41 protein-coding genes and 1 pseudogene are annotated in these 43509 nt (G+C 72.5%); 23 read left to right on the forward strand and 19 right to left on the reverse strand.

The annotated features are described in order from the left end of the window. The 3 genes from LCD31_RS13110 to LCD31_RS13120 form a co-directional block, all read right to left on the reverse strand. On the reverse strand, positions 1-240 hold a 240-nt coding region (locus LCD31_RS13110), incomplete at its 3' end, for a DUF397 domain-containing protein (protein ID WP_374201654.1). After that, complete coding sequence (locus LCD31_RS13115) at positions 198-398, reverse strand: DUF397 domain-containing protein (RefSeq protein WP_224958362.1); 201 nt, start codon at positions 396-398, stop codon at positions 198-200. The genes LCD31_RS13115 and LCD31_RS13110, both read right to left, overlap by 43 nt. Positions 399-419: 21 nt before the next feature. Then, positions 420-1280 carry a helix-turn-helix transcriptional regulator gene (locus LCD31_RS13120; protein WP_224958364.1) on the reverse strand — a complete coding sequence of 287 codons (861 nt, stop codon included), beginning with the start codon at positions 1278-1280 and terminating at the stop codon, positions 420-422. Between the two features lie 215 nt (positions 1281-1495). Between LCD31_RS13120 and LCD31_RS13125 the strand changes: the two genes are divergently transcribed. Beyond that, the gene (locus LCD31_RS13125) at positions 1496-1726 is read left to right on the forward strand and encodes a zinc finger protein (RefSeq protein ID WP_224958365.1); all 231 of its coding nucleotides are present in this window, start codon (positions 1496-1498) and stop codon (positions 1724-1726) included. Between the two features lie 7 nt (positions 1727-1733). On the opposite strand, the gene LCD31_RS13130 is transcribed toward LCD31_RS13125, so the two are convergent. The 3 genes from LCD31_RS13130 to LCD31_RS13140 all read right to left on the reverse strand — a co-directional run bounded on the left by LCD31_RS13130 (position 1734) and on the right by LCD31_RS13140 (position 4779). Then, positions 1734-2915, reverse strand: coding sequence for an arginine deiminase (locus tag LCD31_RS13130; protein ID WP_224958417.1), 1182 nt, complete (start codon positions 2913-2915; stop codon positions 1734-1736). A 222-nt stretch (positions 2916-3137) separates the two neighbouring features. Continuing rightward, on the reverse strand, positions 3138-3947 hold the full coding sequence (locus LCD31_RS13135) for a CPBP family intramembrane glutamic endopeptidase (protein ID WP_224958366.1): 810 nt from the start codon (positions 3945-3947) through the stop codon (positions 3138-3140). A 52-nt stretch (positions 3948-3999) separates the two neighbouring features. Beyond that, positions 4000-4779, reverse strand: a complete 780-nt coding sequence (locus tag LCD31_RS13140) for a DUF2470 domain-containing protein (RefSeq protein WP_224958367.1) — start codon at positions 4777-4779, stop codon at positions 4000-4002. Positions 4780-5175: 396 nt separating this feature from the next. Between LCD31_RS13140 and LCD31_RS13145 the strand changes: the two genes are divergently transcribed. From LCD31_RS13145 to LCD31_RS13175, 7 genes are all read left to right on the forward strand, one after another. Beyond that, positions 5176-6042 (forward strand): hypothetical protein, encoded by an 867-nt coding sequence (locus LCD31_RS13145; protein WP_224958368.1) that lies wholly within the window; start codon positions 5176-5178, stop codon positions 6040-6042. Next, positions 6039-7244: a fumarylacetoacetate hydrolase family protein gene (locus LCD31_RS13150; protein WP_224958369.1), complete on the forward strand. Its 1206-nt coding sequence runs from the start codon at positions 6039-6041 to the stop codon at positions 7242-7244. Before LCD31_RS13145 ends, LCD31_RS13150 begins: the two co-directional genes overlap by 4 nt. Before the next feature lie 120 nt (positions 7245-7364). Further along, positions 7365-8018 (forward strand): IclR family transcriptional regulator, encoded by a 654-nt coding sequence (locus LCD31_RS13155; RefSeq protein WP_224958418.1) that lies wholly within the window; start codon positions 7365-7367, stop codon positions 8016-8018. 202 nt (positions 8019-8220) lie between these two features. Further along, positions 8221-9726, forward strand: coding sequence for a cytochrome ubiquinol oxidase subunit I (locus LCD31_RS13160; protein ID WP_224958370.1), 1506 nt, complete (start codon positions 8221-8223; stop codon positions 9724-9726). A 67-nt stretch (positions 9727-9793) separates the two neighbouring features. Further along, positions 9794-10801, forward strand: a complete 1008-nt coding sequence (gene cydB, locus LCD31_RS13165; RefSeq protein ID WP_224958371.1) for a cytochrome d ubiquinol oxidase subunit II — start codon at positions 9794-9796, stop codon at positions 10799-10801. After that, the gene (cydD, locus tag LCD31_RS13170; RefSeq protein WP_224958373.1) at positions 10798-14214 is read left to right on the forward strand and encodes a thiol reductant ABC exporter subunit CydD; all 3417 of its coding nucleotides are present in this window, start codon (positions 10798-10800) and stop codon (positions 14212-14214) included. Before cydB ends, cydD begins: the two co-directional genes overlap by 4 nt. A 95-nt stretch (positions 14215-14309) precedes the next feature. After that, positions 14310-15449 (forward strand): GAF domain-containing sensor histidine kinase, encoded by a 1140-nt coding sequence (locus tag LCD31_RS13175; protein ID WP_224958375.1) that lies wholly within the window; start codon positions 14310-14312, stop codon positions 15447-15449. Between the two features lie 233 nt (positions 15450-15682). Here LCD31_RS13175 and LCD31_RS13180 read toward each other — a convergent pair whose 3' ends face one another. Both LCD31_RS13180 and LCD31_RS13185 read right to left on the reverse strand, forming a co-directional pair. Then, positions 15683-16318, reverse strand: a complete 636-nt coding sequence (locus LCD31_RS13180; protein ID WP_224958377.1) for a response regulator transcription factor — start codon at positions 16316-16318, stop codon at positions 15683-15685. 70 nt (positions 16319-16388) lie between these two features. Continuing rightward, positions 16389-16916, reverse strand: a complete 528-nt coding sequence (locus LCD31_RS13185; RefSeq protein WP_224958379.1) for a DoxX family protein — start codon at positions 16914-16916, stop codon at positions 16389-16391. Between the two features lie 225 nt (positions 16917-17141). Here LCD31_RS13185 and LCD31_RS13190 point away from each other — a divergent pair, with 225 nt between their 5' ends. Beyond that, positions 17142-17636, forward strand: a complete 495-nt coding sequence (locus LCD31_RS13190) for an Hsp20/alpha crystallin family protein (RefSeq protein WP_224958381.1) — start codon at positions 17142-17144, stop codon at positions 17634-17636. Between the two features lie 65 nt (positions 17637-17701). On the opposite strand, the gene LCD31_RS13195 is transcribed toward LCD31_RS13190, so the two are convergent. After that, positions 17702-18301, reverse strand: coding sequence for a macro domain-containing protein (locus LCD31_RS13195; protein ID WP_374201655.1), 600 nt, complete (start codon positions 18299-18301; stop codon positions 17702-17704). Positions 18302-18421: 120 nt separating this feature from the next. Here LCD31_RS13195 and pheA point away from each other — a divergent pair, with 120 nt between their 5' ends. After that, complete coding sequence (gene pheA / locus LCD31_RS13200) at positions 18422-19345, forward strand: prephenate dehydratase (RefSeq protein ID WP_224958386.1); 924 nt, start codon at positions 18422-18424, stop codon at positions 19343-19345. After that, entirely contained in the window at positions 19342-19983 is a 642-nt protein-coding gene (locus tag LCD31_RS13205; RefSeq protein WP_224958388.1) for a histidine phosphatase family protein, read from the forward strand. Before pheA ends, LCD31_RS13205 begins: the two co-directional genes overlap by 4 nt. Before the next feature lie 129 nt (positions 19984-20112). Here LCD31_RS13205 and LCD31_RS13210 read toward each other — a convergent pair whose 3' ends face one another. Beyond that, positions 20113-20463, reverse strand: coding sequence for a metallopeptidase family protein (locus LCD31_RS13210; RefSeq protein ID WP_224958390.1), 351 nt, complete (start codon positions 20461-20463; stop codon positions 20113-20115). 4 nt (positions 20464-20467) lie between these two features. Beyond that, entirely contained in the window at positions 20468-21469 is a 1002-nt protein-coding gene (locus LCD31_RS13215) for a septum formation family protein (protein WP_224958392.1), read from the reverse strand. Positions 21470-21673: 204 nt separating this feature from the next. Here LCD31_RS13215 and LCD31_RS13220 point away from each other — a divergent pair, with 204 nt between their 5' ends. The 4 genes from LCD31_RS13220 (at position 21674) to serS (ending at position 25833) form a co-directional block, all read left to right on the forward strand. Further along, on the forward strand, positions 21674-22309 hold the full coding sequence (locus LCD31_RS13220) for a hypothetical protein (RefSeq protein WP_224958394.1): 636 nt from the start codon (positions 21674-21676) through the stop codon (positions 22307-22309). A 4-nt stretch (positions 22310-22313) separates the two neighbouring features. Then, entirely contained in the window at positions 22314-23480 is a 1167-nt protein-coding gene (locus LCD31_RS13225) for a glutathionylspermidine synthase family protein (protein ID WP_224958396.1), read from the forward strand. 106 nt (positions 23481-23586) lie between these two features. Further along, on the forward strand, positions 23587-24474 hold the full coding sequence (locus LCD31_RS13230) for a hypothetical protein (protein WP_224958398.1): 888 nt from the start codon (positions 23587-23589) through the stop codon (positions 24472-24474). 93 nt (positions 24475-24567) lie between these two features. Further along, a complete protein-coding gene (serS, locus tag LCD31_RS13235; RefSeq protein ID WP_224958400.1) occupies positions 24568-25833 on the forward strand; it encodes a serine--tRNA ligase in 1266 nt (421 codons plus the stop codon). Here serS and LCD31_RS13240 read toward each other — a convergent pair whose 3' ends face one another. After that, positions 25834-26469, reverse strand: coding sequence for an endonuclease (locus LCD31_RS13240; RefSeq protein WP_224958402.1), 636 nt, complete (start codon positions 26467-26469; stop codon positions 25834-25836). Between the two features lie 105 nt (positions 26470-26574). On the opposite strand from LCD31_RS13240, the gene LCD31_RS13245 reads away from it, so the two are divergent. Further along, positions 26575-27192, forward strand: coding sequence for a helix-turn-helix domain-containing protein (locus LCD31_RS13245; protein WP_224958404.1), 618 nt, complete (start codon positions 26575-26577; stop codon positions 27190-27192). 43 nt (positions 27193-27235) lie between these two features. Here the strand turns inward: LCD31_RS13245 and LCD31_RS13250 are convergent, their stop codons facing one another. Further along, positions 27236-28108, reverse strand: coding sequence for an LLM class flavin-dependent oxidoreductase (locus tag LCD31_RS13250; RefSeq protein WP_224958405.1), 873 nt, complete (start codon positions 28106-28108; stop codon positions 27236-27238). Positions 28109-28283: 175 nt separating this feature from the next. On the opposite strand from LCD31_RS13250, the gene LCD31_RS13255 reads away from it, so the two are divergent. Then, positions 28284-29093, forward strand: coding sequence for an HAD family hydrolase (locus tag LCD31_RS13255; RefSeq protein ID WP_224958406.1), 810 nt, complete (start codon positions 28284-28286; stop codon positions 29091-29093). 93 nt (positions 29094-29186) lie between these two features. On the opposite strand, the gene LCD31_RS13260 is transcribed toward LCD31_RS13255, so the two are convergent. Further along, entirely contained in the window at positions 29187-30413 is a 1227-nt protein-coding gene (locus LCD31_RS13260; RefSeq protein WP_224958407.1) for a glycosyltransferase 87 family protein, read from the reverse strand. Positions 30414-30679: 266 nt separating this feature from the next. Here LCD31_RS13260 and glf point away from each other — a divergent pair, with 266 nt between their 5' ends. The 4 genes from glf to LCD31_RS13280 all read left to right on the forward strand — a co-directional run bounded on the left by glf (position 30680) and on the right by LCD31_RS13280 (position 35655). After that, positions 30680-31873 carry a UDP-galactopyranose mutase gene (gene glf / locus LCD31_RS13265; RefSeq protein WP_224958408.1) on the forward strand — a complete coding sequence of 398 codons (1194 nt, stop codon included), beginning with the start codon at positions 30680-30682 and terminating at the stop codon, positions 31871-31873. A 1-nt stretch (position 31874) separates the two neighbouring features. Further along, positions 31875-33854 (forward strand): glycosyltransferase, encoded by a 1980-nt coding sequence (locus LCD31_RS13270; RefSeq protein ID WP_308011326.1) that lies wholly within the window; start codon positions 31875-31877, stop codon positions 33852-33854. Between the two features lie 120 nt (positions 33855-33974). Then, positions 33975-34493 (forward strand): phosphatase PAP2 family protein, encoded by a 519-nt coding sequence (locus LCD31_RS13275; RefSeq protein ID WP_224958420.1) that lies wholly within the window; start codon positions 33975-33977, stop codon positions 34491-34493. A 205-nt stretch (positions 34494-34698) separates the two neighbouring features. Beyond that, positions 34699-35655 carry a decaprenyl-phosphate phosphoribosyltransferase gene (locus tag LCD31_RS13280; RefSeq protein WP_255615105.1) on the forward strand — a complete coding sequence of 319 codons (957 nt, stop codon included), beginning with the start codon at positions 34699-34701 and terminating at the stop codon, positions 35653-35655. A gap of 52 nt (positions 35656-35707) precedes the next feature. Here LCD31_RS13280 and LCD31_RS13285 read toward each other — a convergent pair whose 3' ends face one another. From LCD31_RS13285 to LCD31_RS13305, 5 genes are all read right to left on the reverse strand, one after another. Continuing rightward, positions 35708-36973: an NAD(P)/FAD-dependent oxidoreductase gene (locus tag LCD31_RS13285; RefSeq protein WP_224958409.1), complete on the reverse strand. Its 1266-nt coding sequence runs from the start codon at positions 36971-36973 to the stop codon at positions 35708-35710. Beyond that, the gene (locus LCD31_RS13290) at positions 36970-37371 is read right to left on the reverse strand and encodes a GtrA family protein (protein WP_224958410.1); all 402 of its coding nucleotides are present in this window, start codon (positions 37369-37371) and stop codon (positions 36970-36972) included. The genes LCD31_RS13285 and LCD31_RS13290 overlap by 4 nt, the downstream gene beginning before the upstream one ends. Next, entirely contained in the window at positions 37358-38335 is a 978-nt protein-coding gene (locus LCD31_RS13295; protein ID WP_224958411.1) for a glycosyltransferase family 2 protein, read from the reverse strand. The genes LCD31_RS13290 and LCD31_RS13295 overlap by 14 nt, the downstream gene beginning before the upstream one ends. Positions 38336-38567: 232 nt before the next feature. After that, positions 38568-41837, reverse strand: a complete 3270-nt coding sequence (locus LCD31_RS13300; protein WP_224958412.1) for an arabinosyltransferase domain-containing protein — start codon at positions 41835-41837, stop codon at positions 38568-38570. A 98-nt stretch (positions 41838-41935) separates the two neighbouring features. Next, entirely contained in the window at positions 41936-42763 is an 828-nt protein-coding gene (locus tag LCD31_RS13305) for a helix-turn-helix transcriptional regulator (protein ID WP_224958413.1), read from the reverse strand. Positions 42764-43054: 291 nt separating this feature from the next. Between LCD31_RS13305 and LCD31_RS13310 the strand changes: the two genes are divergently transcribed. Continuing rightward, positions 43055-43279 (forward strand): zinc finger protein, encoded by a 225-nt coding sequence (locus LCD31_RS13310; RefSeq protein WP_224958415.1) that lies wholly within the window; start codon positions 43055-43057, stop codon positions 43277-43279. Further along, positions 43276-43509: pseudogene (locus tag LCD31_RS13315) on the forward strand (hypothetical protein); the annotation flags it as partial. The gene LCD31_RS13310 and the pseudogene LCD31_RS13315, both read left to right, overlap by 4 nt.

Here is a 43509-nt window from a genome sequence, read left to right on the forward strand (position 1 = left end):
GAACGTGAGGGTGCCGCCGAGGCGGTCCTTGGTGTCGCGGACCCCGACGACGTCCTCGGCCACGGCGACCTCCACGCAGTAGGAGTTGCTGCTGCTGCGGCTCGACTTCCGCCAAGGGGGCCGATTGCGGGTGGCTGCTTCGCGCTCTGGCTGCATGGCCGGAACTCCAATCGGGCTCGACCGAGGTCCGGCTTCCGTCAGCGATCGGGCCGGTCGAGCGCGGTGAGGAAGGAGGTCCATCGTGCTCGGGTGAACGTGAGGGTGCCGCCGAGGCGGTCCTTGGTGTCGCGGACCCCGACGACGTCCTCGGCCACGGCGACCTCCACGCAGTGCGAGTTGTTGGCGCTGCGGCTCGACTTCCGCCAGCCGCTCGACGTGCTGATGTCGATCCGTTCCATGGATCTCACTATAGGAGCGGGTCAAAGCTCACTCGATGCCTTCTTGATCAATCGCAAGGAATCTTCCCTGCTCAGGGAATGCTCCGCTGCCGACGAAATGGCGATGCTGTACTCCCGCACCGACAGCGGATGGGACGTGAGCCTGGTCGAGGTCACGGTTTCCTGCCAGAGCATCGTGGGGAGCCGGCCGCTCGGGAAGTCCAGGAGCATGAAGGAAGAACCGCCGAGCGCGTCGCCGCCGGTCGCTTCGAACGGAATGATCCACACCTCGACGTGGTCCGGATGATCCTCGATGAGGTTCGCCAGGTGGTCGAGTTGGTTCCGGAGCGTAGAACGACCGCCGATCTGCTGGCGCAGCGAGGATTCGGTCATGATCGTTCGAATGCGTAGCGGATCTTCGCCGGTGAGGCGTCGTTGGCGCATCATGCGGCATTGGACCCGTCGATCGGCTTCGGCGAGCCGGACGTTGGGCGTGCCCGATTCGATGATCGCGCGGGCGTAGTCCTCGGTCTGGAGGAGTCCGTTCACGAGGCCGTTGTCGTAGGTGCAGAGGCTCTCCGCCCCGTGCTCCAGTCCGAACAGGCGGAGGAGTTCGTTGCTGAACAGCGCGCTGTAGCTCGTCCACCAGCCGCGTCGGCTGCCCTGGTCGCGGAGGTCGCGCAGCTCCTCCTGCTCCTCGGTGGTGAATTCGTAGGCGCCGAGCAGTGCTTCCATCTTGTCGGGGGAGAGGTTCTTCTTGCCCTTCTCCACTTCGGAGAGGAACGCGGGCGTGATGCCGACGCGCTTCGCGCCGTCCGCGCCGGGCAGCCCTTCGGCTTCGCGCTTCTCCCGGATCCGGCGGCCCAGCGCCCAGTTGGCGACGGTCGGTGAGTTCGGTGCCATGCGGAACCACCTCGTAGTCGATCACTCGATCAGGTTCAGGTCGAACAGGTCGCTAGCTAATTCGCTCGCGGAGCACTAGCTTCGTGTCAGACGGTGACGATAGGCCACTCCGAGTCACTGTCGGCGGCGGACTCGGCACCGGTACCTCCCCGACCCCGGAGCCGGGGCCGCCGCTCTTCCCGGGTGGGTTCCCGCAGCGATGAGAGGTGATCGGCGTGCTTGGTGGTGCTTCAGGACTCGTCGTCTACTGGCGCCCGATGGGCGGCGCTCGACACGCGTTCAGCCCGGATCGGCCGCCGCGGGAGGGGGAGTGGCGCAGCGCGCTGTGCGGCACCGGGGGCGAACTCGTCGAACCGTCCGATGTGGACTGGCTCGACCCGACCTGCCCCGAATGCGGGCGCCAGGCCCGAACCCTCCTCGACCTCCGCCGGAACCACCGGTCCTAGCGGGAGCTCACAGCTCGCCGCGGGTGATGGGGCAGGACATGCAGCGGGGGCCGCCGCGGCCGGTGCCGAGTTCGGAGCCGCTGATGCGCACGACCTCCACGCCGGCGGCCTCCAGGCGGGAGTTCGTCTCCACGTTGCGCTCGTAGGCGATGACGACGCCGGGGGCGAGGGCGAGGGTGTTGTTGCCGTCCTCCCACTGCTCGCGCTCCGCCGTCACCGGGTCCAGGCCGGTGTCGATGACGCGCAGCCGGTCGATGCCCATCGCGTGCGCCGCGGATTCCAGGAACGGTTCCGGGCCGGACACGGACACGCCGTCCTCGTGCGGGCGCAGCGAGTACGCGGTCAGCGAGTGCTGGATCGCCGGGTACATCACCACGGCGTCCTCGGCGACCATCGTGCACACCGTGTCCAGGTGGATCGACGCGCGCTGCTGGGTGATCGGCACCGCCAGCACCGTGTGCGCGAGGTCGTCGGCGAACATCGAGCGGGCGAAGGACTCCGCGCCTGCCGGGGTGGTGCGCTCGCCGACGCCGATCGCGACCACGCCCGGCGCCAGCAGCAGCACGTCCCCGCCCTCCACCGGCGCGGAGTGCGCGCCGTACGCGCGGCCGGAGCGGGAGAACCGCGGGTGGTAGGCGTAGATCAGGTCGGTGATCGCCGATTCGCGGCGGCGCGCGGGCATCGCGAGCGAGGCGACCGCGACGCGATCTCCCACCCACACCGAGGAATCGCGGGTGAACAGCAGGTTCGGCAGTGGGGTGAGCGCGAAGTCGTGCGGCAGGTGCATCCGGCGCACCAGCGAATCGCCTTCCGCGGCGGGGAGTTCCTCGAAGGTCATGCCCGCGATCAGCGCACCCGCCAGCGCCTTCTCGTCCACTGTGGACAGGTGGGAGCGGAGCACGTCGGCGATGTCGGTGCCGAGCTCGCGCTCGTCCACCGCGCTGTGCACCGCGGCGGCCCGCGCCCGCGGATCCGCGAGGGTCTCCACCAGCAGTTCGTGCAGCAGCACCACCTCGATGCCGCGGGAGCGCAACACCTCGGCGAACGCGTCGTGCTCGGCCTGCGCGCGGTCCACCCACGGGATCGCGTCGAACAGCAGCTGGTCGCTGTTGCGCGGGGTGAGCCGCTTGAGCTCGTCGCCCGGGCGGTGCAGCAGGACGGTGTGCAGCGGGCCGACCTCGCTGCGCACGTGCGGTTCGCTCGCGCGTGGGTTCACGTCATCGAGCCTAGCCGTCACGATCGAAAACAGGGCTGCCCGCGCGTGAAAAACATCGAACGTTGCGCTGAACGACCACCGGAAGGGCGATCCGTTGTCCACCGTCGACGACTCGGATCGACCCGCCGACCGCCGGGCGGACGGCCCGTTCGCCCGACCGGGCCGGACGGGTGGGCCGTTCGCCGGGCGGGGCCGTCAGGGGAGCCAGCCGACCTTCCCGCGCAGCGCCGCGTAACCGACGAACGCCACCACGTCGATCAGCGCGTGCCCGACCACCAGCGGCCACAACCGGTTCGCGCGCTGCCACACCCGGCCGAACACCAGGCCCATCACCACGTTCCCGACGAACCCGCCGAAGCCCTGGTACAGGTGGTAGCTGCCGCGCAGCACCGCCGACGCCCACAGCGAGCGGTTCTCCGACCAGCCCAGCTGCCGCAACCGGGTCAGCAGGTACGCCACCACCAGCGCCTCTTCGGCGAACGAGTTCCCGAACGCCGACAGCACCAGCACCGGCGCCCGCCACCACGCGTCGTCCAAAGTGGACGGTTGCACGGTGAGGCTCAGCCCGAGCGCGTGCGCCGTCAGGTACAACCCCAGCCCCGGCACGCCGATCAGCGCCGCCAGCCCCGCGCCGCCCAGCGCGTCCCGCCACGGCCGCGAGCGGTCCAGGCCGATCCGCGCCAGCGCGACCCCGCCGCGCCACAGCAGGAAGATCCCCAGCGCGCCCCAGGCGAACAGCCGCAGCACGTTCGCCAGCTGCTGCGCCAGGTCCAGCAGCCCGGCCTCCGCCTGCGGCGCGTTGATCGCCACCGCCTGGTCCGCCAGCGACTGCGGCTGGGACAGCGCGTCCAGCAGCGACAGCAGGCTCTGCAGGCCGGACATGCCCAGCGTCACCGCGAACACCACGACCAGCTCCACGCCGATCGCGCGGCGCTGCGCCGGATCGGCGAGCCGGGCCGGTTCCTCGGGGCGGGCCGGGACCAGCCACTCGCGCAAGGTGCTCACCTGCGGAACCGTACCCGCGCGGCGCGGCGGAACCCGCGCCGCCGCAACGGGATCAGGCCGAGCGCTGGCCAGCCAGGAACGGGCAGCCGACCAGGCGGCGCAGCTCCAGGCCCAGCGACTCCGCGGTCTCCACCGGCTCGGAGAACGCCAGCCGCACGTCGTGATCGCCGTCGGCCGACTCCACCCGCAGCCGCAGCCCGAACCGGTCCAGGCCCAGCGGGCGGATGTGCCCGCCGCGCAGGTCGTCCGGCAGGTGCCGCGCGAGCATGCCCACCACGTCCCGGTGGGCGCTCTCCAGGTGCCGCAGCCAGCCGTCCTCCAACATGCAGAACGGATCCGGGCGGGCGGCGGTGAACTCGGCGGCGGGCACCGAGCAGGTGCCCTCCGCGTCCGCCAGCACCAGCGACGCCGGTTCCAGCTTGAGCACCGAGGCGCCGTGGCCCGCGTCGAGCAGCCGGCTGTCCGGGCGCTGCTCGGCGACCGCCAGCACGTCCTCCCGGGCGTCGGTCCCGGTCAGGACGCGGATCTGGCCGGTCAGCCACAGCAGTCCGCGCACCGACTCGCGCAGCTGGACCGGGGTCGGGTCGGCCACCTCCAGCACCGCCGCGATCTCGGTCCGCGGCGCCTGCCACGCCGTCGCGACCAGCGGGTGGTCGTCGCCGAGCAGCACCGTGGCGGTGCCGTCCGGATGCACGTGGTGCAGCAGCGGTGCGATCCGGGCCGAACTCTCCCCGGAAGGCATCAACGCGGCCCTGCCACCTCGTCTAGCGATCGTTCGGGCCCGCTCCGCCGGGTTCGGCTTGGCCGGGCGACGTGTCGTCCTCTCGCGCACCGCTCACCTCCAACTTAGGTAAGCCTAACCCAGCAGGTCCGCAGGGGAAAGCCGCTGTCCGTCTTACCAGCTGATCGGCCCACCGCGGGGCTGTGCGCGGGAAGTTCCCACCGCCGCGCGGGGTTCTCCCGCGGTCCGGGACGGTGCCCGGCGCGGAACCGGAGGAGGGATCGGCGCGGTTCCCGACCGGCTGGTGGCGAGATCGATCCGCGCAGCGGAACGGCCGCGGGGCCACCCCGCGCAGCCGCCGCGAGATCACCCGAGTGGATCAACGGGGCCCGGCGGAGCCCGCCACCAGCAGTGATGATCCACCGAACGGCAGCAGGGGAAGACCGCCGGACGCCCGTTCCTCGGCCACCTTTGTTCACCGAACGGCGCGGCATTAGCGTGTCTGCCGTGTCAAGCGCTGTTGAGCTTCGCGCGCCGGGTCCGCGCGGCATCCCGCCACTGTTCGCCCGACTGGTCGACGACGCAGCGCTGTTCCCACCGGGCAGCGCGCAAGTCGACCACGCGGTCAACGCCCACCTCGCCGCCCGGACCGGTGAGTACTCGGGCGTGATGGGCCCGATGCTGTGCCAGGCCTCCCGGCTGGCCGAGCTCATCACCGAGCTCGCCAAGGCCAAGCCGGCCGAACCGGTCCCGCTGTCGCTGGTCTGCGACACCGGGCTCGGCGGAGTGCCCAAGGCGCTGTCCATCATCGAAGGGCGCCAGGAACTCCTGGCGCTGCGCATGGTCGAGATGCCCGCGCCCTCCGACGTCGACGACGTCTGGCTGGAACGCGTCTCCGAGTTCGTGCCCGAGGACGTCATCCGCGTCGTCGAACCCCGGCGCAGCCCCGAAGGCTGGCTGGACGGCATCAAGCGCGTCGCCGAGCACGGCTGCTGGCCGAAGCTGCGCACCGGCGGGCCCACCTCCGAATCGGTGCCGCCCGTCGACGTCGTCGCCGACTTCCTCGCCACCGTCAGCACGCTCAGCGTCCCGTTCAAGACCACCGCGGGCATGCAGACCGCCGTCCGCGGCGCCGACCCGGCGACCGGGTTCATGCAGCACGGCTTCCTCAACCTGCTCGTCGCCACCGCCCGCTGCCTGTCCGGCAAGGACGTGCGCGACGCGCTGGAGAGCGCCGACGGCGACGCCCTCGCCGCCGAAGCGGGCTCGTTGTCCGACGCGGCCGCGACCGCCGTGCGCGACGTGTTCGCCTCCTACGGCTCCTGCTCGCTGACCGACCCGGTGACCGACCTGGAAGGGCTGGGGCTGTTGTGACCTGGATCGAGGACCCCGAGTTCGCCGCCGACAAGCCGTTCGGACCGCAGACGCTCCCGTACGGGGTGCTGGTCACCGCGAGCGGACCGGTGGTGGCCGTGCGGGTCGGCAAGCACGCCTTGCCGCTGCGCGGTGTCGCGGACTCGCTGGGTCCTCGGTTGTCCGAACTGGTCGGCGCCCGCTCGCTCGACCCGCTGCTGGCCGCCGGGCGGGCGCGCTGGCGGGAACTGCGGGAGCGGCTCACCGAACTGGTCACCGCCGACCGCGCGCCCGCCGGCGCCGAACTGGTGCGCACCGACTGGCACACGATGGTGCTGCCGTTCACCGTCGCCGACTACGTGGACTTCTACTCCTCGCCGCACCACGCGCGGAACGTCAGCCGCATCCTGCGCCGCGGCGCGAGCGAACTGCCGGAGAACTGGACGCACCTGCCCGTCGGCTACCACGGCCGTGCCGGGACCGTCCGCGTCTCCGGAACCGACGTGCCGCGGCCCAGCGGGCAGCGGCGCACCACCGGCGACCGCAACCCCGCGTTCGGCCCCACCCGCAGGCTCGACTTCGAAGCCGAGGTCGGCTTCGTGTGCGGCGGGGAGACCGCGTCGCGGGTGCCGACGGAGGACTTCGCCGAGCACTGCTTCGGCGTGGCGCTGGTCAACGACTGGTCCGCGCGGGACCTGCAGCTGTGGGAATCGCAGCCGCTGGGCCCGTTCCTGGCGAAGTCGTTCGCGACGTCCATCGCCGGGTGGATCACGCCGCTGGAGGCCTTCGAGCACGCGCGCATCGCGCTGCCGGAACGGGAGCACGCCCTGCACGACTACCTCGCCGAGACCGAGCCGTGGGGGCTGGACCTGTCGCTGGAGGTGCGGTGCAACGACATCGTGCTGTCCCGGCCGCGGTTCGCCGACATGGCCTGGTCCCCGGCGCAGCAGCTCGCGCACTTGACCGTGAACGGGGCGACCGTGCGGCCCGGCGACCTGTTCGCCTCCGGCACCGTGTCCGGGCCGGCCAAGGAGGAGCGCGGCTGCCTGCTGGAGCTCACCTGGGGCGGCGCCGAACCGATCACGCTGGACGACGGGGAGCAGCGCACCTTCCTCCAGGACGGTGATCGGGTCACACTCGGGGGGACCGCGCCCGGACCGGACGGTTCGGTGATCGGCCTCAGCGAGGTGACGGGCACGGTGCTGTCCGCGACCTGGAGGTGACCGGTGGCCCGAACCCCCGACCCGGCGCGACCTCCCGATCCGGCCCCGCCGCGGGCGGCGCACCGGCCCGGTCCCGCTGACCCGGGACGCCGCGGCCCGGCTGGCGGCCACGGGCACCCGGTGGGCGGCGCGGCCAAGGACGCCCCCGCCAAGGAGACCTCGCTGACCCTGGAGCGCGGGCTCAACCTGCTGCAGGCCGTCGCCGAAGCCGACGGCGCCGCCCCCACCATCAGCGACCTCGCCGCCACCGTCGGCGTCAGCCGCGCCGCCGTGTACCGGTTGCTCGGCCCGCTGCAGGACCGGGGACTGGTGCGCCGGGAGGGCACCCGGGTGCGGCTGGGGCTCGGCGTGCTGCGCGTCGCCGGACGCGTGCTGCCGCAGCTGCGGTTCGCGGCGACGCCCGCGCTGCACGAGCTCGCCGAGCAGGTCGGCGCCACCGCGCACCTCACCGTCGCCGACGGCGGTGAGGCGCAGGCCGTCGCGGTCGCCGAACCGTCCTGGACCAGCCACCACGTGGCCTACCGGATCGGTTCCCGGCACCCCGTGCAGCGTGGTGCCGCTGGCCGGGCCGTGGACCTGCTCGCGGACGGGCCGCCGTGGGTGAGCAGCAGCGGCGAGCTGCACTGCGGCGGCTACGGCGTCGCCGCACCGGTGCTGGGCGTGCCCTCGCTGCGCGCCAGCGTCGGCGTCCTCGCGCTGGAACCCCTCGCCGTCGAGGAGGTCGGGCCGCTGGTCGCCGGTTCGGCCCGAGCGGTGGCCGAAGCGCTCCGCTGATCCCCGGGACCGCGCCGAGCGCCGCCGCGGCCCCGATCCGGGCGAGAGGGGTTCCGATCATGGGATCCGTCCGGTAGAAAAGATCACATCCCGCCGCGGCGACCCGGGACGAAAGTCCTGGTCGGACCCGGGACCTCCGTCCTGGCACGAGGGGGACGGCGGCCCCTGAAACCGGGGTGCCCGGCCCCGGCAGACTGGCCGCGTGGAACTCCTCGACATCGCCCGGTGGCAGTTCGGGATCACGACCGTCTACCACTTCCTGATGGTTCCGCTGACCATCGGGCTCTCCCTGCTGGTCGCGGGAATGCAGACGGCGTGGTGGCGCACCGGCAACGAGCGCTACCTGAAGATGACCCGCTTCTGGGGCAAGTTGATGATGATCAACTTCGCGATGGGCGTGGTCACCGGGATCGTCCAGGAGTTCCAGTTCGGCATGGCGTGGAGCGAGTACTCCCGCTTCGTCGGCGACGTGTTCGGCGCCCCGCTGGCGATGGAGGGCATCGTCGCGTTCTTCGTCGAATCGACCTTCCTCGGCCTGTGGATCTTCGGCTGGGACCGGTTGTCGAAGGGCGTGCACCTCGCCTGCGCCTGGGCGTTCTCGCTGGCCACGGTCGCCTCCGCCTACTTCATCCTCGCCGCGAACTCGTGGATGCAGCACCCGGTCGGCATCGAGGTCGTCGACGGGCGGCCGCGGTTGACCTCGATCTGGGCGGTGATGACCAACAACACCGTGCTCGCCGCGTTCCCGCACACCGTCTTCGGCTGCTTCGCCGTGGCCGGGTCGTTCCTCATCGGCATCGGCGCCTACAAGATCGTGCGGCACCACCGGAACTCGCCGCGCGACGACGAGGACCGGAAGCTCTGGCACACCTCGATGCGGCTCGGGGCCTGGGTCGGCGTGGTCGCCTTCGCCGGGCTCGCGATCTCCGGCGACGTGCAGGGCAAGCTGATGTTCGAGCAGCAGCCGATGAAGATGGCCTCCGCCGAGGCGCTCTGCCACACCGAGGAGCCCGCCAGCTTCTCGATCTTCGCCTACGGCGACGTGGGGCGGCAGAACTGCGAGGACGTCAAGAGCTTCACCGTGCCCTACATCCTCTCGTACCTGGCCAACGGCGACTTCACCAGCGAGGTCGAGGGCGTGCAGGCGCTGGTGCCGCAGTACCAGGCCGCCTACGGCACGAACTACCCCGACGACCCGCGGCTCGGTCAGTTCGCCGGGCAGCCCATCGACTACGTGCCGAACCTGCCCGCCACCTACTGGGGCTTCCGTTTCATGATCGGCTTCGGCGGGGTCGCCGCGCTCGGTGCCGTCGCCGTCCTCTGGTTCACCCGCGGTGGCCGCTTCCCGAAGGGCCGCTGGTGGGGGCCGCTGGCGGTGGCGAGCATCGCCACCCCGTTCCTCGGCAACGCGTTCGGCTGGATCTTCACCGAGCTCGGCAGGCAACCGTTCGTCGTCGCACCCAACCCGAACCCCTCCGGAGTGGACGGGGTGTGGATGTACACCGCGTCGGCCGTGTCCTCCGGGGTGACGCCGGGGGAGATGCTGACCTCGCTGATCGGCCTCACCACCGTGTACGGCGTGCTGGCCTGCGTCGAGATCTTCCTGATCGTCCGCTTCGTCAAGGGCGGCGTAGCCGCGACGATGCCCCACGAACCCTCCGACGACGACAAATCCGACGACGGCGAGACGCTGTCGTTCGCCTACTGAACTGAGAAGGCCACTGAGGTTCCGCTAGCCGACTCACCGAGCACATCAGCCACCAATGGAGAACGTGATGGACCTGCCCACCTTCTGGTTCGCCCTGATCGCCACGCTGTGGCTGGGCTACCTGTTCCTGGAGGGCTTCGACTTCGGCGTCGGCATGCTGCTGCCGGTCCTCGGCCGCGAGGAGCGCGAACGCCGGGTGCTGATCAACACGATCGGGCCGGTGTGGGACGGCAACGAGGTGTGGCTGATCGTCGCCGGCGGCGCCACCTTCGCCGCCTTCCCCGGCTGGTACGCCTCCCTGTTCAGCACCGCCTACCTGCCGCTGCTGCTCCTGCTGCTGGTGCTCATCGGGCGCGGCGTCGCCTTCGAGTACCGCGGCAAGGTCGACACCGCGCGGTGGCGGCGCACCTGGGACACCGTGATCGTGCTCGCCTCCTGGATCGCGCCGATGATGATCGGGCTGGTGCTGTCGGCGAGCGTGTTCGGCCTGCCGCTGGACGCCAACGGGGACCGCGTCGGCGGGCCGCTGGTGCTGCTGACGCTGCCGAACGTGGTGGGGGCGCTGGCGGTGTGGGGCTTCTCGTTCCTGCACGGCGCCGTGTTCCTGTCGCTCAAGACCGCGGGCGAGGTGCGGGAGCGGGCGCGGAAGTTCGCGCTGCGGCTCGGGCCGGTGCTGCTGCTGCCGGTGATCGCGCTGCTGCTCATCGCGCAGCTCACCCAGGGCGAGGCGTGGACGTGGGTGCCGCTGGGCATCGCGCTCGCCGCCGCCCTCGCGGCCCTCGCCCGGATGATCTCCTGGCGGGAGGGGCAGGCGTTCGCGCTGCAGGGCATCGCGCTCGCCGGCGTGGTCGTCACCCTGTTCGGGGCGCTGTGGCCGAACGTCATCCCCTCCACGCTCGACCCGGCGTTCTCGCTGTCCATCGCCGAGACCGCCTCCAGCCCCTACACGCTCACCGTCATCACCTGGGTCGCCGCGTTCGGCACCCCGGCCGTGCTGATCTACCAGGGCTGGACGTACTGGGTGTTCCGCAAGCGCATCGGCACCCACCACATCCCGCCGGTGCACGCGCCGTGAGCGGGCCGCTCGGCGCCCTGCCCCGGCTGTCCCGGTCGGCGCGGTGGGCGCTGCTCGTCGCCGGGCTGCTCGCCGCGGGCAACGCCGCCGCGCTGATCGTGCAGGCCTGGGCCCTGGCGAGCGCGCTCGCCGAGGTCGTCACCGCCGGGGTCGGTGCGGCCGCCGTCGCCGACCGGCTCGGCGTGCTCGCCGCGGCGATCGTGGCGCGCGCCGCGCTCGGCTGGGCCACCGAATCCGCCTCTGCCCGCGCCGCCGCCGGGGCGAAGGAGGAACTGCGGGCGCAGCTGCTCGACTCGGCGCTGCGGCGCGGCCCCGAGTGGATCCGCGGCCGCGGGCCGGTGGAGCTGACCTCGCTCGCCACCAAGGGGCTCGACGCGCTCGACGCGTTCTTCACCAAGTACCTGCCCGCGCTGGTCACCGCCGCGGTGGTACCGCTGCTCGCGGGTGCCTGGATCCTGTGGTCCGACCCGATCTCGGCGGTCGTCGTGCTCGGCACCGTGCCGCTGATCCCGCTGTTCGCGTGGCTCGTCGGCCGCTACACCGAGCAGCGCACCGCGCGCGCCACCGACGACACCCAGCGGCTGTCCGCGCAGCTGCACGAACTGGTGCGGGCGCTGCCGGTGCTCACCGCGTTCCGCCGGGCCGGCGCGCAGCGCGCCGTGGTCCGGAAGGTCGGGGACCAGCACCGGCGCAGCACCGTCGCCACGCTGCGCGTCGCGTTCCTGTCCGCGCTGGTGCTGGAGCTGTGCTCCTCGCTGTCGGTGGCGCTGGTCGCCGTCGGCATCGGGTTGCGGCTCGTGTCCGGGGAGCTGGACCTGGCGACCGGGCTGCTGGTGCTGGTGCTCGTCCCCGAGTGCTACCTGCCGCTGCGCGCCGCCGGGGCCGCGCACCACGCCAGCGAGGACGGCGTGGAAGCGGTGCGGCGCGCCGACGAGATCATCATGACCGACGCGCCCGCCAGCACCGGGGATCCCGTCGAGCTCGGCGCGGCGCGCGCGCTGCGGGTGCGGGACCTCGCCGTCGCCCGCCGCGGCCGGCACGCGCCCGACGGGCTCTCCTTCACCGCGATGCCCGGGGAGGTGCTGCGGCTCGACGGGTTCGACGGCATCGGGCCCAGCGGCAGCGGCAAGTCCACCACCTTCGGCGTGCTGCTCGGCTTCACCCGGCCCGAGCGCGGCACCCTCACCTACGCGGGCACCGACCTGCGCGACATCGACCCGGGAACCTGGCGCAGGCACCTCGCGTGGGTGCCGCAGCGGCCCGCGTTCACCGGCGGCACCGTCGCCGACGAACTCGAACTCGCCGTCGCCGACCAGCCCGCGGACACCCTCGACGCGCTCGACGACGCCCTCGCCGAAGCCGCCGCAGCGCACCTGCGGGACCGGCCCGTCGACGGGCTCTCCACCGGGGAGCGGCAGCGGGTCGCCGTCGCGCGCGCCCTGCTGCGGCTGCGCGGCGTCGCCCGGGTGCTGCTGCTCGACGAGCCCACCGCGCACCTCGACCCGGCTACCGCGCACCAGGTGGAGCGGGCGATCGAGCGCGCCGCCGAGCGCGGCGCCACCGTCGTGCTCGCCAGCCACCGCCCCGGCGCCGAACCCGCCGAACCCGAACTCGCGCCCGCCGACGGGCCCGCGGGCACCGTGCCCGGGCTGCCCGCCGCCCGCGGCACCCTCCGCGAGCTGATCACCCCGCGCACCCTCGCCGGGGTCGGGCTGGCCGCGCTGTCGCTGCTGTCCGGGCTGGCGCTCACCGCGACCTCCGCGTGGCTGATCGCCCGCGCCTCGCAGCAGCCGCCGATCCTCACCCTGTCCGTCGCCGTCGTCGGCGTGCGCACCTTCGCGCTGTCCAGGGCCGCCGTGCGCTACGTGGAACGGCTCGTCACGCACGACGCCGCGTTCCGCACCGCCGGGATGCTGCGGGAACGGTTGTGGGACGCGCTGGTGCGGCTCGGTCCGGCCCGCACCGCCGGACTGCGGCGCGGCGACGGCGTCGCGCGGCTCGTCGACGACCTCGAAGCGGTGCGCGACCTGGTGCCGCGGGTCGTGCTCCCGCCGCTGACCGCGGTGCTCGTCGCGCTCGCCGCCGTGGTGCTGCAAGCACTGGTGCTGCCGTCCGCCGGTGCGCTGCTGGCGGTGTCGCTGCTGGTCGCGGGAGCCGGTGGGGTCGCGGCGGCGCTCGCCGCGGAACGCCGCGCCAGCACCGCCGTCGCCGCGGGGCGCAGGCACGTCGCCGACCGGGTGCTCGCACTGCTCGACGGCGCCGCCGAACTGCTCGCCTTCGGCGCGCACACCGGGCGCCGCGCCGAACTCGCCGCCGCCGACGCCCGGCTCGCCGCCCGCGCCCGCCGCGCCGCGTTCGGCGCCGGGGCCGCCACCGCCGTCGGCACCCTCGCCGTGGGCGTCGCCGTGCTCGGCGGGGCGTGGCTCGGCGCGGTCGCCGTCGCCGCCGGGCGCCTCGCGCCGGAGCTCGCGCCGCTGCTGGCGCTGGTACCGCTCGCCGCCGCCGAGGCCGTCGCGCTGCTGCCGCCCGCCGCGCAGCAGTGGCGGAACCTGCGGGCCGCGCAGGACCGGTTGGCGCCGCTGCTCGCCGCCGGGGCCGCCGAACCGCGCGCGGCCGAATCCGGTGCGGCCGCCGATCCCCGAACCGCTTCGGGCACGGCCGCCGCTACCGGCGCTGCTACCGGGCCGGACGCGGCCGGACCGGGTGCGGGCGCCGAACCCGCCGCCGACTCCGCTGCTGCTGCCGAACCCGCCGCCGCCGAACCCGGGGCCGCCGCCCGCGCCACCGACGGGCGCATCGAACTGCGGGGCGTCGACGTGCGCTGGCCCGGCGCCGCCGAACCCGCGCTGCGCGACGTCGACCTGACCGTCCCGCCGGGAGCGCACGTCGCCGTCCTCGGCCCCTCGGGCAGCGGCAAGTCCACCCTGCTCGCGCTGCTGCTCGGCTTCCTGCCCGCCGAACGCGGGACCGCGCTGCTGCCGGACCGCGCCGCCTGGTGCCCGCAGGAACCGAACCTGGTGTCCACCACCGTCCGGGAGAACCTGCGGATGTCGGCGCCGCACGCCGACGACGAGCGGCTCGGCGCGGCGCTGCGGCTGGCCGGGCTCCCCGGCTGGGCGGATCGGCTCGGCGAGCACGTCGGCTCCGGCGGCACCGCGCTCTCCGGCGGTGAGGCGCAGCGCCTCGCGCTGGCCCGCGCCCTGCTCGCCGACGGCCCGCTGCTGCTCGACGAACCGACCGCGCACCTCGACGTGCCCACCTCCGCGGCCCTCCTGCGGCGGCTGCGCGACCAGGCCGACCGCACCGTGCTGCACGTGACGCACCGGCCCGCCGAAGCCGAGGCGGCCGACCTGGTGCTGCGCGTGCACGACGGCGCGGTCACCGTCCTGCGCGCCCCGGCGGCCGCCCGATGACCGCCGACCCGCGCGCGGCCGATCATCGGCCAGGTCACACCGCCCACCTGCTGCGCAGGTCAGGAGCGGACCGGAGGACTAGCCTCGTGCACGCCATGGATCCCGCACTCGCCCGGCGCATGCTGGCCGCCTCCACCGAGATCACCAAGGCCGCCCTGTCCGCCGAAGACCCGGACGTGGTGCTGCCGATGGTGGTGCGCCGCGCCGCCGCGCTCGCCGAAGCCGACCTCGGTCTCGTCATGGTCCGAGCCGACGACGGCAGGCTCACCGTCGAAGCCGCTTACCCGGCCGAGCCCGCGTCCTCCGGCGACCCGGTCGGTGCGGTGCTCTCCGCCCGCTCCGCCGCCGCCCGCGTCGCCCGCAGCGGGGTGCCCATCGTCGTCGACGACCTGATCGACGATCCGATGACCGCGCCGTACGTGCCGCCCTCGCTGCGGATCTACGGGCCGTTCGCGGTCGCCCCGTTCGGCACCCGGGAGCGCAGGCTCGGCGCGCTCGCGGTCTACCGGCGCCGCGGCGCCACCACGTTCACCCGGGTCGCGGTCGAGGTGCTCACCGGGTTCGCCGCCCAAGCCGGGCTGGCGCTGGTACTCGCCGAAGGCTCCACCGCTCGTGAGCGCATCGCGGTCTACCAGGAGCGGGAGCGCATCGCCCGCGACCTGCACGACGTCATCGTGCAGCGGCTCTACGCGGCCGGGATGCAGCTGGAGGTGCTGGACCGCAGGCTCGCCGGGCGCCTCGACCCGGCGGACTCCGAGCGGCTCACCGACACCATGGACCAGCTCGACCAGACCATCGCCGAGGTCCGCGCCACCGTGCGCACCCTGCGCTCCGCCGACCCGGAGACGCCCGCGCAGGCCCCCGACCTGGCCGACTCCATCCGTTCCGAGGTGCAGATCGCCGGCGAACTGCTCGGCAGGCCGCCGAAGCTGGAGATGGACGGCGATCTCGGCGGAGTGCCCGTCGCGCTCGCCGACCACCTGCGGGCCGCGCTGCGCGAAGCCCTCTCCAACGTCGTCCGGCACTCCGGGGCGCGCGCCGTGCTGGTGCGGGTGCGCTGCTCGGACCGGGCGATGCGGTTGCAGGTCGTCGACGACGGCTGCGGGATCCCGCGCGACGTCACCAAGCGCGGGCTGCGGCACCTGGAGGAGCGAGCGGCGGCCTCCGGCGGCCGCTGCGTCATCCACTCCTCACCCGACAGCGGAACCACGGTCACCTGGGAAGTCCCGCTCTGACCGCCAGCCCCGAACCCACGCCGCAGCTAGCGTCATTTTCCCGTCAGCGGCGAAGCCGCTGAGCCGCCGACCACCTGAGCAGCAGGACCACCCGCGGGTTCTCAGCTGGTTCCTCGCGAGGACAGCGTTTTCGCCTGTGGCGGAGCCACCGGTGAAAACGATCCCGCAGCGAGGAAGCAGCTGAGGTTCCGCCACCCGACCACTCCGCAAAACGAGCGGAAAGTCAAAGAACGTCAGCCCTGGCGGCGGGCTACCCAGGCGGCGGCTTGGGTGCGGCGCTCCATGCCGAGCTTCGCGAGGACCGCGGTGACGTAGTTCTTCACCGTCTTCTCCGCCAGGAACAGCCGTTCCGCGATCTGCCGGTTCGTGAGCCCTTCGCCGATCAGGTCGAGCACCCGGCGCTCCTGCTCGGTGAGCGCGTCCAGCTCGTCGGCGGGTTGCTCGGCGCCGCGCCGCATCCGCTCCAGCACCCGCGCGGTCGTCACCGGGTCCAGCAGCGAGCGGCCCGCCGCGACCTCGCGCACCGCGTTCACCAGGTCCCTGCCGCGCACCTGCTTGAGCAGGTACCCGGAGGCGCCGGCGTTGATCGCGCCGACCAGCGCCTGCTCGTCGTCGAAGGCGGTGAGCACCAGGCACTGCGGCGGGGTGGGCAGCGCCCGCAGCCTGCGGCACAGGTCCAGGCCGTCCCCGTCGGGCAGTCGCATGTCGACGACCGCGACGTCGGGTTCGGCGGCCTGCGCCCGGACGACCGCTTCGCCGACCCCGCCGGCCTCGGCGACGACGTCGAGGTCCGGCTCGGTGCTCAGCAGGTCCCGGAGGCCGCGACGGACCACCTCGTGGTCGTCGACGAGCAGCACGCGTACCGGCACGTCCTCACGCTACGACCGCATCACCCGGACGTGCAGGTAAGGGTCCCCTGACCGGCCACGGGGCCGGCGGTCAGCGCTGGGCCCTGCGCTTGGCCCTGCGGGCGACCTTCTTCGCGGCCTTCGCGTTGAGCTGGGTCTGCTCGGCCACGCGGGAGGCGCCGTGCTTGGCGCGGTAGGCGACGGACGGCTTGCCCTCGGTGTCCACGGCCGCGATCAGCAGGCCGCCGATGAGGCCGAGGTTCTTGAAGAAGTGGATCTGCTGCCCGGCGCGCTCCTGCGGGTCGTCGATCTCCCAGAAGGCGTGTCCGGCCAGCGTCGTCGGCACCAGGCTGCTCGCCAGCAGCACCGAGGAGAGCCGCGGAGCCTTGCCGAGCGCCAGCAGCACCCCGGCGCCGAGCTTCACAGCGCCGTCCAGCTTCACCAGCGTCACCGCGTCGGTCGGCACCTGCTCCGGCAGGGAGTCCTCGACCTTGCCGACCGTCTTGTCCAGGAAGGGCGCCGCGGCCTTGGAGTGTCCTTCGGCGTCCCGCAGGGCGTTGATGCCGCCGCTGATGAAGATCGCGGCGAGCAGCGGGCGGGCCAGGCGGCGGATCAGCATGGGTACCTCCTAGTTGGACGCGACCCCGACGGTACCGCGCCGAGCGGACGCCGCCCCGGCGTGGAATCGATCTTGCAACCGGAGCCGCCGGAAAGAGGTTCGCTGCGCCGGGAACAATCCGCAAAGTTGAGCCGTTGGCACTCATGCAACCGCAGTGACCGGGTATCCGGTTCGGGCTGGAACCGAGCCGGTGACGTCCCGGAGTCGACGAAGGAGTGATGAGTGATGGCTCTTGCCGTTCGTGGCTGGGACCAGTTCGCCGGCCTGGACCGGGAGTTCGACGCGTTGGTCCGCGGTGCTTTCCGCGGGCGCGGCGGCGCGGAGCAGCGGTACGCCCCGGCGGCCGACGTGCTGCGCGAGGGCTCCGACCTGGTGTTCCGGCTGGACCTGCCCGGCGTGGACGTCGAGGACGTGTCCGTCGAGGTCGCCGACGGCGCCCTCAAGATCAGCGGCAGCCGCACCGCCCGCACCGAGGTCCCCGCCGAGGACGCGGACGGGTCCGGGCCGAGCCGGGTGCTGGTGCGGGAGCTGCGCAGCGGTGCGTTCAGCCGCGGCTTCCGGCTGCCGAAGGGCGTGACCGGTGAGCAGGTCGAGGCCGACTACGACCGCGGCGTGCTCGAAGTCCGGGTCCGCGGTGCCCTGGAGCAGGCCGCCCCGACGAAGGTCGCGGTCCGCGACCGCGCGGCCAAGGAGGTCGGGGTCCCCGCCGAAGACCGGTGAGGCCCCGCGGCGAGCGCCTCGTCCGGCCGGTGGCCGGGTGGGGCGCTCGCTCGTGCGGTGGTGGGTCAGCCGTGGTCGGCGCGGGCGAAGGTCTCGTCCCAGGCGGCCGCGACCTGGTGCGCGCACAGCCGCGGGTCCACGCCGCCGACACCGGTGCCCAGCCCGGGCAGCGCGATGGTGCGCACCACGTCGCGCACCCGCATCCCGTTCTCCAGCACCCCGGCGGCCCACAGCCGCAGCACGGCCCGCGCGGCCAGGTAGGGGTGCACGGTGTCGGCGGGCAGCACTTCACCCGGTTGGCGCATCGTGGGGGAGCTGACCAGCCAGGCGGGGCAGGGCGAACCGGTGGGCACCAGCAGCGCCTCGCCGACGGGCAGTTCACCGCCGTGGTAGGCGAGCACGGCGCTGCGCACCGACTCCTCCACGTTCGGGAAGGCCCGCGAGTACAAGGCGTCCACCCCGCCGCGCATCCAGCCGTACGAGTTGGCCGGGCTCACCACCGCGTCCACCCGCAGGTCCAGCACGGATCCCTGGTGGACTTCGAGGTTGTCGCGGTCGGCGGCGACGGTTCGCCACGCTGCCGTCAGCGGCTCGTCCAAGGCGCAGAGGACCCCCCGCAGCTCCGGCTCCGCTCGGTCCGATGAGCGCTCCGAATCCGCGGTCACACTGACAGCATCGCAGGAACGGGCGACTGAATGTAATTGGGTAGGTCACACATCCGGGGAAAGATGATCACCGGTCCGGGTCTGAGTGGGACGTTCCACCCGGCCCGTAGGCTGGTGCCCGTGCCGCACATCGCCTACCTGGGGCCGCCCGGAACCTTCACCGAACAGGCGACCAGGATCCTCACCGAAGGCTTCGACGCCGAGCTGCTGCCCTACGAGTCCGTGCCGCAGGCGCTCGCCGCCCTCCGCGCGGGCGACGTCCTCGCCGCGGGCGTGCCGGTGGAGAACTCGGTCGAGGGATCGGTGCCCGCCACGCTGGACGCGCTGGCCGGTGGTGATCCGCTGATCGCGGTCAGCGAGGCGACCGTGTCGGTGCAGTTCGACGTGCTGGTGCGCGCGGGTGTCACCGCCGACCAGGTGCGCACCGTCGCCAGCCACCCGCACGCGATCGCGCAGGTCCGCGGCTGGCTCGCGGCGAACCTGCCGGACGCCGACGTGCGGATGGCGTCGTCCACCGCGGCCGCCGTGGAGCAGGTCGCCGCGGGGGAGCTGGATGCGGCGGTCGCCTCCCCGCTGGCGGTGGAGCTGTTCGACGGGCTGCACGTCCTCGCCAGGGGCGTCGCCGACAACGCCGACGCGGTCACCCGGTTCCTGCTGCTGCGCAGGCCCGGACCGCTGCCCGACCCGACCGGCGCGGACCGCACCTCGATCGCCGCGGTGATCGCCCACGAGCCGGGCACGCTCACCGAGATGCTGCTGGAGCTGTCGCTGCGCGGCATCAACCTGAGCCGCATCGAGTCCCGCCCGATCAAGGACCGGATCGGCGAGTACCGCTTCTTCCTGGACCTGGACGGGCACGTCGCGGACGCCCGCGTCGGGGACGCGCTCAGCGGCCTGCACCGCAGGTGCAGCGAGGTGCGGTTCCTCGGTTCCTACCCGAAGGCCGACCACTCGCCTGCCAGCGTCCCCACCCCGGTGTCGGAGCAGGCGTTCCAGGCGTCCGCCCGCTGGCTGGCCCGCGTGCGCGAAGGAGGCGCCTCATGACCCCGGTGCTGCGTGCGCCCGCCGACGGGCTCCGGCTCGTGCTGGTGCGCCACGGGCAGACCCCGTCGAACGTGGCGGGCCTGCTGGACACGCTGCCGCCCGGCCCCGGGCTCACCGAGCAGGGCAGGCGGCAGGCAGCGGACCTGGCGGAGCGCCTCGGCACCGAGAAGGTGCTGTCGGTGCACGCCAGCCGCGCGCTGCGCGCCCAGGAGACGGCGCTGCCGACGGCGACCCGGCACGGGCTCGACGTGCGGATCGCCGACGGCACCCACGAGATCTTCGTCGGCGACCTCGAAGGCCGCGGCGACCTCGACGCCCGCGAGCGGTTCGACGAGATCTACGACGGGTGGCACCACGGCGAGGACCGGTCGATGCCCGGCGGGGAGACCGGCACGCAGGCGCTCACCCGGTTCTTCGCCTCCGCCCAGCCGGTGCTGGACGAGGTCACGACCGGCGCGGTGGTGCTGGTCAGCCACGGCGCGATGGTGCGGCTGGTGGCGGCCCGGCTGGCGCCCGAGGTGGAGCCGCGGCGCTCCAGCGCGGCCTACCTGCCGAACACCGGGATCATCGTGCTGGAGGCCGACTCGGCCTCGCCGACGGGTTGGCGCTGCGCCCAATGGGACGACCTGCCGGACTGACCCGCCTGCCTTTCCGCTTCTGTTGCGTCGTGCTCGGGTGGCGTACGTGGTCGGCGGCTCCGCGGCTCCGCCGCCGACACGAAACGGACCCGGCCCGCCGGGCAGGGTTCGAAACCAGGTAGTCGGCGGTCAGCCCCAGCCGAGGGAGTGCAGGGTGTCCTCGTCGACCCCGAAGTGGTGCGCGATCTCGTGGACCACGGTGATCGCCACCTCGTCGACGACCTCGTCCTCCGAGTCGCACATCTCCAGCAGCGGTTCCCGGTAGATCGAGATCCGGTCCGGCAGCACGCCCGCGTAGGTGCTGTCCCGCTCGGTCAGCGCCACCCCGAAGTACAGGCCGAGCAGCGTCGGGTCCTCCTCGTTGTGGTCCTCGACGAGCACCACCACGTTGTTCATCGCGGTCGCGAACTGCTCGGGCACGAGGTCGAGCGCGTCGGCGACGAGTTCGTCGAACCGGGCCCGGGTCATCTCCACCGGCACCGGCTCAGCGCTCCCCGGAGGCGGGGACGCCGGGCTGGATGGGGGCGGTGTTCTGCGGCGCCGGTTCCGCGCCGACCTGCACGTCGCCCTTGACGCTGCCGGTGATCGGCGCGAGCCCGCTGCCGTCCGGCAGCTGCGCGCTGACCTTGCAGTTGACCTGCCGCGACCCGGCGTTCCAGCTCTCCTCGGAGAGCGTGTCCCAGTAGGGGACGAGCTTCTTGTCCTGCACCGCGGTCGGGCTGCCCGCGTACTCGGCGGCGAGCTCGCCGCAGCGGGTGGCGAGGAACCCGTCCTGGTCGTCTTCGGCCGGGTAGTCGGCGGGGAACTGCTGGCCGAGGTCGACGACGCCGGTGACCTCCACCGAGTGCGGCTGCGCGCAGTCCACCGGGTCCCACACCTCGGTGCCGTTGATGCCGAGGCAGCGGCCCACCTCGTAGGTGTTGGACTGGTCCTGCTCGGCGACCTTGCCCTTGATCGCGAACAGCTCCCCGGACGGGCCGGGCTGCTGGAGGCCGCAGTGCAGCATCCGGTCCCCGGAACCCCAGCCCTTCTCGCTGGGCGTGAACGCGCCGACGGAGAACCGGCCTTCCGGGTCGAGCCTGCCGCGCAGGTACTGCGCCGAGACGGCGGTGCAGCGCTCCTGCTTGAGCTGCTGCCACTGCTCCGCGGACGGGTACGGCGCGGTGCCCGCGAAGTCGGCCTTGAGATCAGCCTTGCCGGTGACCTCGAACAGGTGGCGCTCGCGGCACTTGACCTGCCGGATGTCCGCCGCGTCCGCTTCCGTCCAGTGCAGGCAGGTGCCGGCCTCGGCCTCGAACACCGGCGGGGTGGCGGGTGCGGCGCCTTCGCGGCCGGGCCCGCCGATGCCGGAGCCGCCCTGGCCGGGCGTGTTCAGCAGCGCGCTGATCAGCAGGACCAGTGCCCCGCCGATGGCGGCGGCGATCATCACCAGCCGGGTGTTGGGCTTCTTCCGGCGGTGCTTCTGGGGATCGCTGCGCTCGGCCATCGATCACATCATGCCTGGCGCACGGGACCCGTGCCCAAACGCTCACGCATCGAGTTGAAACCGATTCGTGTCCCCGCGCGTCCTACCGAGGCGTACCCGGCGCGGGTGCGCGATGGGTAGTGTTGCCGCTGGGAGTGGGCGATGACGGAAGATGGCAGACCATTGGCAGACCAGGACGGGCCGGACCGCAGAGACCAGCCGCCCATGGGCGGGGCTGACGATGTGACGCGGCCGAACGAGGTGCAGCAACCGGGTGAGCAGGGGGCTCGCGGCCGGATGCGCTTCCAGGACGAATCGACGACCCCGCGGGAACCGACGCTCGCCGAGAAGCGAGCCCGGATCGCGGCGGAGAAGCGCCAGGAGGAGCAGGCGCAGGCCGAGCTCGCCGAGCAGGAGCGCAAGACGCAGACCAGGCGGCGCGTGATGGTCGGCGGCGGGGTCACCGTCGGCGTGGTCGCGCTGGTCGCCGCGTTCTACTCGGGTTCCGCGTACAGCCAGGAGCAGACCGCGGTGCAGGAGTACTGCGCCACGGGTCAGGGCCAGACGACGGTCCAGGACCCGAACATGTGCGACGAGAACTACGTGCAGAGCCACGGCGGGTACCACAGCGGCGGCATGTTCTTCATGCCGATCTTCCTGCCCGGTGGCGGCATCGGTGGGTACAACTCCTACCGGTACGGCTACACCCAGCCCGGCACCGCGGCCCCGCCGGTGGGCCAGCCGGTGTCGAGCCCCAACTTCACCAAGCCCGCCGACGCGAACATCAAGAACACCAAGGGCCAGACGGTGCAGCGCGGCGGTTTCGGGATCAGCAACAAGAGCGGCAGCAGCGGGAGCTGAACGAGTGCGGCGGAGGACAACCGGGCGCAGGCCGGACTGGCAGCGCAAGGTCGAGGAACTGGGTCTCGTGTTCGGCACCCCGGCGCGGGCGGCCGACGGCTCGCAGCGGCCGTACTGGGACGAGGGCGTGCACTACGAGTTCAGCTTGGACGAGGTGCTCTCCCTGGAGGCCGACGTCGAGCTGCTCCAGTCGATGTGCCTGGACGCGGTGGACCACGTGGTCACCACCGAGCGCTACCGGGACTTCGGCATCCCCGAGTGGGTGTGGCCGCACATCGCCGAGTCGTGGAAGCGGAACGATCCGCACCTCTACGGCCGGTTCGACCTGCGCTACGACGGCTCCGGTCCGGCGAAGCTGCTGGAGTACAACGCCGACACGCCGACCTCGTTGCTGGAAGCGGCGGTCGTGCAGTGGAACTGGCTGACCGAGTGCCACGAGGGCGACGACCAGTGGAACTCGATCCACGAGAAGCTGGTCGAGCGCTGGGGCGAGATCGCCGACCAGCTCGCCACCCGCGAGGTCCACTTCACCTGGTCCGGCTCGGACACCAGCGGCGAGGACAACATCACCTCCGCCTACCTGCAGGAGACCGCGGCCGAGGCGGGCATGGACACCGTCGGCCTGGTGATCGAGGAGATCGGCTGGGAGCCGCTGCTGGAGCGCTTCGTCGACCTCGAAGAGGCGCCGATGAACTCCGTCGTCAAGATCTACCCCTGGGAGTGGATGGTCGACGACGACTTCGGCAAGCACGCGGTGCACACGCTGCCCGCGACGCAGTGGATCGAACCGCTGTGGAAGATGCTGCTGTCCAACAAGGCGCTGCTGGCCGTGCTGTGGGAGATGTACCCCGGGCACCCGAACCTGCTGCCGACGTTCCTGGACCAGCCCGGCATGCTCACCGAGTACGTGCGCAAGCCGCGGCTCGGCCGGGAGGGCAACAACATCACCGTGGTCGCGCCCGGCTGGGAGACCGAGACCGGCGGCTTCTACGGCGAAGAGGGCTACGTCTACCAGGCGTTCGACCCGCTGCCTGAGTTCGACGGGATGCGGCCCGCGCTGGGCGCCTGGGTCGTCGGCGACTCCGCCGCGGGACTCGGCATCCGGGAGACCGCGGGCCTGATCACCGACGACGGCGCCGCGTTCGTCCCGCACCGCATCCCCGGCTCCTGACCTGGCCCGCCGACCGGGCGTGACCTCGTGACCTGTGCTTTCGTGGGGAAACGGGGTGGGGGCGGCGCGCCTCCGCGAGCCCGGTTCGACACGGCGGGGTGGGCGCATGCCGTACAGCCAGGCGGGGAACGACGACGAGGACCGCGAAGCGGTCGAGCAGCACCGCGCGGAGCAGCAGGCCGCTGAGCGGCCGGGCGAGGTCGAGCCCGACGTGCTGCTCGACGTACCGGCCCTGCGGGTGGAGGAGCTCCACCTGGAGGTCGAGGACCTGCGGGCCCAGGTGTCGCTGCAGGCGGAGATCCGCGACCTGCTGCGCCTGAGCGTGGGTGCGGACGTGTCGCTGGGGCGGGCGGACCTGGAGCTCAAGGGCGTCGAGGCGCAGGCGTTCCTCAAGGTCCGCCTCGACCACGTCGCCGAGATCATCGAGCGGGTGCTCACCTCCATCGACCGCAACCCGGAGATCGTGCTGGGGCTGACGCGGGAAGCCCGCGGGGTGCTGCGGGACGCGGGCGTCGACGACGCGCTGCGCGGCGGGGTCGGTGAGCCCGGCGAGGCCGCCGCGCGGTCGGTGCAGGCGGGCAGCGAGGTCGTGTCCGACGCGGCGACCGCCGCGGAGCAGGCCGGTCCGGCGGCGACCGGGGAGGCGGACCCCGCGGGACCGGCCGACCGCCCCGCGGGCGCACCGACGGACCGCTCCGCCGAATCCGCCGACCGCCCCGCCGAACCCGGCGACCGCCCCGCCGAACCCGGCGACCGCCCTGCCGAACCCGCCGCCGAGCGGCCGGAGCCCGCCGACGCCGACGCCCCCGGGCAGCCCGCCGCCGTGGCCGAGGAACCCGCTCCGGCGACCGACGAGCAGGCCGCTGACCAGCGACCCCCGCGCCGCCCCGCCGAGACCGCGCGCCGGGCGCGCTACCGCTCGGCGACCGGGCGCAGGCTCGGCGACCCCGTCCGCCGGGACCGGCCCCGGCAGCGGCGCCGCCACGAGCGCTGACGCCCCGACCGGCCACCCGGATGACCTGGACGGGCCGCGGGCACCGCCCCCGCGACGGCACCGGAGGGAGCCGACCGGCTAGGCTCACCTGCTGTGATCGACCTCAAGACGCTTCGCGATGACCCGGAGGCCGTGCGCGCCTCGCAGCGCGCCCGAGGTGAGGACGCGTCCCTCGTGGACGCGCTGCTCGCCGCCGACGAGCGTCGCAGGTCCGCGGTGTCCCGAGCCGACACGCTGCGCGCCGAGCAGAAGCAGCTCGGCAAGCAGGTCGGCAAGGCCAAGGGCGAGGAGCGCGACGAGCTGCTGGCCCGCGCCAAGGACCTCTCCGCCCAGGTCAAGCAGGCCGAGGCCGAGCAGACCGAGTCCGACGCCGAGCTGCTGCGCACCCAGAAGAAGGTCTCGAACATCGTCGAGCCCGAAACCCCGCCCGGCGGCGAGGACGACTTCGTGGTGCTCAAGCACGTCGGCACCCCGCACGAGTTCGACTTCGAGGTCCGGGACCACCTGGACCTCGGCCTGGGGCTGCGCGCGTTCGACATGGAGCGCGGCGCGAAGGTCGCGGGCGCCCGGTTCTACTTCCTCACCGGCATCGGCGCCCAGCTGGAGCTGGCGCTGCTGAACATGGCCGCCGCCCAGGCCACCGCCGCCGGGTTCACCCTGGTCGTGCCGCCGGTGCTGGTCCGCCCGGAGATCATGGAGGGCACCGGCTTCCTCGGTTCCCACTCCACCGAGGTGTACCGGCTGGAGGAGGACGACGCGTACCTGGTCGGCACCTCCGAGGTCCCGCTCGCGGGCTACCACTCGGGCGAGATCCTCGACCTCGCCGCCGGTCCGCTGCGCTACGCGGGCTGGTCCACCTGCTTCCGCCGCGAAGCGGGCTCCTACGGCAAGGACACCCGCGGCATCATCCGCGTGCACCAGTTCAACAAGCTGGAGATGTTCGTCTACTGCCGCGAGGAGGAGGCCCGCGCCGAGCACGAGCGGCTGCTCGCGTGGGAGGAGGAGATGCTCGCCAAGATCGAGGTGCCGTACCGGGTGATCGACACCGCGGCCGGCGACCTCGGGGCGAGCGCGGCCCGGAAGTTCGACTGCGAGGCGTGGATCCCGTCGCAGCAGGCCTACCGCGAGCTGACCTCCACCTCGAACTGCACCACGTTCCAGGCGCGGCGGCTCAACACCCGCTACCGGGAGGCCGACGGCCCGAACGCCATCGCCTCCACGCTCAACGGCACGCTCGCCACCACCCGGTGGATCGTGGCCATCCTGGAGAACCACCAGCGGCCGGACGGTTCCGTGGTGGTGCCCGCGGCGCTGCGGCCGTTCCTCGGTGGCCGGGAAGTGCTCGAACCGGTCGCCTGATCAGGCCGACGCGGTGATCTCCTGGAGGAGGCCCTTCTCCAGCGTGATGCGCACCAGGGCGGCGGAGAAGCGGGCGTGGTCGTCCGCGGGCACCAGCTCGCCCAGCCGGTGCGCGTCCGCGGGCAACCCGGCCTTCTCGGCGCCGGAGAGCGCCTTCGCGTCGAAGTGGGGGCGCAGCTCCGGCCACACCGCCTGCGCCTCCCGGCAGAAGATGTGCGCGCCGACCGGGCCGAGGCTCGGCACCTCGCGCAGCAGCCGCTGCACCTCCGCCGGGTCCCCGTCCGCAGCGGCCCGCAACCGGCGCAGGTCGCCCCGGTAGCGGTCCAGCACCAGCTCGGCGCCGCGGCCGAGCGCCGTGGCCGTGCTCTCGTCGTAGCGCACGTAGTGCCCGCGGCCCAGCGCGTCCACCCGCTGCTGCCACGTCGAGTCCCGCATCCGCTCCGCGGTGGGGAACTCGCCGAGCTCCCGGGCCGCGGCCACCGCGATCTCGGCCTTGATCCGGGTGGACAGCAGCACCGACAGCACCAGCAACCGGTACAGCGGGGACGGCTTGTCGGCGAGCGCTATGCCCGCCTGCTCCGCGTAGGTGGTGCCCGCTTCGCGCACCAGCGCGCGGGCGGTGGACCGTTCGGACATGTCGGCACCTCCTCCGCCCGGCCTACCCGGGCGTGCCCGCGCCCACACCGGCACGCGGAGCTCGGTGCCGGGATGCGCGGGGGACCAGCGCCTATGGTGGTGGGCGTGGCGGATCCTTCAGCTGAACGACAGAGCGCGCCCGGCGACGGCGCGGACGCCCGGGGCCTGGCGGGCATCGGCGAGCGGATCCGCCGGTTGCGCGCCGAGCGCGGGCTGCCCGGGACCGGACTGGCCCAGGCCGCGCGGCTCACCGCGGAGCGGCTCGCGGCCGTCGAGGACGAGGCGGCGACGCCGACGCTTCCGGAGCTCACCGCGCTCGCCGGAGCGCTGGACGTGGCGCTCCCCGAACTGTTCACCGACGCGGTGCCCGGCCCGGCCGCGGTCGTGATGCGCGGCGACGAGGTGCCCACCGTCGAATCCGGTGACCTCGCCGTGCAGGTGCTCACGCCCCGCTCGGTGCTGCCCGGGATGTACGCGGCGCGCTACCGGCTGGACCCGACGAGCGTCGGGGTGCGGCCGGTGCAGCACGAGGGGCACGACTGGTTGTACGTGCTCAGCGGGGAGCTGCGCGTCGAGTTCGAGCAGGATTCGGTGACGTTGCGGGCCGGGGACAGCGCCAGCTTCGGCGCGACGGTGGCGCACCGGTTGGTGGTGCCCGGCGGCGAGCCCGCCGAGTTCCTGGCGGTGGGCGCCACCCTGCTCACCACGGACCCGCCCGCGTAGCGGTCCGGGGGGGCCGTTCCGGACGGGCCGCCTGCCTCGCGGGTCAGAGCTCGGGGAGGACCTCGGAGGCGATCTCCTCGACCGTCGACTCGGTCCCCTCGTAGGGCGAATCGGTGCGCGGCCAGTGCGTCACGACGTCGGTGAAGCCGAGCTCGGCGGCCCGGCCCACGACCTCCTTGAAGTACTCCACGCTGCTCATCGAGTACGCCGGTGCCGCGTCCGCCTGCAGGTAGCGGTGGACGCGTGCCGGGGCCTTGCCCTCGGCGGCCAGCGCGTCGTCGAACTTCTTGGTCAGCTCGGCCACGCCGCGCCACCAGGCCTCGACGTCGTCCCCGCCGCTGCCGGTGGTCACCCAGCCCTGCCCGTAGCGGGCGGCGAGCCGCATCGCGCGCGGCCCGTTCGCGGCGATGACGAACGGCAGGCGCGGCAGCTGCACGCAGCCGGGGGCGCGGCGGGCTTCCACGGCGGTGTAGTGCTCGCCGTACCAGCTGGTGTTGTCCTGGGTGAGGATCTTGTCGAGCAGCTCGACGAACTCCTCGAACCGCTCGGTCCGGGCGGCGGGGGCGAGCGGCTGCCCGCCGAGCACCGCGGTGTCGAAGCCGGACCCGCCCGCACCGATGCCGAGCGTGATCCGGCCGTCGGAGATGTCGTCGAGCGCGGTGATCTCCCGGGCGAAGTGCACCGGGTGCCGGAAGTTCGGCGAGGCCACCAGGGTGCCCAGCCGGATCGTGGAGGTCACGGTCGCCGCCGCGGTGAGCGTGGGCACCGCGTCGAACCAGGGTTTGTCGACCAGCGACCGCCAGCCCAGGTGATCGTAGGTCCAGGCGTGGGCGAAGCCGTACTCCTCGGCCATCCGCCACAGCGGCTCCGCGGCCCACCACCGGTGTTCGGGCAGTATCACAATCCCAACGCGCACACCGCTGACCGTATCGGTACCACCCGGACGGGTTCGACCCTGTGCGGGCTCTTGACCAGGTTTCGTGCCTGCCGCCCGTCCGAGTGCTCCCCGGCCGACGGAAAGATCCACACTGTCAGGTGAAGCCGGATTAATCGAGCCCCGGCTCGTGCGCGGTCTCGCCAGCATGTCCCGGGTGAACAAACCCGCGCTAGTCGCATCCGATGTGGACGGAACGCTGCTGGACCCGTCGGTCCAGGTCAGCGAGCGGACGGCGCGCACCGTGCGCGCCGTCGTGGACGACACCCCGTTCGTGCTGGTCACCGGAAGGCCACCACGATGGGTGCCGCAGATAGTGGATGGTCTCGGCGTGGCCGGGATCGCGGTGTGCTCGAACGGCGCGGTGCTCTACGACGCCGAATCCGACCGGGTGCTGCACCGCACCGAGATGGAACCGGAGCAGCTGCGCGACGCGGCCCGCGAGCTGCGCGAGGCGCTGCCCGGCTGCACGTTCGCGGTGGAGCGCTCCACCGGCCGGGCCCGGGACGACGTGGCCGAGCAGTTCCTCGCCGAGGCCGGGTTCCACCGGGTCTGGCCGAACCGGGACATCCGGGTGGTGGAGCGCTCGGAGCTGTTCGACCGGCCCGCGGTGAAGCTGATGGTGCTGCACGAGGACCGCAGCACCGACCTGGTGCCCGCCGTCGAGGAGGTGCTGGGGCCCCGGTTGTGCCTGACCTGCTCGATGGGCGGCGGCCCGGTCGAGCTGTCCGCGCCGGGGGTGGACAAGGGCAGCGGCCTCGCGGCGGTGGCCGAGAAGCTCGGCGTCCCGCCGGACGAGGTGATCGGCTTCGGCGACATGCCCAACGACATCCCGATGCTGGACTGGGTGGGCCACGGCGTGGCGATGCGCAACGCGCACCCGGGGGTGCTGGAGATCGCCGACGAGGTCACCGGCTGCAACGGGCAGGACGGGGTCGCGCAGGTGCTGGAGCGCTGGTGGCCGTGACCCGCTGACCGGGCGCCGCCGCGGGCGGCGTGAAGATCTGATGAACGTTCGGAGCGCCGTGTTCGGGCTGGGGAGGCGGACACGGCGTCCTGGCTAGACCCCGCTGCCGACCCGTTCGGCGGCCGGTTCCGCCGCGGTCCGCTGCCGGTGCAGCAGGTGCGCGGCCGCGCAGGCGATGAGGAAGCCGATGCCCAGCAGCGCGTAGGAACCGCCCACGACCTGCTGCGAGAACGTCCACCGCAGCTCCCGGTCCCCGGTGTTGGGCAGGTACCAGTGCGGCGCGACCAGCACCGCCAGCGCGCACAGCCCCGCGTACATCGCGATCCCGTACCAGCGGTGCCGCCAGGCCATCGCGAGCACGAGCACCAGCGCCGGCCCGGCCCACACCCAGTGGTGCGACCAGGAGATCGGCGAGATCAGCAGCACCAGCACCGCGTTGACCACCAGCGCCAGCGGCACGTTCCGGGTGCGCAGCGCGTACCGCATCCCCAGCACGGCGAGCACCAGCAGCACGAGCGACCCGGCGATCCACAGCGAGTCCAGCGCCGTCCCGGTGATGTCCTGCTTGGCGAGCAGGCTGCGCAGCGTCTGGTTCCCGGCGTACACCGCGCCGATGTCCTCGCCGGTGGAGAACATCTTGTCCAGCCACCAGTCCGCCGAGTCGTCCGGCGCCGCCAGCAGCCCCAGCAACACCGTCCCGGCGAACGTGACGGCCGCGACCGACATGGCCCGGAAGTCCTTGCGCAGCAGGAACAGCAGCAGGAAGCCGAGCGGGGTGAGCTTGATGGCGGCGGCGATCCCGACCAGCAGCCCGCGCGGCCACCGGGTGCGCGGCAGCAGGCAGTCGGCGGCGACCAGGCCCATCAGCAGCAGGTTGACCTGCCCGTAGTTCACCGTGTCCCGCGTCGGCTCGATGATCGTCATGACCGGCAGGGCGACCGCGGTGGCCACCGCCACCGACCCGGCGTTCGGCGCGAGGTAGGGCGAAGAGCGCGCGAACGAATACGCGGTCACCAGGATCGACAGGTGCGAGAGCACCGAGACCACGACGACGGCGGCATCGCCGGACAACCACCACAGCGGGGTGAAGACGATCGCCGCGAACGGCGGGTAGATGAACGGCAGGGTGGTGCTGTCCGGGGATTCCGGAGTCAGGTCGCCGTAGATCTCGTAACCGTTCAGCCACGCTCGGGCACCGAGCCGGTAAATCTCGGTGTCCATGTAGCCGCGGGTGTCGATCCAGTGCACGAACCAGATCGCCAGCGCTTCCAGGACGATCGCCGCCACCAGCAGGTACCGGCCGTCTCGGACCTTGGTCACGCTGCAGATCACCTTCCAGGTCCGGGAGCGGGCCGCGGCGATGCTACCGAATCCGACTCGCCGGTCCCGTCACCGCGCTGAGCGACACCGATCGTCGCGACGACTCCGGAGAGTCGCGAAGTGTCACTGTTCGTGCTGCACGATCGGTCTTGATCGGACTCAGCGCCACCCGGATGGCCAGCGAAAACACGTGATGTAGTTGAATCGGGACGGGAACCTCAACGCGGTTCCCGGGCCCCGTCGGCTGGCCGCTACCCTCGACGGCTGTGAGCTTCGCAGGCTATGACCTGATCGTTGTTGGCTCCGGATTCTTCGGACTGACGATCGCAGAGCGCGCCGCCACCCAGCTGGACAAGCGGGTGCTGGTGCTGGACCGACGTGACCACATCGGCGGAAACGCCTATTCGGAACCGGAACCGGAAACCGGTATCGAGGTGCACCGCTATGGCGCGCACCTGTTCCACACCTCGAACAAGCGGGTGTGGGAGTACGTGAACCGGTTCACGGATTTCACCGATTACCAGCACCGGGTGTTCACCCGGCATGAGGGACAGATTTACTCGTTCCCGATGAACTTGGGCCTGCTGTGCCAGTTCTTCGGTCGCGCGTTCTCCCCGGACGAGGCCAAGGCGCTGGTCGCGGAGCAGGCGGCGGAGATCAAGACCGCCGACGCCCAGAACCTGGAGGAGAAGGCGATCTCCCTGATCGGCCGTCCGCTGTACGACGCGTTCGTGCGCGGCTACACGGCCAAGCAGTGGCAGACCGACCCGAAGCAGCTGCCCGCCGCGAACATCACCCGGCTGCCGGTCCGCTACAACTTCAACAACCGCTACTTCAACGACACCTACGAGGGTCTTCCGGTCGACGGCTACACCGCCTGGCTGGAGAAGATGGCGGAGCACCCGAACATCGAGGTCCAGCTCAGCACGGACTACTTCGACGTCCGCGCCGAGCTCCCGGCCGACGTGCCCGTGGTGTACACCGGCCCGCTGGACCGCTACTTCGACTACTCGGAGGGCGAGCTGGGCTGGCGCACCCTCGACTTCGAGTCCGAGGTCGTGCCGACCGGCGACTACCAGGGCACGCCGGTGATGAACTACGCGGACGAGGACGTGCCCTACACCCGGATCCACGAGTTCCGGCACTTCCACCCCGAGCGGGAGGACCGGCACCCGAAGGACAAGACGGTGATCGTCCGGGAGTACTCGCGGTTCGCCGAGCACGGCGACGAGCCGTACTACCCGATCAACACCGGCGACGACCGGGCGAAGCTCGAGGCGTACCGCGAGAAGGCGAAGGCCGAGGCCAAGGAGCGCAAGGTGCTCTTCGGCGGCCGGCTGGGCACCTACAAGTACCTCGATATGCACATGGCGATCGGCTCGGCGTTGAGCATGTTCGACAACAAGCTCACCCCCTATTTCACCGAGGGCCGCCTCCTGGACGGCTCGCTGGAGGATTGACGTGACCGACCGGACCCCCGACGAGTCCGCGGCCGCCACCAAGCGCGCCGGGACCGCGACCGCGGCCGAGAGCAAGACCGGTGAGGCGGCCGCCACCCGCTCGAAGAGCCGCAAGGTGGCTCCCGAGCAGGTGCTGCAACGCGTGGTCTTCCCGCGTGGTGAGGACCCGCTGGACGTGCGCGCGCTCTACATCGACGAGCCGCAGACCGGCACCACCACGGTGGTGTCCCGGCGCTCGATCAAGGTGCCCGCGCACTCCAAGATCTCGCTGGCGTCCTACTTCAACGCCTTCCCCGCCAGCTACTGGAAGCGGTGGACGAAGGTCGACGAGGTGGTGCTGCGGCTGAAGGTCAAGGGGGCCGGTCGGCTCGACGTCTACCGCTCGAAGGCCAACGGCGACAGCGTGCACCTGGAAGGTGCGCCGGTCGCCAGCCCGAAGTCCTGGACGTGGCTGGAGTTCCGGGTCTCGCTGAAGCCGTTCGAGGACGGCGGCTGGATCTGGTTCGACCTGTTCACCAACGACAGCGCGCTGGAGGTCGACGAGGCGGCCTGGACCACCGACGTCGAGCTGCCGCGGCAGCGGGTCGTCGTGGGCACCACCACGATCCGCCCGGCCGACTGCGTCGTGGCGCTGCAGACCCTGGGCGAGGACCCCGAGGTCATGGCCGTGGTGGAGAAGGTCGTCGTCGCCGACCAGGGCGGTCAGAAGATCCGCGACACCGAGGGCTTCGAGCTGGCGGCCGAGCGGCTCGGCGACAAGCTGCAGGTGATCGAGCAGGCCAACATCGGCGGCTCCGGCGGCTTCACCCGCGTCATGTACGAGGGCGTGCACAACTCGGACGCCGAGCAGGTCCTGCTCATGGACGACGACATCGCGCTGGAGCCGGACGGCGTGCTGCGCGCCAACGCGTTCGCCCGCGCCGCCTCCCACCCGGTGATCGTCGGCGGCCACATGCTGAACCTGCAGGCCCGCTCGCGGCTGCACAGCATGGGCGAGGTCGTCGACGTCGGCGTCGGCATCTGGCGCCCCGCGCCGGGCGCGGTCACCGACTACGACTTCGCGAAGACCCCGCTGCGCAAGAGCAAGAAGCTGCACAAGCGGATCGACGCGAACTACAACGGCTGGTGGATGTGCCTGTTCCCGCGTGAGGTCATCGAGAACTCCGGGCTGCCGCTGCCGCTGTTCATCAAGTTCGACGACTCGGAGTACTCGTTGCGCGCCGGCGCGCACGGCTACCCGACGGTGACGCTGCCGGGCGCGGCGGTGTGGCACATGCCGTGGACGGACAAGAACGACGCCACGGACTGGACCGCCTACTTCCACACCCGCAACCGGCTGGTGATGGCCGCGCTGCACAGCCCGGAAGAGGTGCGGCAGGTCCTGGTCAAGCAGGGCCTGAAGCTGACCCTGCGGCACCTGCTGTCGATGGAGTACTCCACGGTGGCGGTGCAGCAGAAGGCCATCGAGGACTTCCTGGCCGGACCGGGCGAGCTGTTCGACTCGCTGCGCACGGCCCGCCCGGACGTGCTGGAGCTGCGCAAGGACTACGACGACGCGAAGACGCTGCCCTCGGCGCGCGAGTTCCCGCCGCCCTCGGCGGACCCGATCATGGCGGAGGGCCTGCTGAAGCCGCCGGTGAACCCGGCGGTCATCGCGGCGCGGGCGTCGAAGGCGCTGCTGCACAACCTCAAGGAACCCGACCAGGCGGCGGGCGAGCGGCCGCAGCTGAACATCCCGGCCGACAGCGCCCGCTGGTTCCTGCTCGGCGCGCTGGACAGCGCGACCGTGTCCAACGCCGACGGCAGCGGGGTGTCGTTCCGGCGCCGCGACCCGGAGGAGTTCCGCAGGCTCGGGCTCCGCGCCCTGGCGAACTACCGCAAGCTGGCCCGCGAGTGGCCGCGGCTGCGCGAGGTCTACCGCGCGGCGCTGCCCGAGCTGACCAGCCCGGAGTCCTGGAAACAGGTCTTCGACGAGAAGTGATCGACCCCGTGACCTGTGTGCCCCGACCCCGGAGACGAAGTGGCTGCTGAACCGACTACGACGACTCCCGGCGCGTCCAGCGCCGCGGAGCGGGAGTTCATCCCCGGCACCGAGGAACCGATGCCGGAAGTCACCACCGAGACGCTCGTCCTGCGCAAGGTGCAGGGCGCGCTGGCCAAGCCGCCGGTGGTCAAGGCGGCCCGCGCGATGTCGCTGTTCGGCGAGCACGCGGCAGGCTGGCTGGCGATCGGCGCCGTGGGTGCGCTGGTGGACCGCAAGCGGCGCGGCGAGTGGGTCGCGGCCGCGGCCGGCGTCGCCTTCGCGCACGGGGCGTCCATCGGGGTGAAGCGGGTCGTGCGGCGCAGCCGGCCCGGTGACCCGCAGGTGAAGGTGCTGGTCGGAACGCCGAGCAAGCTCAGCTTCCCGTCCTCGCACGCGACATCGACGACGACGGCCGCCGTGCTCTACGGCGGTCTGCTGGGCAAGCGGCTGACCCCGGCGCTGGTGCCGCCGATGATGGTCAGCCGGATGGTCCTGGGGGTTCATTACCCGAGCGACGTTCTCGCCGGTTCAGCGCTCGGCGGTGCCGCGGCGCTGGGCGTCCGGCGGTTCACGAGACGGCGGAGGAACCGTGGCTGACAAGAACGAGACCGGCGCGACCGTCAGCGAACCCGAAGGCGGGATCGACGAGGCCGCGGCGAAGACCGAGGTGGACGGCGGGACGGAGAACTCCGCCGGGAACGGCGCGAAGGCTCCCGTCGAGACGGACGCCGAGCAGGTGCGCGAGGTCGAGGCCGACGCCGAGGGGTCCATCGGCTCCGAGGCGGGTGGCAGCGCCGCCGCGCTGGAGGAGTCCGAGGCGAAGGCCGGGGACGAGAAGGACAAGTCCTCCGACGCCTACCACGCGAAGGTGACCGCGAAGGCGGGTACTCCGGCGGGCCTGATCAGCGGCCTGATCAAGGAGCTGCGCCCGAAGCAGTGGGTCAAGAACGTCCTGGTGCTGGCCGCCCCGTTCACCGCGGGCGCGCTGCTCAACACCGACGTCGTGCTCGACGCCGCCCTGGCGTTCGTGGTGTTCTCGATGGCCGCATCGGGCATCTACTTCATCAACGACGCCATCGACGTCGAGTCGGACCGCCAGCACCCGACCAAGCGGAACCGGCCGATCGCGGCGGGCCTCATCCCGGTGCCGATCGCCTGGGTGGTGGCGGTGCTGCTGCTCGGCGGCTCGCTGGCCATCTCCGGCGTGGTGAGCTTCGGGCTGTTCACGGTGATGGCCGTGTACATCGCGGTGCAGCTGGGCTACTGCTTCGGCCTGAAGCACCAGCCGGTGATCGACCTGTGCATCGTGGCCTCCGGGTTCCTGCTGCGCGCGGTCGCCGGTGGCGCCGCGGCCGGGCTGGAGATCACCCAGTGGTTCTACATCGTGGTGGCGTTCGGCTCGCTGTTCATGGTGGCGGGCAAGCGCTACGCCGAGGTGAAGCTGGCGGCCGAGACCGGCGCGAAGATCCGCAAGTCGCTGAAGGCGTACTCGCCGTCGTACCTGCGGTTCGTGTGGGCCATCGCGGCCGCGATCACGATCATGACGTACTGCCTGTGGGCGTACGACATCCGCGAGATCGAGCAGTCCCGCTGGGGCATCATCTCGATCATCCCGATGGTGATCGCGATCCTGCGGTACGCGGTGGACGTGGACAAGGGCGTCGCGGGCGAGCCGGAGGAGGTGGCGCTGAAGGACAAGGTGCTGCTGGTCCTCGGAGCCGTGCTCGCGGGCTGCCTGTTCCTCGCGTACTACCTCTGATCGAACCCGATCTCGGAACGCCCCCGGTGCCCGCCGGGGGCGTTCCGCCGTTCTAGGGCCGGTCCAGGCCGAGGTCGCGGATGACGTCGTGGGCCATCCGCACCGCGTAGCTCTGGCCGCGGTCCTGCGGGTAGATCTGCGACATGGTGGCCAGCACGACCCCCGGCATCGAGGTGGCGTGCGGCGGGATCAGGTCCCGGTACTCGGGCGTGACGACCGGTTGCGCGAACCCGGCCTTGGAGAAGTGCCAGTCCTGGATCCACGACTCGTCGAACTCCGGGTTCAGCTTCCGCAGCCACGGGACGTAGCGCGCCAGCAGCTCCGAGGGTTCGGTGGTGAACCGCCAGTCGTCCCGCGGCACGTAGTTGCCGACGTAGACGACGTGCCGCCCGCCGTACTCGGCGCGGTCGACCATGTTGGTGTGCTCGACGACGGCGAGGAACGGGAAATCGGTGTCGTTGATGTTGAGCCAGTAGTACGGGATGACGCTGCGGTCGCACTCCAGCACGAAGCAGGTGGCGCCCAGGTACTGGTTGCGCCACAGCACGTCGTCGGATTCGATCTCGGCGGCCTTCGCGAACACCGGTTGCGGGACGGTGACGACGAGCCGGTCGAACTCGTAGGCGGTGCCGTCGGCGGTCTTCACCTCCACCGAGTTCGGCTGGCGGACGGAGACCACGGGCTTGTCGAACTCGACGCGGCCGCCGCGTTCGGTCACCGCGTCCAGCAGCGCCCGGTACACCTTCTGGAACCCGCCGTGCACGTAGCCGAGCTCGAAGGTGCGGTAGTGGATCCGCGCCCACAGCCACGCCATCGACACCTGCTCGGCGCGGTCGCCGAACTTGCCGGTCAGCAGCGGTTCCCAGATGGTCCCGGTGACCCGCGGCCCGGCCCAGCGGCGCATCCAGTCGAGGGCGCGCACCGACCCGAACCGGGAACCGTCGCGGACCGCTTTGAGCGCGGCGGAGCTGGCGCCGAACCGCAGCCGGTCGAGCAGCGAGAACTTCGGGAACCGCAGCATCTCCAGCGGGGTGCCGAACGGGTGCAGCTCGCCGTCCAGGTACACGCCGGTGCTGGGGGAGTGGAACCGCAGGTCGTCGGCCAGGCCGAGCTCGGTGATCAGGTCGATCATCGCCCGGTCGGTCTTGAAGCTGTGGTGGTAGAAGCGCTCCAGCGGGGTGCCGCCGACCTCGATGGAGGCCGCGAGCCCGCCGAGCTCGGCGGAGGCCTCCAGCACGGTGACGTCGTGGCCGGCCTTCACCGCGTCGAACGCGGCGGTCAGACCGGTGGCCCCGGCGCCCACGACACCCAGCTTCATCCGAAACTCCATCTCTTGTTGATCAGGTATTGCAGCAGCACGACCAGCGGGATCGCGGCCGCCTTCACCAGGTTCGGCGTCACCCCGAGCAGCCCGGAACCCAGGTGCAGCAGCAGGAACGTCACCGCCATGCCCGCCAGGCCGACGCTGTAGAACCGGGCGAAGCGGACCAGCAGCCGGTCCCGGGTGCGGAAGTTCAGCCGGGCGTTGAGCGCGAAGTTGTTCGCGATGCCGACGCTGGTGCTGATCGCGTTCGCGAGCTGCTCGTGCAGCCCGCAGGTGTTGAACAGCAGCAGGAACACCAGGTAGTCGAGGGTGACGCCGCTGACGCCGATGATCCCGTACAGCACCAGGGCGCGGCTCGGCCTCGGCAGCCGGCGCTGCTCAACCCCCGTCATGCCGGATCACCTTGCGCACGATGTAGAGCGGGCGCTGGCGCACCTCGTCGTAGATCCGTCCGATGTAGCTGCCGATCACGCCGAGCGAGAGCATCTGCACCCCGCCGAGGAACAGCATCACCACCATGATCATCGTCCAGCCGGAGACGGTGATCTGCGGGAAGAACAGCCGCAGCGCCACCGCGTAGAGGATGCCCAGCGCGGCCAGCCCGAGGCTCAGGAACCCGATGCGGGTGATCAGCTTCAGCGGTGCGGTGGAGAACCCGGTGACGCCGTCGGCGGCGAGCCGCACCATCTTGCGCAGCGGGTACTTCGTCTCGCCCGCGGCCCGCTCGTTCCGGTCGAACAGCACCTCGGTCTGCTGGAACCCCATCGAGGCGACCATGCCGCGGATGAACCGGCTGCGCTCCCGGAACCCGCGCAGCTCCTCGGCGGCGCGCCGGTCCAGCAGCCGGAAGTCGCCGGTGTCCACCGGGATGTCCACTTCGGCCAGGTTGTGCAGCAGCCGGTAGTACGAGTGCGCGGTGAGCCGCTTGAACCGGGTGTCGCGCCGGGTCCGCCGCCGCGCGGACACGATCTCGGCGCCGCCGCGCCACGCGTCGATCATCTCGATGCTCACCGCGGGCGGGTCCTGCAGGTCGGTGTCCATCACGACCACCGCGTCGCCCTCGGCGTGGTCCAGCCCGGCGGTGATGGCGATCTGGTGGCCGAAGTTGCGGGCGAAGTCCAGCACCCGCACCCGCGGGTCGGCCTCGGCGAGCTCCCGCAGCACCTGCAGCGAACCGTCCCGGGAACCGTCGTTGACGTAGATGAACTCGTACTCCAGGTCGGGCCGGGTCGCGGTGGCGGCGAGCAGTTCCCGGTGGAACCGGCGCAGGCCGTCCTGCTCGTCGTACACCGGCAGCACGTAGGAGATGAGCGAACCCGTGGCCGCCTCCTCGGTCCGCCGGTCTGGCGAGGGCACCGGCACTGCTCGGCTGATCGTCTCGGCCACCTGACTCCCCCTCGTCACCGTCCTCGCTTCGCGTGGACGCCGCGCTCGGCGGATCGGTTGCCCGTCGGTCGGGCGATCCGGCGCGGTTCGTCCGGGCGGGGAACGGCTCGGGGTGCCCGGCGCACCCGAGTTTTCCGCATCGGACCACCGCTGGGCACCGGCATCGCGTGATCGTTATCCACCGGTCCGGTGATGTTCGCGGTCACGGGTGCAGATCGCCTTCTTCGAAGGGGTAGGCGCCGTCGCCGTCCGCGCCGCCCTGCAACACCCGGCGGGTGCGCTGGTCGTAGGCGTCGCGGTCCAGGTCGTAGCGCACCGACAGCACGTGCCCCCAGACGAACCCGGGGTCGCCGCGCAGCCTGCTCGGCGTCTCCAGCCGCCGGGATTGGCCGAGCACACCGGTGAACACCCCGCCGTAGGACGGGTCGAACGCCATCGAGCCCTCCCCGGCGGGCGGGGTGATGAGCAGGCCGGGGCTGTCCGCGGTGCCGTGCGAGACGCGCGGGTAGTCGAAGTAGCAGGGGAACAGGAAGCTGATCGGCCAGTCGACCAGCGCCGGGATCCCGCCGTCGAGCACGTCGCGCAGCGGCACCACGTCGCGCACCGCGGGACCGCTGAACGCGAGCCAGCCCTGCTCGTCGGTGGTGGTGTCCACGGCGTGCAGCCGGACCCGGTCGGCGCGCGCGGGCAGGTCGGCGGCGGTGACGGTGATCAGCCGCCAGGAGCCGAAGTCCCGCCAGTCGACGGGCCGGCCCTTCCGCGGGTCCTCGTAGGGCAGCTGCCGGGGCGGGGTGTCGCGCAGCGCGCGGGAACCGAGCTCGCGCACCTCGTCCCCGGTGCGGCCGCCGAACTGGAGCGCCAGCTCGTTGCCCTGCTCGGGGCGGCCGGCGACCCACACCGACAGCTCCTGCCCGGGGCGCAGCGCGGGCAGCTCGAACCAGCCGGTGGTGACCTCGCCGGTGGTGGCGGGGCCGTCGCGGAGGCTGTCCCACATCAGCGGGCTCGCGTCGGTGGGTTCGGCTTCGGCGCCGGTGGGGCGCAGCGCGAGCTCGCCGGGTTCGCGGCGCAGCAGCGGTTCCTGCGGCGGGCGGCCGGGGCGTTCGCGGTTCGCGGCGAAGGCGGTGGCCGGGGGCTGGCCGTCCCCGTCGTCGCCGGTCGGCGGCGTGCCGGTCTCCGCCTCGGCGCCGGTGTCGTCGAGCGGGCCGTCGACGAGCCGCAGCGCGCCGTCCTCGGCCAGCGGCAGCGTCTCCACCTCGTTCTCGATGCCGCAGCTGCGGGCCCGCACGCTGTCCCAGCTGGAGCGGCCCACCGAGAACGCGCCCGCCTGCGCCGGTGCCTGCGCGAACGACCCGAGCAGCACCACCACCATCACCAGCGCCGACAGGGTGAACAGCGCCGAGGCGGGCAGCGTCCACGCCCCGGCGAGCGCCCGCATCCGCACCAGCCCGAACCCGAGCAGACCGATCACCGCGGCCAGCAGCAGCCACGGCAGCGGACCGTCCAACGGCAGCCCCAGCGGCCGCACCGCGGTGTCCGACCACGCCACCCCGAAGTCCGAGTACTGCCACCACGAGTTGGGCCCGGTGAACGCCAGCGCCGCCAGCACCGCGCCACCGACCGCGCCCGCGACGCCGAGCTGCCGGGATTCGCGCTTCGCGCCCGGCAACGCCCCCACCCTGGCCAGCAGCACCACGGTCGCGGCCAGCAGCGCGGGCGCCACCCCGGCGAGCGCGCCGAAGTGGTGCGTCCACTTCGACGGCGTCAGCCACAGCGTCGCGAACACCGCCACCACCGCGCCGACCAGCAGCGGCAGCTCCGGCATCCGCACCGCCCGGTGCAGCCGCCGCAGCACCGCCGCGGACGCCAGCAGCACGGCCGCGATCGCCAGCAGCACCGCCAACCGCTTGCTCGCCGTCCCCCAGGTGGTGGTGCCCAGCAGCTCCGCGTACCGGTCGATCTCCTGGTACCAGCCGAGGCTCGGCCCGAACTCCTCGTGGATCTCGGTGGCCCGGCGGAACCCGGTCCAGGTGGAGTCGGCGAACATCGCCACCACCCCGACCGAGCCGAGGCAGCACAGCAGCGCGGTCCGCGTCGGCACGGTGATCCAGCGCGGCAGCGCCCCCTGCACGACCAGCACCCGCCGGATCCGCGGTGCGAACGCCAGCACGATCAGCAGCGCCGCCACCCCGGTGGGCGTGACGGCGACGGTCAGCCCGGTCAGCAGCGCCGCCGCGCCGAGCGGGCCGAACGGGGCCCGCGCCGTCGGCGCGGTGGCCCGCAGCAGCAGCGCGACGACGGCGGCGGTGCCGAGCGCCACGAACGCCTCCGGCCGGATGCCGAGGTCGAACGGCAACCAGCAGGCGAGGAAGAACACCGCGCTCAGCAGGTGCACCGGCACCCGCCGGACGCCGCGGCACAGCGGGGCGACGATGCCGTGCGCCAGCACCAGCCAGGTGAGCATCCCGGCGACGACGCTCGGCACCCGCAGCCACGCGGGCGCGAGGCTGTGCTCGGACACCCAGCGCATCAGGTGCTGCACCAGCGTGAACGGTGCCTCGGAAGCGTTGAACCAGCGGTAGAAGTTGCCGATGTCCCCGGTCGCCGCGTGGTTGCGGATGGTCAGCATCGCGAAGCCGTCGTCATCGCTGATCGGCCCGATGACCAGCCAGCACGCCAGCACCGCCGCCACCGCGGCATCAACGAGTAGTAATGCCGCCGTGTTGAAGCGGATGCGATCGAGCACTGCTCGCCGGATCGCGGCCCAGGTCGGCGGGGTATGCGCGACGAGCAGCAGCAGCGAGGACGCGGCCAGCAGGAGCGCCGCCCCGATCAGCGACAGCTTCAGCGAGCTCGGCGCGGTCTCGAACCAGGTGTGGGCGCGGGCGGTGACCGACAGCTCGGCCGCCTGCTCAGGAGCGAGGCCGGTGCGGAACGCGAAGATCTCCGGCGCGGGCACGTCCGGCAGCACGATCGCGGGCAGCCCGCCGACCACGACCTCGGTCCGCTGCGCGTCGGCGCGCACGGTGAGGTCGCAGTCCGCGGGCAGCGGCGGCAGCGGGACGGCGCGTTCGCCGAGCACCAGGTCCGGGGCGCCGTCCTCGGTGCGCAGCACCAGCCCGTCGCGCTCGCTGCCGGGCGGGGTGGTGGCCAGCAGCAGCACCGGCTCCGGCCGGTCCAGCGCGGCCCGCAGCGCGCGGCACGGGACGGTCGCGGTGAACTCGGCGGGGCGGTACGGGGCGAACAGCGCGGTGGTGGACACCGCGGGTTCGTCGGCGGCGGGCCAGCTCACCTCGGTGCGGTCGGCCCACACCGGGGCGAACGGCAGGGCCAGCGCGCAGCACAGCCCGGCGACGCCGAGTAGCAGCGCCACCACGTGCGCGATCCACCTGGCGCGGCGGGCCGCGGGAGCGGTCAGCTCGTCGAGGGGGCGTCGCGCTTCCCCTGGTGCACGGATCGGGCTGCTGGGCTCCACGACACCGTCCTCAAGAAAGATCTTCCCCGTCGCCGCGGGATCATTCTTGCGCACGCGTCGCGGACGGCTCCGGTCGCCGTCGTCGCCGGACCGCCGGGTCAGCGGACTTCGTCGAGCAGGGTGGCGGTGTCGCCGGGGCTCAGCGCCGCCGCCCGGAGCCGGGCGAACGCGGTGTCGTACCACTCGGTCTGCGCCGGTCCGTCGAGGTAGTCGGCGTTGCTGAGGTGCTCGATGTAGACGAGCCGCCCCGGTGCGGGCTGCTCGTAGTGCAGCAGCTGGAACGAGGTGCCCATCGCCGCGTGCGCGCCGGCGCCGAACGGCAGCACCTGCACGGTGATGTTCGGCCGCTCGGTGAGGTCGCGCAGGTGCGCGAGCTGCTTGTGCATCACGGCGCAGCCGCCGACCTGGCGGCGCAGCACCGTCTCGTTGAGCACCACGGCCACCGCGGGCGGCTCGTCCCCGGCGAGCACCGCCTGCCGGTCGGCGTTGACGGTGACGAGCCGTTCGAGCTCGTCCGCGTCGCGCCGCGGGTCGAGCGCGAGCGCGACCGCCTTGGCGTACTCGGGGGTGCGGAACAGCGCGGGAACGAGTTCGGACTCGTACGCGAAGAGCGTGGCGGCGATGCTTTCCATCGCGACGAATCGCTGTGCCCAGTCCGGAACGCGAATATGATTCCGCTTCCGGGCTTGGCGGGCGAGTTGCAGAACGGTTTCCGCGCGGTCTCCCGGCACCCCGTAGCAGTCGATGAGCAGCCGCACATCTCCCGGTCCGATGGTGGCCTTGCCCGTCTCGATCTTGCTGATTTTCGGTTTCGTGCATTCCAGCGCGTTCGCCGCCTGTTCCTGGGTCTTTCCGCAGCTCTCGCGCATGTCCCGCAGCAGCCTGCCCAGCTGGAGGCGGGCCACGGGAGGGCCGGTGATGCTCATCGGTGGCCTTTCGATCGAAACGGGGGATCGAGTCCAGTTGTTCCAGTGCGCGGACCTGTGCGCAATCAAGATCATCCGAATGGGTAGTTCCTCCGGGAATGCACTCTCTTTATCGTTCAGGTAGGCCGGTTCTGGCTGCGCGCCGGACGTGCCGCGGGAGTCGTGCCGCGGGAGTCGGCGGTGAGAGCCGTGCGGCGAGAGAACGGTGCGGCGGCCCGGAACGTCCCGGAATTCGGCGGCGGACGCGCGCCGCGAAAGCGGTGTCCGCAGCGGAGGACGAGGAGGTTCGCGGTGTTCATCAGGTTGGCCGGTCCGGTCGCGTACTGGCGCCCGGCGAAGGGCGAGCGGCACGCGTTGTCCGCCGAGCAGCGGCCGTACCCCGGGCAGGTGCGGGATGCGCTGTGCGGGTTGCGGTTCACCATCAACGAGCCCAGCGACTGCGACTGGTTCGCGGAGTCCTGCGCGGACTGCCTGGCCAGGGCGAAGGCGCTGCGCGATGCGAGGGAGCAGGGATGAGCGCCGAGCAACTCGGGGCCGTGGTGGCCGGATCGGTCCTGCTGGCCGGGGTACTGGCACTGGTGCTCCCGTTGCGCGGGGGCCGGGGCGAGCACGGCGGCGCGGGGCCGGGCGCGGTCACCGTCGACCGGCTGCGGGTGCGCTCCCGCGGTGCTCCGGTGGCTTCCGGCGCCCCGCCCCGCCCCCCCCCCGCCGCGCCCCCCGCCCCCCCCCCCGCGCCCCCCCCCGGG

Source organism: Saccharopolyspora sp. 6M (assembly GCF_020176775.1).
Classification (GTDB): Bacteria; Actinomycetota; Actinomycetes; order Mycobacteriales; family Pseudonocardiaceae; genus Saccharopolyspora_C; species Saccharopolyspora_C gregorii.

What these genes read in the sequence shown, in the direction of transcription:
- LCD31_RS13115 (WP_224958362.1), bottom strand. Translation starts at nt 398, where the DNA reads ATGGAACGGATCGACATCAGCACGTCGAGCGGCTGGCGGAAGTCGAGC.
- LCD31_RS13120 (WP_224958364.1), bottom strand. Translation starts at nt 1,280, where the DNA reads ATGGCACCGAACTCACCGACCGTCGCCAACTGGGCGCTGGGCCGCCGG.
- cydB (WP_224958371.1), top strand. Translation starts at nt 9,794, where the DNA reads ATGGACCTGCCCACCTTCTGGTTCGCCCTGATCGCCACGCTGTGGCTG.
- LCD31_RS13175 (WP_224958375.1), top strand. Translation starts at nt 14,310, where the DNA reads ATGGATCCCGCACTCGCCCGGCGCATGCTGGCCGCCTCCACCGAGATC.
- LCD31_RS13185 (WP_224958379.1), bottom strand. Translation starts at nt 16,916, where the DNA reads ATGCTGATCCGCCGCCTGGCCCGCCCGCTGCTCGCCGCGATCTTCATC.
- LCD31_RS13190 (WP_224958381.1), top strand. Translation starts at nt 17,142, where the DNA reads ATGGCTCTTGCCGTTCGTGGCTGGGACCAGTTCGCCGGCCTGGACCGG.
- LCD31_RS13205 (WP_224958388.1), top strand. Translation starts at nt 19,342, where the DNA reads ATGACCCCGGTGCTGCGTGCGCCCGCCGACGGGCTCCGGCTCGTGCTG.
- LCD31_RS13215 (WP_224958392.1), bottom strand. Translation starts at nt 21,469, where the DNA reads ATGGCCGAGCGCAGCGATCCCCAGAAGCACCGCCGGAAGAAGCCCAAC.
- LCD31_RS13220 (WP_224958394.1), top strand. Translation starts at nt 21,674, where the DNA reads ATGGGCGGGGCTGACGATGTGACGCGGCCGAACGAGGTGCAGCAACCG.
- LCD31_RS13230 (WP_224958398.1), top strand. Translation starts at nt 23,587, where the DNA reads ATGCCGTACAGCCAGGCGGGGAACGACGACGAGGACCGCGAAGCGGTC.
- LCD31_RS13240 (WP_224958402.1), bottom strand. Translation starts at nt 26,469, where the DNA reads ATGTCCGAACGGTCCACCGCCCGCGCGCTGGTGCGCGAAGCGGGCACC.
- LCD31_RS13275 (WP_224958420.1), top strand. Translation starts at nt 33,975, where the DNA reads ATGCCGGAAGTCACCACCGAGACGCTCGTCCTGCGCAAGGTGCAGGGC.
- LCD31_RS13285 (WP_224958409.1), bottom strand. Translation starts at nt 36,973, where the DNA reads ATGAAGCTGGGTGTCGTGGGCGCCGGGGCCACCGGTCTGACCGCCGCG.
- LCD31_RS13290 (WP_224958410.1), bottom strand. Translation starts at nt 37,371, where the DNA reads ATGACGGGGGTTGAGCAGCGCCGGCTGCCGAGGCCGAGCCGCGCCCTG.
- LCD31_RS13305 (WP_224958413.1), bottom strand. Translation starts at nt 42,763, where the DNA reads ATGAGCATCACCGGCCCTCCCGTGGCCCGCCTCCAGCTGGGCAGGCTG.